Annotated in this window: 53 protein-coding genes and 1 pseudogene; 33 read left to right on the forward strand and 21 right to left on the reverse strand. The window is 69.6% G+C overall.

The features are described 5' to 3' along the window. Positions 1 to 571 precede the first annotated feature (571 nt). Positions 572 to 1,003 carry a winged helix-turn-helix transcriptional regulator gene (locus DN771_RS02645; RefSeq protein WP_116995794.1) on the reverse strand — a complete coding sequence of 144 codons (432 nt, stop codon included), beginning with the start codon at positions 1,001 to 1,003 and terminating at the stop codon, positions 572 to 574. 82 nt (positions 1,004 to 1,085) lie between these two features. Between DN771_RS02645 and DN771_RS02650 the strand changes: the two genes are divergently transcribed. Further along, positions 1,086 to 1,793 (forward strand): SDR family oxidoreductase, encoded by a 708-nt coding sequence (locus tag DN771_RS02650; protein WP_116995795.1) that lies wholly within the window; start codon positions 1,086 to 1,088, stop codon positions 1,791 to 1,793. 14 nt (positions 1,794 to 1,807) lie between these two features. After that, entirely contained in the window at positions 1,808 to 3,253 is a 1,446-nt protein-coding gene (locus DN771_RS02655; protein WP_116995796.1) for an MFS transporter, read from the forward strand. Positions 3,254 to 3,289: 36 nt separating this feature from the next. On the opposite strand, the gene DN771_RS02660 is transcribed toward DN771_RS02655, so the two are convergent. Both DN771_RS02660 and DN771_RS02665 read right to left on the reverse strand, forming a co-directional pair. Then, the gene (locus DN771_RS02660) at positions 3,290 to 3,760 is read right to left on the reverse strand and encodes an alpha/beta fold hydrolase (RefSeq protein WP_116995797.1); all 471 of its coding nucleotides are present in this window, start codon (positions 3,758 to 3,760) and stop codon (positions 3,290 to 3,292) included. A gap of 26 nt (positions 3,761 to 3,786) precedes the next feature. After that, positions 3,787 to 4,686: an alcohol dehydrogenase catalytic domain-containing protein gene (locus tag DN771_RS02665; RefSeq protein ID WP_116995798.1), complete on the reverse strand. Its 900-nt coding sequence runs from the start codon at positions 4,684 to 4,686 to the stop codon at positions 3,787 to 3,789. Positions 4,687 to 5,246: 560 nt separating this feature from the next. Here DN771_RS02665 and DN771_RS02670 point away from each other — a divergent pair. Together DN771_RS02670 and sigJ are read left to right on the forward strand one after the other, a co-directional pair. Further along, the gene (locus DN771_RS02670) at positions 5,247 to 6,197 is read left to right on the forward strand and encodes an NAD-dependent epimerase/dehydratase family protein (protein WP_116995799.1); all 951 of its coding nucleotides are present in this window, start codon (positions 5,247 to 5,249) and stop codon (positions 6,195 to 6,197) included. Beyond that, positions 6,194 to 7,195, forward strand: coding sequence for an RNA polymerase sigma factor SigJ (sigJ, locus tag DN771_RS02675; protein WP_205528383.1), 1,002 nt, complete (start codon positions 6,194 to 6,196; stop codon positions 7,193 to 7,195). The genes DN771_RS02670 and sigJ overlap by 4 nt, the downstream gene beginning before the upstream one ends. 120 nt (positions 7,196 to 7,315) lie before the next feature. On the opposite strand, the gene DN771_RS02680 is transcribed toward sigJ, so the two are convergent. After that, complete coding sequence (locus tag DN771_RS02680; protein WP_116995801.1) at positions 7,316 to 7,891, reverse strand: YceI family protein; 576 nt, start codon at positions 7,889 to 7,891, stop codon at positions 7,316 to 7,318. 80 nt (positions 7,892 to 7,971) lie between these two features. Here DN771_RS02680 and DN771_RS02685 point away from each other — a divergent pair, with 80 nt between their 5' ends. Beyond that, positions 7,972 to 8,457 (forward strand): MarR family winged helix-turn-helix transcriptional regulator, encoded by a 486-nt coding sequence (locus DN771_RS02685; protein ID WP_116995802.1) that lies wholly within the window; start codon positions 7,972 to 7,974, stop codon positions 8,455 to 8,457. Beyond that, the gene (locus tag DN771_RS02690; protein ID WP_116995803.1) at positions 8,454 to 9,521 is read left to right on the forward strand and encodes a diaminopropionate ammonia-lyase; all 1,068 of its coding nucleotides are present in this window, start codon (positions 8,454 to 8,456) and stop codon (positions 9,519 to 9,521) included. The genes DN771_RS02685 and DN771_RS02690 overlap by 4 nt, the downstream gene beginning before the upstream one ends. Before the next feature lie 62 nt (positions 9,522 to 9,583). Here the strand turns inward: DN771_RS02690 and DN771_RS02695 are convergent, their stop codons facing one another. Next, positions 9,584 to 11,509 carry a flavin-containing monooxygenase gene (locus DN771_RS02695; protein ID WP_116995804.1) on the reverse strand — a complete coding sequence of 642 codons (1,926 nt, stop codon included), beginning with the start codon at positions 11,507 to 11,509 and terminating at the stop codon, positions 9,584 to 9,586. 216 nt (positions 11,510 to 11,725) lie between these two features. Between DN771_RS02695 and DN771_RS02700 the strand changes: the two genes are divergently transcribed. The 5 genes from DN771_RS02700 to DN771_RS02720 all read left to right on the forward strand — a co-directional run bounded on the left by DN771_RS02700 (position 11,726) and on the right by DN771_RS02720 (position 18,428). Beyond that, complete coding sequence (locus DN771_RS02700; protein ID WP_116995805.1) at positions 11,726 to 13,003, forward strand: ABC transporter substrate-binding protein; 1,278 nt, start codon at positions 11,726 to 11,728, stop codon at positions 13,001 to 13,003. Positions 13,004 to 13,095: 92 nt separating this feature from the next. Beyond that, the gene (locus DN771_RS02705; protein WP_116995806.1) at positions 13,096 to 15,816 is read left to right on the forward strand and encodes an ABC transporter permease subunit; all 2,721 of its coding nucleotides are present in this window, start codon (positions 13,096 to 13,098) and stop codon (positions 15,814 to 15,816) included. Then, positions 15,813 to 16,541 carry an ABC transporter ATP-binding protein gene (locus DN771_RS02710; RefSeq protein WP_116995807.1) on the forward strand — a complete coding sequence of 243 codons (729 nt, stop codon included), beginning with the start codon at positions 15,813 to 15,815 and terminating at the stop codon, positions 16,539 to 16,541. Before DN771_RS02705 ends, DN771_RS02710 begins: the two co-directional genes overlap by 4 nt. A gap of 145 nt (positions 16,542 to 16,686) precedes the next feature. Continuing rightward, on the forward strand, positions 16,687 to 17,607 hold the full coding sequence (locus tag DN771_RS02715; protein WP_116996129.1) for a homocysteine S-methyltransferase family protein: 921 nt from the start codon (positions 16,687 to 16,689) through the stop codon (positions 17,605 to 17,607). Continuing rightward, complete coding sequence (locus DN771_RS02720) at positions 17,604 to 18,428, forward strand: alpha/beta fold hydrolase (protein WP_205528384.1); 825 nt, start codon at positions 17,604 to 17,606, stop codon at positions 18,426 to 18,428. The genes DN771_RS02715 and DN771_RS02720 overlap by 4 nt, the downstream gene beginning before the upstream one ends. Before the next feature lie 23 nt (positions 18,429 to 18,451). Here the strand turns inward: DN771_RS02720 and DN771_RS02725 are convergent, their stop codons facing one another. Continuing rightward, entirely contained in the window at positions 18,452 to 21,133 is a 2,682-nt protein-coding gene (locus DN771_RS02725; RefSeq protein WP_116995809.1) for an ATP-binding protein, read from the reverse strand. A gap of 166 nt (positions 21,134 to 21,299) precedes the next feature. Here DN771_RS02725 and DN771_RS02730 point away from each other — a divergent pair, with 166 nt between their 5' ends. From DN771_RS02730 to DN771_RS02740, 3 genes are all read left to right on the forward strand, one after another. Then, on the forward strand, positions 21,300 to 22,010 hold the full coding sequence (locus tag DN771_RS02730; RefSeq protein WP_116995810.1) for an alpha/beta fold hydrolase: 711 nt from the start codon (positions 21,300 to 21,302) through the stop codon (positions 22,008 to 22,010). Positions 22,011 to 22,246: 236 nt separating this feature from the next. Further along, on the forward strand, positions 22,247 to 22,624 hold the full coding sequence (locus DN771_RS02735; RefSeq protein ID WP_162941459.1) for a universal stress protein: 378 nt from the start codon (positions 22,247 to 22,249) through the stop codon (positions 22,622 to 22,624). 58 nt (positions 22,625 to 22,682) lie between these two features. Further along, entirely contained in the window at positions 22,683 to 23,903 is a 1,221-nt protein-coding gene (locus DN771_RS02740; protein ID WP_205528385.1) for a cation:proton antiporter, read from the forward strand. A 124-nt stretch (positions 23,904 to 24,027) separates the two neighbouring features. Here DN771_RS02740 and DN771_RS02745 read toward each other — a convergent pair whose 3' ends face one another. After that, positions 24,028 to 25,308, reverse strand: coding sequence for an APC family permease (locus DN771_RS02745; protein WP_116995813.1), 1,281 nt, complete (start codon positions 25,306 to 25,308; stop codon positions 24,028 to 24,030). An 88-nt stretch (positions 25,309 to 25,396) separates the two neighbouring features. On the opposite strand from DN771_RS02745, the gene DN771_RS02750 reads away from it, so the two are divergent. Beyond that, the gene (locus tag DN771_RS02750) at positions 25,397 to 25,693 is read left to right on the forward strand and encodes an Rv3488 family transcriptional regulator (RefSeq protein WP_116995814.1); all 297 of its coding nucleotides are present in this window, start codon (positions 25,397 to 25,399) and stop codon (positions 25,691 to 25,693) included. Between the two features lie 37 nt (positions 25,694 to 25,730). On the opposite strand, the gene DN771_RS02755 is transcribed toward DN771_RS02750, so the two are convergent. Further along, positions 25,731 to 27,086, reverse strand: coding sequence for an MBL fold metallo-hydrolase (locus DN771_RS02755; protein ID WP_116995815.1), 1,356 nt, complete (start codon positions 27,084 to 27,086; stop codon positions 25,731 to 25,733). Next, entirely contained in the window at positions 27,083 to 27,352 is a 270-nt protein-coding gene (locus DN771_RS02760; RefSeq protein ID WP_116995816.1) for a metal-sensitive transcriptional regulator, read from the reverse strand. Before DN771_RS02760 ends, DN771_RS02755 begins: the two co-directional genes overlap by 4 nt. A 257-nt stretch (positions 27,353 to 27,609) precedes the next feature. Here DN771_RS02760 and DN771_RS02765 point away from each other — a divergent pair, with 257 nt between their 5' ends. The 3 genes from DN771_RS02765 (at position 27,610) to DN771_RS02775 (ending at position 30,545) form a co-directional block, all read left to right on the forward strand. Continuing rightward, positions 27,610 to 28,224: a rhodanese-like domain-containing protein gene (locus tag DN771_RS02765; protein ID WP_116995817.1), complete on the forward strand. Its 615-nt coding sequence runs from the start codon at positions 27,610 to 27,612 to the stop codon at positions 28,222 to 28,224. Positions 28,225 to 28,226: 2 nt separating this feature from the next. After that, positions 28,227 to 29,603 carry an MBL fold metallo-hydrolase gene (locus DN771_RS02770; protein ID WP_116995818.1) on the forward strand — a complete coding sequence of 459 codons (1,377 nt, stop codon included), beginning with the start codon at positions 28,227 to 28,229 and terminating at the stop codon, positions 29,601 to 29,603. A 99-nt stretch (positions 29,604 to 29,702) separates the two neighbouring features. Continuing rightward, entirely contained in the window at positions 29,703 to 30,545 is an 843-nt protein-coding gene (locus tag DN771_RS02775) for a sulfite exporter TauE/SafE family protein (protein ID WP_116995819.1), read from the forward strand. A gap of 21 nt (positions 30,546 to 30,566) precedes the next feature. On the opposite strand, the gene DN771_RS02780 is transcribed toward DN771_RS02775, so the two are convergent. From DN771_RS02780 to DN771_RS02795, 4 genes are all read right to left on the reverse strand, one after another. Then, the gene (locus tag DN771_RS02780; RefSeq protein ID WP_116995820.1) at positions 30,567 to 31,025 is read right to left on the reverse strand and encodes a CopD family protein; all 459 of its coding nucleotides are present in this window, start codon (positions 31,023 to 31,025) and stop codon (positions 30,567 to 30,569) included. Between the two features lie 45 nt (positions 31,026 to 31,070). Beyond that, positions 31,071 to 31,895 (reverse strand): YwiC-like family protein, encoded by an 825-nt coding sequence (locus DN771_RS02785; RefSeq protein ID WP_116995821.1) that lies wholly within the window; start codon positions 31,893 to 31,895, stop codon positions 31,071 to 31,073. Between the two features lie 114 nt (positions 31,896 to 32,009). Beyond that, positions 32,010 to 33,248: a hypothetical protein gene (locus tag DN771_RS02790; RefSeq protein WP_162941460.1), complete on the reverse strand. Its 1,239-nt coding sequence runs from the start codon at positions 33,246 to 33,248 to the stop codon at positions 32,010 to 32,012. A gap of 11 nt (positions 33,249 to 33,259) precedes the next feature. Next, positions 33,260 to 33,688, reverse strand: a complete 429-nt coding sequence (locus tag DN771_RS02795) for a group III truncated hemoglobin (RefSeq protein WP_162941461.1) — start codon at positions 33,686 to 33,688, stop codon at positions 33,260 to 33,262. Positions 33,689 to 33,767: 79 nt separating this feature from the next. Here DN771_RS02795 and sufB point away from each other — a divergent pair, with 79 nt between their 5' ends. The 5 genes from sufB to DN771_RS02820 all read left to right on the forward strand — a co-directional run bounded on the left by sufB (position 33,768) and on the right by DN771_RS02820 (position 38,212). Further along, positions 33,768 to 35,204 (forward strand): Fe-S cluster assembly protein SufB, encoded by a 1,437-nt coding sequence (gene sufB / locus DN771_RS02800; protein ID WP_116995824.1) that lies wholly within the window; start codon positions 33,768 to 33,770, stop codon positions 35,202 to 35,204. Next, positions 35,204 to 35,953, forward strand: a complete 750-nt coding sequence (gene sufC, locus DN771_RS02805; protein ID WP_116995825.1) for a Fe-S cluster assembly ATPase SufC — start codon at positions 35,204 to 35,206, stop codon at positions 35,951 to 35,953. The genes sufB and sufC overlap by 1 nt, the downstream gene beginning before the upstream one ends. A 2-nt stretch (positions 35,954 to 35,955) precedes the next feature. Continuing rightward, positions 35,956 to 37,137 (forward strand): Fe-S cluster assembly protein SufD, encoded by a 1,182-nt coding sequence (gene sufD, locus DN771_RS02810; protein WP_162941462.1) that lies wholly within the window; start codon positions 35,956 to 35,958, stop codon positions 37,135 to 37,137. Further along, a complete protein-coding gene (gene sufT, locus DN771_RS02815; protein ID WP_116995827.1) occupies positions 37,134 to 37,676 on the forward strand; it encodes a putative Fe-S cluster assembly protein SufT in 543 nt (180 codons plus the stop codon). The genes sufD and sufT overlap by 4 nt, the downstream gene beginning before the upstream one ends. 128 nt (positions 37,677 to 37,804) lie before the next feature. Continuing rightward, entirely contained in the window at positions 37,805 to 38,212 is a 408-nt protein-coding gene (locus tag DN771_RS02820; RefSeq protein WP_162941463.1) for a hypothetical protein, read from the forward strand. A gap of 51 nt (positions 38,213 to 38,263) precedes the next feature. On the opposite strand, the gene ric is transcribed toward DN771_RS02820, so the two are convergent. The 3 genes from ric to DN771_RS02835 all read right to left on the reverse strand — a co-directional run bounded on the left by ric (position 38,264) and on the right by DN771_RS02835 (position 41,514). Next, positions 38,264 to 39,268, reverse strand: a complete 1,005-nt coding sequence (gene ric / locus DN771_RS02825) for an iron-sulfur cluster repair di-iron protein (RefSeq protein ID WP_116995829.1) — start codon at positions 39,266 to 39,268, stop codon at positions 38,264 to 38,266. 185 nt (positions 39,269 to 39,453) lie between these two features. Further along, the gene (locus DN771_RS02830) at positions 39,454 to 40,101 is read right to left on the reverse strand and encodes a helix-turn-helix transcriptional regulator (protein ID WP_116995830.1); all 648 of its coding nucleotides are present in this window, start codon (positions 40,099 to 40,101) and stop codon (positions 39,454 to 39,456) included. A gap of 144 nt (positions 40,102 to 40,245) precedes the next feature. After that, on the reverse strand, positions 40,246 to 41,514 hold the full coding sequence (locus tag DN771_RS02835) for a low temperature requirement protein A (RefSeq protein ID WP_205528386.1): 1,269 nt from the start codon (positions 41,512 to 41,514) through the stop codon (positions 40,246 to 40,248). Between the two features lie 149 nt (positions 41,515 to 41,663). Between DN771_RS02835 and DN771_RS02840 the strand changes: the two genes are divergently transcribed. Continuing rightward, complete coding sequence (locus tag DN771_RS02840) at positions 41,664 to 44,429, forward strand: helix-turn-helix transcriptional regulator (RefSeq protein ID WP_116995831.1); 2,766 nt, start codon at positions 41,664 to 41,666, stop codon at positions 44,427 to 44,429. Between the two features lie 206 nt (positions 44,430 to 44,635). Then, positions 44,636 to 45,079, forward strand: a complete 444-nt coding sequence (locus DN771_RS30815; protein WP_116995832.1) for an isocitrate lyase/phosphoenolpyruvate mutase family protein — start codon at positions 44,636 to 44,638, stop codon at positions 45,077 to 45,079. Positions 45,080 to 45,197: 118 nt separating this feature from the next. On the opposite strand, the gene DN771_RS02850 is transcribed toward DN771_RS30815, so the two are convergent. Then, positions 45,198 to 45,437, reverse strand: a complete 240-nt coding sequence (locus tag DN771_RS02850) for a maleylpyruvate isomerase N-terminal domain-containing protein (RefSeq protein WP_162941464.1) — start codon at positions 45,435 to 45,437, stop codon at positions 45,198 to 45,200. A 136-nt stretch (positions 45,438 to 45,573) separates the two neighbouring features. Between DN771_RS02850 and DN771_RS02855 the strand changes: the two genes are divergently transcribed. From DN771_RS02855 to DN771_RS30820, 5 genes and pseudogenes are all read left to right on the forward strand, one after another. Beyond that, positions 45,574 to 46,140 (forward strand): TIGR03086 family metal-binding protein, encoded by a 567-nt coding sequence (locus DN771_RS02855; RefSeq protein WP_205528387.1) that lies wholly within the window; start codon positions 45,574 to 45,576, stop codon positions 46,138 to 46,140. Then, positions 46,137 to 46,478, forward strand: a complete 342-nt coding sequence (locus tag DN771_RS02860) for an ArsR/SmtB family transcription factor (protein WP_116995834.1) — start codon at positions 46,137 to 46,139, stop codon at positions 46,476 to 46,478. Before DN771_RS02855 ends, DN771_RS02860 begins: the two co-directional genes overlap by 4 nt. Then, entirely contained in the window at positions 46,475 to 46,942 is a 468-nt protein-coding gene (locus tag DN771_RS02865) for an SRPBCC family protein (protein WP_116995835.1), read from the forward strand. Before DN771_RS02860 ends, DN771_RS02865 begins: the two co-directional genes overlap by 4 nt. After that, a complete protein-coding gene (locus DN771_RS02870) occupies positions 46,939 to 47,295 on the forward strand; it encodes a hypothetical protein (RefSeq protein ID WP_193615344.1) in 357 nt (118 codons plus the stop codon). The genes DN771_RS02865 and DN771_RS02870 overlap by 4 nt, the downstream gene beginning before the upstream one ends. A gap of 53 nt (positions 47,296 to 47,348) precedes the next feature. Beyond that, positions 47,349 to 47,519, forward strand: a pseudogene (locus DN771_RS30820) (SRPBCC domain-containing protein); the annotation flags it as partial. 53 nt (positions 47,520 to 47,572) lie between these two features. On the opposite strand, the gene DN771_RS02880 reads toward DN771_RS30820, so the two are convergent. Further along, positions 47,573 to 48,391, reverse strand: a complete 819-nt coding sequence (locus DN771_RS02880) for an NAD-dependent epimerase/dehydratase family protein (protein ID WP_116995837.1) — start codon at positions 48,389 to 48,391, stop codon at positions 47,573 to 47,575. Positions 48,392 to 48,454: 63 nt separating this feature from the next. Between DN771_RS02880 and DN771_RS02885 the strand changes: the two genes are divergently transcribed. Together DN771_RS02885 and DN771_RS02890 are read left to right on the forward strand one after the other, a co-directional pair. Continuing rightward, entirely contained in the window at positions 48,455 to 48,907 is a 453-nt protein-coding gene (locus tag DN771_RS02885; RefSeq protein ID WP_116995838.1) for a MarR family winged helix-turn-helix transcriptional regulator, read from the forward strand. A gap of 269 nt (positions 48,908 to 49,176) precedes the next feature. Further along, a complete protein-coding gene (locus tag DN771_RS02890; protein WP_116995839.1) occupies positions 49,177 to 51,999 on the forward strand; it encodes a cation-translocating P-type ATPase in 2,823 nt (940 codons plus the stop codon). 108 nt (positions 52,000 to 52,107) lie between these two features. Here DN771_RS02890 and DN771_RS02895 read toward each other — a convergent pair whose 3' ends face one another. From DN771_RS02895 to DN771_RS02905, 3 genes are all read right to left on the reverse strand, one after another. After that, positions 52,108 to 53,529: an NADH-ubiquinone oxidoreductase-F iron-sulfur binding region domain-containing protein gene (locus DN771_RS02895; protein WP_116995840.1), complete on the reverse strand. Its 1,422-nt coding sequence runs from the start codon at positions 53,527 to 53,529 to the stop codon at positions 52,108 to 52,110. Between the two features lie 152 nt (positions 53,530 to 53,681). Then, entirely contained in the window at positions 53,682 to 54,899 is a 1,218-nt protein-coding gene (locus DN771_RS02900) for an NAD(P)/FAD-dependent oxidoreductase (RefSeq protein ID WP_116995841.1), read from the reverse strand. 172 nt (positions 54,900 to 55,071) lie between these two features. Beyond that, positions 55,072 to 55,530 (reverse strand): hypothetical protein, encoded by a 459-nt coding sequence (locus tag DN771_RS02905; protein ID WP_116995842.1) that lies wholly within the window; start codon positions 55,528 to 55,530, stop codon positions 55,072 to 55,074. A gap of 85 nt (positions 55,531 to 55,615) precedes the next feature. Between DN771_RS02905 and DN771_RS02910 the strand changes: the two genes are divergently transcribed. Beyond that, positions 55,616 to 56,326, forward strand: coding sequence for a helix-turn-helix transcriptional regulator (locus DN771_RS02910; RefSeq protein ID WP_116995843.1), 711 nt, complete (start codon positions 55,616 to 55,618; stop codon positions 56,324 to 56,326). Positions 56,327 to 56,439: the final 113 nt, after the last annotated feature.

Here is a 56,439-nt window from a genome sequence, read left to right on the forward strand (position 1 = left end):
CACGACGAACCAGCGCCGACCCCGGCACCCACACCAAAACCGCCTAACCAACCACCACCCAGCCACCCCGACACGCCCCCACACCCCCCACGACGGTGAGTCGCTCCCGGGGAACCCCGACCGGTCGGCACCGCCGACCCGAACCCGAGCACCGGCAAACCGAACACCTACCCCATCAAGGCCAACCGGCGAACGCCACCGAGCGACCGAACCCGAGTACCGGTGAACCGCACGACGACCCGTCGGAACTCGCCAGAACCCGCTCACCTTCGCAGCCAGTCGGCCACCGCCGACCCGAACCCGAGTACCGGCGAACCGAACACCCACCCCATCAAGGCCAACCGGCGAGAGCGACACAACGACCGAACCCGACACACAACGACCAGCAAGACGGCCCCTCGGAGCTCTCCAGAATCGCCCGTCGCCCACGAGCCTCACGAAGCGACCGAACCCGACGACCGGCGAACCCGAGCGCCCACCCCATCAAGGCCAACCGACGAAAGGCACGAAGCGACCGAACCGGACGCACGGCGCCGGTCGCTGTCGGCCCTGCGTCGTGACCGGTCAGCGGTTACACACGCTGGGTGAGGCTGTTGCGGTCGGGGACTTCGCCGCAATGGGCGCACACGAGCGTCGGCTCGAGCACCTCGCCGCACGAGTGCACGAAGACGGCTGGTGGGCCGTCGGGCCCGGCGAGGTGGCGGTCGCCCCAGTCGCGCAGGGTGGTGAGCACGGGCTGGAGTGACCAGCCCAGGTCGGTGAGCTGGTACTCGCTGCGCGGTGGGCGCTCCTGATACTGCTCCCGCGTCACGAGGCCGCTCGCCTCGAGCTTGCGGAGGCGCGTCGTCAGGATGTCGCGCGGGGCCCCGGTCCTGGAGGCGATGGCATCGAACCGCCGGTTCCCGAGCATCAGCTCACGGATCGCCAGAACCGTCCATCGATCGCCGATCACGTCGAGCGTTCGTGCGATCGAGCACTCGCGGACGTCCTTCTCCCGTGCCACGGGATCAAGCCTACTGGGTTTGAATATCAAACTCAGAGCGAGTAGGTTGCGAAACCCAACCGACTCATCTCAGGAGACCCTCATGCAACTGTCCTCCGCCGTGGCCCTCGTCACCGGCGCCAATCGCGGCCTCGGTGTCCATCTCGCCCAACAGCTCCGGGATCGCGGCGCGACCGTGTACGCCGGGGCACGCGACCCGGAGGCCATCACCTATCCCGGCGTCACGCCTGTCCGTGTCGATGTGACCGATCAGGCCTCGATCGATGCCGCCTTCGAGGTCACCGGACCGGTCTCCGTCCTCGTCAACAACGCCGGCTCGTCGACCGGCGCCACGCTCCTCGACGGAGACCTCGACCAGATCGGCGTCGAGTTCGACACCCACGTCTTCGGCAGCCTGGCCATGATCCGCCGCTACGCGCCGGCGATGAACGCGTGGTCCGAGAGCGCCGTCGTCAACATCCTGTCGGTGCTGTCCTGGTTCACCATCCCCCGGGTTGGCGCCTACTGCGCCGCCAAGTCGGCGGCGTGGTCGATGACCAACTCCATTCGTCAGGAGCTGCTTCCGCAGGGGACTCGGGTCACCGGGCTGCACGTGGGCTACATGGACACCGAGATGGCGCGAGGGATCGACGCGCCGAAGTCCGACCCTGCCGACGTCGCCCGCCTCGCCGTCGACGCGATCGAGCGGGGCGAGTTCGAGGTCATCGCCGACGACATCTCGCGGTTCGTCCGCGCCGGGCTCTCCGGCGGCGTCGGCGAGCTCTATCCGACCCTCGTCACCGCTCGCTGAGCAGCGGTCTCGACATGACGGTCCTTCAGACCCTGGCGCCCACGCGCCGCGACGCATCACCCAACCAAGTCCTCCTGATCGTGTCGGCCGGCGTCGTGCTGTCGTCGATCGACGTGTTCATCGTCAACGTCGCCCTGCCCCAGATCGCCAGCGACCTCGACGCGTCAGGAATCGGGGCACTCTCGTGGGTCCTGAACGCCTACGCGATCGTGTACGCCTCGCTGCTCGTGTTCTTCGGCCGGCTCGCCGACAGGTATCGACGCGATCGCGCCTTCCTGCTCGGTGTCGCCGTCTTCACCCTCGCCTCGGCGGGGTGTGCGGCGTCGACGAGCATCGAGATGCTCGTCGCCTTCCGAGTCGTGCAGGCAGCCGGCGCGGCGCTGCTCACTCCGACGTCGCTCAGCCTGCTGCTGGCCACCTTCGCCCCCGACAAGCGGGCCGGCGCAGTCCGCGCATGGACGGCGCTCGGGGGTGTCGCAGCGTCGCTGGGACCCGTGGTCGGCGGGCTGCTCGTCACCGCCGATTGGCGATGGATCTTTCTCGTCAACCTGCCGATCGGCGTTGCCGCGGTGATCGTGGGATGGCGGCGGCTTCCCGAGGTCCCCGGTCACGACATCGAGCGTCCCGACCCCCTCGGCACGATCCTCGCAACCGTCGGCATCGGCGCCCTGACGCTCGGCCTGGTCGAGGGTGGGACGTGGGGATGGTCGTCAGCGCGGCTCGTCGTGACGCTCGTGATCGCTGCCGTGCTCGTCGCCGGCTTCGTCGTGCACACGATGGTGAGCACGACCCCACTCGTCGATCCGGATCTCTTCCGCGCCCCGACGTTCACCGGCGCCTCCATCCTCGCCGTGTTCTTCTCCGCTGGGATGGGCGCCATGCTCCTGTCGATCGTCCTCTGGGAACAAGACGTGTGGGGCTGGTCAGCGCTCAAGGCCGGCCTGGCCATCGCTCCCGGCCCGTTGATGGTGCCGCCCGTGTCGTTCGTCGCCGTCGGACCGCTGATCGCCCGATTCGGCGCCGCCGTCGTCGCAGCGTGGGGGAGCATCGCGTTCGCCGTCGGCGTCGCCTGGTGGGCGATCGCCGCGACGACCGAACCCAACTACTGGTCGGGGATCTTCGGCGGCATGATCCTGACTGGCATCGGGGTGGGCCTGACCCTCCCGACGATGATGGCGACCGCGTCGTCAGCACTCCCACCGCAGTCCTTCGCGACCGGCTCGGCCGTCGTCAACATGATCAGGCAGACCGCCCTCGCCCTCGGCGTCGCGGTCGCCGTCGCCGTGCTCAGCACGTCCACCGGCACGTCCGACGAGATACGCGACGCGTTCCGGACGACCTGGTGGATCACCGCCGCGATCAGCTTGGGCGGCACGATCCCGGCCCTGAGCATCCTCCGCACGCGGCAGCGCAAGGCGCCGGCCACCAGCGGAACGCTCGGCGGCCACGGCTCACGATGACGTGCGCTGCAGGCCGGGGTCGCTCCATGCGACCCATCAGTCGCGGATGAACTCGAGCAGGTCGGCGTTGATCTCTTCGGCGTTGACGACGCACATCCCGTGGGACAGACCGGGGTAGACCTTCAGCGTCCCCTGCGTGAGGACTTCGATCGATCGTTCCGCCGAGCCGGAGCTCGGTACGACCTGGTCGTCGTCGCCGTGCATGACCAGCGTCGCCACGCCCATCGCACGGAGATCGTCGGTGAAGTCGGTCTCGGAGAACGCCGCGACGCCGTCGTAGTGAGCCTTGGCGCCTCCGCTCATTCCTTGGCGCCACCAGTTCCAGATGACGCCCAGCTGCGCGTCGACCCCCTCGCGGTCGAACCCGTAGAAGGGGCCCGACGCGACGTCGAGATAGAACTGCGACTCCGCGCTCAGGGGCCAGCCGTGGTGGAACACGATCGGCTGTCCGGACCCCCAGTCCTTGTAGAAGATCTCGACGGCGTCGTCGATGGTGATGGTGGGCATGACATCTCCTCGGTGGTTCGTGGACGTCAGAACGTGACCACGGCCTTGAAGCGGGTCTTCCCGGACACGACCTTGTCGAATGCCTCGCCGACCTGCTCCTTCGGGAAGACCTCGATCATCGGCTTCACCTCGCCCCGGGCCAGGAACTCGAGCGCCTCCACGAGGTATTCGATGCCGTTGTGGGCCGACCCGATGACCTGGAGGCTGTTGGAGGTCAGTCCGAGGGCCGGCAGGTTCATCTCGTCGAAGCCGATCCCGCAGAGGATGATCTTGCCCCTCGGCTTGACGCCCTGGATGGCGTCGAGCACGAGCTCGTGGGAGCTGCTCGTGTGGAGCAGCACGTCCACCTCGCCCGCCGCCTTGAGCTCGGCTCCGTCGGTGACGACGTCGTGGGCTCCGAGCTCGCGCACCAGGTCGTGCTTGTCGGTCGACTTGGTGATCGCCACGACATGGAGTCCCGCCGCCTTGGCGTACTGGATCGCCAGGTGGCCGAGGGCTCCGATGCCGACCACGCCGATGCGGGCGCGGGGCTTGGGTGCAGCCCGCCGGATCGCCGCCCACACCGTGTAGCCCGAGCACAGGATCGGCGCGGCGCCTTCGTAAGGCACACCGTCGGGGAGGAGCACGGTGCCACCCACGTCGACGGCGATGTACTCCGAGAAGGCGCCGTCGACGGTCACGCCGGTCAGCTTCGGGTTCGCGCAGTTCGCTGCGGTCACGAAGCTGTTGGTGTGCTCCTCGTGGCAGAAGTCGCACACGCCGTCGGCCTTCCGCATCATGAACACACCGACCCGGTCGCCGACCTTGCGCTTGGTCACGCCCTCGCCGACGGCGACGACCTCGCCGGCACCTTCGTGGCCGAGCACCAGCGGGAAGGGCCGGAACGAGAGGGCGCCCTGGGCCAGCCACAGATCGGTTCCGCACATGCCACAGGCATTGGATCTTGACGAGCACGTCGTCGGGGCCGAGTTCCGGGACCGGCCGTTGCTCGAGTACCCATGGTGCGTTCGCCTCGGCAACGACAGCTGTCTGCATGGTGGTCGTCATGTCGGCTCTCCAATTCGTCGGGGGAGGATCTCGACTCCAACCAACCAGCGCGCCGAGCCTGCGTGAAGGGGCGGGTTCAACCCCTGGTTCTGCAGAACTAGTGCCGTGACCACAAACGTTCGCACGCCACGACGGCCGGATGACGCCGCTGGCTGCGTTGCTGCTCCTCGTGGTTGGACAAGGCAGGCACTTCGTCGCCGCGCCTTGCCAGCGACGCCCCCGACTCGCCGTGGACGAGGCGACCGTTCATGGCCACGGCACTAGGTCTGCCGAGACCACCCTCGCCGCGAGCGAGGGCCCGCTACCTCGACGGCGAGAGACTGACGTCCGGCGAGCAGCGCGGCGGGATGGGTGTCACGTCTGAGAGTGCTGTGTCGTCAGGTTCGGCGAGCGGGCCGTCGCATTTGTCGAGGGCCGGGTGAGGAAGGAGCCAGCTCAGATGAAGATGTTCGTGGTCGGCGCGACCGGAGTCGTGGGTCGGCGCGTGGTGGCGCAGTTGGTCGGCGACGGTGTGGAGGTCACCGCGGTCGCTCGGACGCCGGCCAAGGCCGATGCAGTGCGCTCCGCCGGCGCGACGCCGGTGCACGTGAGCCTGTTCGTTCGGGAGGCCCTGGCCGCAGCCGTCGCCGGTCATCACGTCGTGGTGAACCTGGCCACAGCCGTTCCATCGGGCGAGCGGTCGGCTGACGCCGCGGCGTGGAGCGAGAACCACCGCATACGACGCGAGGGTGCCCGGAACCTCGTCGACGCGGCGCTCGCGTCCGGCGTGCCGCGCTACATCCAGGAGTCGATCTCGTTGTTGTACGCCGACGGCGGTGACCGGTATCTCGACGAGTCGGCGCCGCTCGACCCGACGGACATCACCGAGCCGGCGCTCGCCGCCGAGGCCGAGGCGGCGCGCTTCGCGCAACACGGCGCCGTTGGCGTCGCCCTTCGCTTCGGCACGTTCTACGGCTTCGACAGTGCCCACACGATCGAGACGATCGACGCTGCCTCTCATGGCGTGTTCGCCGTTCCCGGACCCGCCGACGCGTACTGGCCGTCGGTGACCACCGACGACGCGGCGTCTGCCGTGGTCGCCGCGCTGCGAGCGCCGAGCGGTGTGTACAACGTGGCCGAGGACCATCCGCTGACGAGAGCCGAGCACGCGGATGCGCTGGCGGCTGCGCTCGGGATCGGCGCGTTGCGTCTGAGTGCCGGCGATGGGCTGCCCGCCGATCTGTCCATGATGTCGAGGTCGTTGCGGGTGAGCAGCCAGTTGTTGACCGCCCTGACGGGATGGCACCCTCGATTCACGAGCGCACGTCAGGGGTGGCCGGCGGTCGTCGCCGCGACCCGTCGCAGTAGGGGTGACGTGTTGCCGCTCGACGACCGCAGGGAGACGACGTGAGCAGCCGGACGGACGTCGCCTTGACAGCACCCCGTCCACAGTCTGGACTCGGTGCGACCGTCTCCCCACGCGTCGCCCGGCGTCACCAGCCCGGCCCTCGCGACCATCCCGTCCCGATGCATCCCGACACGCTCGCCCGAGACTTCAACGAGTACCGACCCCGGCTGCTCGGCATCGCCTATCGCATCCTCGGCAGCGCCTGGGACGCCGAGGACGTCGTGGCCGAGGCGATGATCCGGTGGATGGCGGTGGATCGCGAGCAGGTACGAGAGCCGATGGCCTTCCTGACGACGATCGTGACCCGCTTGGCGATCGATCAGCTTCGCTCGGCACGCGCAAAGCGTGAAACCTACGTGGGGGAGTGGCTCCCCGAGCCGCTGTTGACGGACGGCAACCGACTCGGGCCGCTCGACACCGTGGAACGACGTGACAGCGTGTCGCTGGCGACGTTGCGCATGATGGAAGCGCTGACACCTCCGGAACGGGCGGTGCTCGTGCTCCACGAGGCCTTCGGCATGAGCCACGCCGAGGTCGCCGAGATCCTCGGGATCAACGAGGTCGGCGCACGCCAACACCTTCGCCGGGCCCGGCGCCACCTCGATCGTGACGGCGCTCCCTCCGCGCGCGCCGTGCACGACGACGTCCTCGACCGGTTCCTCACGGCACTGGAGAACGGTGACCTCGCCGAGGTGCAGGATCTCCTCGCTGCGGACGTCGCGAGCTACAGCGATGGTGGCGGACGGGTTCATGCCGCTCGCCATCCCGTCGTCGGTGCCGAGCGCGTCGTCCAATACGTCAATGGTCTCCGACGGCGCCTGCCGATCACCGGCATCCGTCGCGTCGACGTCAACGGACTTGGCGCCGTCACCCTTCGGTTCGGCCGTCAGTCCGCGGTGCTCGCCCTCGACGTCCGGGGCGACCTGATCCGCGAGATCCACTGGATCATGAATCCGGACAAGCTTCGCTACCTCAACCGGCAACTCGCCGACGTGGGCTGACGAGCGCCCGCGGGCCGACGAACCGACGAGCTCGGCGAGTCATGCGGGCGTGCCGCCGAGTGACGGGGTCAGCTGTCTCGAACTCGATGCCGGCTTGGCCCGCTCCAGCCAGGGAGAAGGTCAGGCGGCGTCAGGCTGGTGGACGGCGGAGACCTCGAACTCGAGGGTGACCTTCTCGCCGACGAGCACCCCGCCGGCTTCGAGGGCGGCGTTCCAGGTGATGCCCCAGTCCTTGCGGTTGACCGTGGTCGTTCCTTCGAGGCCGATGCGAGTGTTGCCGTACGGGTCGACGGCCGTGCCGTTGTATTCGAACTCGACGGTGACGGGCTTGGTGACGCCCTTGATGGTCAGGTCGCCGGTCACCTTGAACTCGTCGTCGTCGGTCTGCTCGACGGCGGTCGACACGAACGTGATCTCGGGGTACGTGTCCATGTCGAAGAAGTCGTTGGTGCGGAGGTGGGCGTCGCGGTCGGCGTTTCGGGTGTCGATGCTGGCGGCCTGGATGGTCAGCTGCACGCTCGAGTTGGCCGGGTTGGCGGTGTCGAAGTGGCCGGAGCCGTCGAACTGGTTGAACGAGCCGCGGACCTTGGTGACCATGGCGTGGCGGGCGACGAACCCGATCCGGCTGTGGGTCGGATCGATGACGTAGGTGCCGGCGGGTGCGGTGGCGGGGGTGGCGGTGGTGGTGGTGCTCATGGTCGGTGTGCTCCTCTGGAGTAGTGGATATGTCACCTAACATAGTGGACGTGTCATCTATTCCCAACTAGGCTGATCGCATGGAACGCGTCGAGTGGTTGACCGAACGTGAGGAGCGGGCCTGGCGCGCGCTGCAGTTCATGCAGATGCGGCTCGACGGTGAGCTCGCGCGCCAGCTCGCCACCGACTCGGCCCTGTCGTATCCCGACTACCGGGTGCTGGTGGCCCTCACGGACCGTCCGGATGGCCGTCTTCGCTTGTTCGAGCTCGCCGCGGTGCTCGGGTGGGAGAAGAGTCGCGCATCACACCATGTGGCGCGGATGACGAGCCGCGGCCTGGTCGACAAGGAGCCATGCGACGACGACCGTCGGGGTGCCTTCGTGGTGATCACCGAGCGCGGTCGACGTGAGCTCGCCGACGCGGCGCCGGGACATGTCGCCACGGTCCGACGGCTGTTCGTCGATCTGCTCAGTGATGACCAGCTCGACTCGATCGCCGACGTCGCCGAGAGCGTGCTCGCCAATCTCGTCCGCCGGGAGCCTGCGGCAAGCAGAATGCGTCTGTGACCTCCACCTGGCTCGCCAACCACCGTGACCCCCGGTGGGTCGGGTTGCTTCCGTCCACCGAGGCGACCGAGTTCCACCGGGCACTCCCGGGGTACGAACCCACTCCGCTCGTCGAGCTGCCGCAGATCGCGCGGAGCCTCGATGTCGGGCGGGTCTTCGCCAAGGACGAATCGCGCCGCTTGGGACTTCCGGCGTTCAAGGGCCTCGGGGCTTCATGGGCGATACGCAAATTGCTCGACCGCATCGGAACGGCGGCTGCGATCACCGTCGTGACCGCCACCGACGGCAACCACGGACGCGCGGTCGCGCGCTGGGCGCTGCACTTCGGGCAACGAGCCTGCGTCGTCGTTCCCGACGGTGTGCACCCCGCCGCACTCGCGGCGATCCGTTCGGAAGGCGCCGACGTCGTCGAGGTCGAAGGCAGCTACGACGACGCCGTGCAGTTGGCTGCCCGTGTGGCGCGCCAGGCCGATCACGTGTTGGTGCAGGACACCGCCTGGCCCGGCTACGAAGAGATTCCCGGCTGGATCGTCGAGGGCTACGAAACGATGTTCGCCGAGATCGACGAGCAGCTCAGCGAACGCGGTGCGGGCCAGCCGGATCTGATCGTCGTTCCGACCGGAGTCGGGTCGCTGCTGCAGGCAGCGCTCGTGCACCACCGAGCGCCGCGTTCTTCTGGAGCGGCCGTGGTGTCGGTCGAACCCGACAGCGCTGCGTGTGTGTACGCCAGCCTGGCCGCAGGGCGACCGGTCTCCGTCCCGACGCGCTTCACCACGATGGCTGGGCTGAACTGCGGGACGATGTCCACGCTGGCGTGGCCGCTCGTTTCAGCGGGCGTCGACGGAGCGCTCGTCACGGACGATGCGGCCACCGGGCGCGCCGTCGAGGTGCTGAAGGCGTCAGGTCTCGATGCCGGGCCGTGCGGTGCTGCGACGCTGGCGGTGAGCGGCATCAGCCGGCGCGAGATGGGTGCGTTCCGACGCCATGTGAGGCTGCACGAGGATTCCACGGTGGTTCTCCTCGTCACTGAAGGCTCGGCTGAGAACCCACATCTCGCGAGCTGAGCACCCACCTTCGATCCGCTGCGCACCATCCGGTCGATGGGTTCACCTCGGGGCAAAGCGACTCAGAGGAGCTCGTACTCGCTCGGATCGACCTCGCGGGTGCGCGTCCAGTAGTCGAGCAGCGGGAACGGCCAGTTCTGGGCGACGCGGCCGCTGTCGCTCTTGTACCACGAGTTGACGGTCGACACGCCCCACGCCATGCGCAGGTTCTCGGCGTCGACCTCCTCGTTGAAGCGATCGTGCACCTCCTCCCTCACGTCGAGCGCGCGGTGCCGGCCCGCGAGGACGTGGCGGATGCAGTCCATCACGTAGCGCACCTCGCACTCGCTGAACCAGATGATCGATCCGTTGACGACGATGTTGGTGTTGGGCCCGTAGAGCATGAAGAAGTTCGGGAACCCGGGCACGGTGACACCGAGGTAGGCGCGGGCGTCGCCCGCCCACCGTTCGTGCAGCTCGACGCCACCGCGGCCGACCACCTTCATCGGCGTGAGGAACTTCGACGGTTGGAACCCCGTGCCGTAGAGCAACACGTCGAACTCGTGCAGCTCGCCGTCGACGGTCACAACACCTTCGGGCACGATCCGGTCGATGCCGGTGGTCGTCAGCGTGACGTTGTCGCGGTGCAGCATCTCGGCCCACGAGCCGTCGTCGACGATGATCCGCTTCGACGCCGGCGGGTACTGCGGGATCACCTTGGGGATGAGATCCGGGCGGTCCTCGTATTGCGGGAGCATCGCCTCGGTCAGCATCTGACGCAGCAGGTCGTTGCCCTCGCCGACCGACGTCGACATGTCCGGCCACTCGGGGTCCACTTCGGCCATCGGGCGCAGCAGTTCGGCCGACTTCCAGAACAGCCAGAAGCGATACCACTGGCGGTAGTACGGCACGTGCTGGAGGAGGTACTGGAAGCCCTGCGGCACCTCGTGCCGGTAGTGCGGCACCGGGAACTGCCAGTTCGGCGTGCGCTGGAAGATCTCGAGGTGACCGACCTCCTCGGCGACGAGCGGGGCGAACTGCGCGGCGCTACACCCCGTGCCGATGACGCCGACCCGCTTACCGGACAGGTCGACGTCGTGATCCCAGCGGGCCGAGTGGAACGCCGGCCCGGCAAACGACTCGCGACCCTCGATCTGCGGCAGCTGGGGCCGGTTGAGCTGACCGACGGCGCTGATGACGGCGTCGGCCTCGATGGTGCGCTCGTTGCCGTCGGCGTCGACGGTGCACACGGTCCAGCGGGCCGTCGCGTCGTCGTACTCGACCGACGACACCTCCGTGTCGAAACGGATGTTGGGGCGGATGCCGAACTCGTCGACGCACCGGCGGAAGTACGCGTAGAGCTCCGACCGCGGGCTGTAGTAGAGCGGCCAGTCGGCGCGCTGCGCGAACGAGTAGCTGTAGTAGTGGTTCGGGATGTCGACCCGGCAGCCCGGGTAGCTGTTCTCCAGCCACGTCCCGCCGACGTCGGCGTTCTTGTCGAGCACGACATACGAGACCCCGGCCTCGGCCAACCGGTAGGCGGCGACGATTCCTGACATGCCGGCGCCGATGACGACCACCTCGAACGGCCGGTCCGGGGCGACGTCGTCCTTGTGCCAGTGGGGAGCTCGGAGGTCGGAGTCGAGGGCCAGTTCCTCGCGCATCATCGGCAGGTAGTCGTCGATGTCCAGCCCGCCCGCCATGAACTGCAGGATCACCCGCAGGTCGGGGCCCGTCGGCATCGGTGCAGCCACGCTGCCGCCGTCCCGGAAGGCGATCAGCGTCTCGAGGGCGAGGGCGCGGATGGCGCCCTGCTGCTCGGGGGTGAGACCGCCCTGGTCCTCACCCATGAGCGTGGCGTCGACGCGGAGTTCCTCGCGCAGCAGTCCGAGATCTCCGGTGACGTGGGCCAGGGCCGGCAACAGCGCGGGGAGATCGGCGACCTCGAGCGCGTCACGTAGCTCCCCGTCACTTGCGGTGATCGGCTCGATCGGTCGGGCCAAGGTCATGGTGACCCCCTTCGTTGACGTTCCCCCTGCGGGCCACCGCAGCCAGCGGCCGGCGGCGGTCCATCCGCGAACGTACCCCTCGACCGGGTCCGGCCCCGAGCGCAGCGGTCGCTCCGCGTTGCGCCGGGCGGCGGCGGAGGAGTAAATAGACCGTACGACGGCCGCTCGGCCGGCGTTCGGGTCTCGGGGGAGGCCACGAAGAAATTGGGGGAAGCGATGTCGGTATCAAAGAAGGCCGTCGCTCGTCTGCGCCGGCGGAGTGTCGTCGCGGTCGCCGCCGTGGCCGTGTTGACGGCCGCAGCCGGCGGAACGACCGCAGCAACCTCGGGAGGCGAGGACACGGCGGCAGGCAGCGCCGCTGCTCCGTCGGGCGACCCGATCAAGATCATGGTGTCGGCGCCCGTTGACACGCAGCTGCCTCCGTACCCGAACATCCCGGGCGCGGCGGAGGTCTACGAACAGTGGGTCAACGCCAACGGTGGTGTCGCCGGCCGCCCGCTCGAAGTCATCACGTGCGACAACAAGGGCGACCCCAACGAGGGCGCCAACTGTGCCCGTCAGGCCGTCGAAGAGAGCGTCGTCGCAGTCGTCGGCTCGTTCACGTTCGATGCCAGCCGCATCATCCCCGTGCTGGAGGAGGCGAACATCGCCTGGTTCGGCGCGTGCTGCCCGCTGGTCGCCCAGGAGTTCTCCAGCCCGATCTCGTTCGTCCTCGGCTCGCTCCTGCCGGGAATGGGAGCCGGCCTCGGCTGGAAGATGGCCCAGGACGGGTGCGAGAACCCGGTGAACCTCGTGATCGACATCCCCGCAGGTGACGTCGCGTTCCCGGCGGTGCAGGCCGCCTACGCCGTCGGCGGCGGCGACCCCGAGGCGATCCGCATGGTCAAGATCCCGGCGATCCCGCAGGACTACAGCGCCCAGGTCGCCGAGGCGACCGAGGGCTCGGACTGCATCGCCGGCGGCATCTCGGACTCGAACTGGGCGGCCTGGCTCCCCGCGATGGCGGCGGCCGGCGCCAACCAGCGCCTGTACGGCCTGCAGGGCAACCTCAACAGCAAGATCGTCGAGCAGTTCCCGGAGCTCACCGAAGGTGCGGTCGTCTCCGGCTCGTATCCGAACATCGCCGGTCCGATGTGGGACGACTACCGGGCGGCGCTCGAGGAGTACGACGCTCCCGATCTCGATTGGAACAGCCTGGCCGGTCTCGGGACGTGGGCCGCTCTCACGGCGTTCAAGATCATCGTCGAAGGCATCGACGGCGACATCGACAACAACACGTTCATCGACGCGGCCAACGCCACCACCGAGCTGGACACCGGCGGGATGATCGGTGTCCTCGACCTCACCCAGCCGTACACCGGATTCGGTGGCGCGTTCCCGCGGGTGTTCAACCGCACCGTGTTCTTCGACGTGGCGTCGGGCGGGGAGCTCACCGCGCTCGACGACCAGGCCTACGACATGACCGGCCCCATCGACGGCGAACCGATCGGCTGATCCAACCGGCCCTGCCGTGTCCGGCGCTCGATGCGAGCGCCGGACACGGCGGACGTCGTCATCGCGGCCACCCGTTCGGAGGTTCCCGGCCCGTGCAACAAGTGATCCGGTTCGCGCTGCTGGGCCTCGGCCTCGGCTCGCTCTACTCCCTGGCCTCCCAGGGACTCATGGTGATCTACCGAGGGTCGGGCGTGCTCAACTTCGGCCACGGCGCGATCGGCATGGTGGGGGCGTACATCGCGTGGGAGTTCCGCAGCAACGGTCACAACGTCGCGGTCGCCTGGACGGCGGGCATCCTCGCATGCGCGCTGCTCGGCGCCCTCACGCACCTCCTGATCATGAGGCGCCTGAGACGGGCGTCGCCGCTGGCGCGCATCGTGGCCACGCTCGGCGTGCTGATCATGCTCCAGGCCGGCGCGGTGTTGCGGTACGGATCGGCGATCACGTTCGTCACCTCGGAGCTCCCCGTGACGGTGCTGAAGCCGTTCGGGATCACGATCTCGCTCGACCGGTTCATCCTCGTCGGCATCGCCGCAGTCTTCAGCGCCGGGCTGTGGGGGCTCTACCGCTACACGAAGTTCGGCATCGCCACGACCGCCGTCGCCGAGAACCAGCGAGCGGCGTCGGCGATCGGACTGTCGCCCGACTGGATCGCCACGCTCAACTGGGCGCTCGGTTCGGCCCTCGCGGGGGTCGCCGCGATCCTCATCGCCCCGATCGTGCAGCTGCAGGTGGCGACGATGACGAACCTCGTGCTGGCCGCCCTGGCGACCGCGCTCGTGGCCGGGTTCCGCTCGTTCCCGATCGCCTTCCTCGCCGGGATGCTGATCGGCATCGGCCAGAGCGAGCTGACCCGGTACGTCAAGACGCCGGGGGTCGCCACGTCGCTGCCCTTCGCGGTCATCGTCCTGTGGATGCTGCTGCGGGGCCAGGCGCTCCCGCTTCGCGACTACTTCCTCCAGCGGCTCCCGGCTGTCGGCACCGGGCGCGCCCATCCGATCGCCGTCGCCGTCGCGTGTGTGGTCACCTCCCTGGTCATCCTCGCCGTTCCGGTGCGCTGGCAGGACGCATTCGTCACCACGTTCGCCATGGGCTTCATCCTGTTATCGGTCGTGGTGATCACCGGGTACGCCGGGCAGCTCTCGTTGGGCCAGTTCGCCCTCGCCGGATTCGGTGCGTGGGTCGCGGGACGGCTCGTCGATGCCGGCGGCTGGCCGTTCTGGCTCGCCCTGGTCGCCGGGGTCGTGGCGACGATCCCGGTCGGTGCCCTCTTCGCCATCCCCGCGGTGCGAGCCCGGGGCATCAACCTCGCCATCGTGACGTTGGGGCTGGGCTCGGCGATGGAGTTGATGATCTTCAACAACGGCGACCTGGTCGGTGGGTTCGCCGGCACCGAGGTCGGCAAGGCGTCACTGTTCGGCTGGGACATCAACGCGATCAACCATCCCGGTCGCTACGCCATCGTGTCGATGGTCGTGCTCGCCGCGGTGAGCTTGATGGTGGCCAGCTTGCGTCGGGGACGCTCGGGCCGGCGGTTGCTCGCCGTGCGGACCAACGAGCGGGCGGCGGCGGCCCTCGGCATCAGCGTGCCGGGGGCCAAGATCTACGCCTTCGCCGTCTCGGCGGGCATCGCGGCGATCGGCGGGGTGATGCTGGCGTTCCGCAAGGACGTGATCCTGTACGGCTCGGAGTTCACCAACTTCACCTCCATCCTGGTCGTGGCCTGGTCGTTCATCGGCGGCATCGGCTTCCTGCTCGGGCCCATCTTCGGGTCCACGCTCGCCCCCGGCTCGCTCGGCTCGCAGCTCACCAACACGATCCTCGACAGCATCACCCAGTACATCCAGCTGATCGGCGGCGTGCTCGTGGTGCTGCTCGTGTTGCAGAACCAGGACGGCATCGCCAAGGAGTCGATCGATCAGGCGAAGTGGCTGGCCGGCAAGGTTCGCTCCCGGCTCGCCCGCACGGAGCGGCGCGAGCCCGAGACCGTCGTGCTTCCTGGCGAACGTCGCGAGCCCGTCCCGCCGCGCACGCTCGAGGTGCGGGAGCTCAACGTCCGCTACGGCGGGGTGCTCGCCGTCAACGACGTGTCGTTCACCGTGCGCCCGGGACGCATCACCGGTCTGATCGGGCCCAACGGTGCCGGCAAGACGTCCGTGATCGATGCCGTCACCGGCTTCACGCGTGTGTCGTCGGGGTCGGTGCTGCTCGACGGCGTCGAGCTGGTCGGACTCAATGCCACCAAGCGGGCCCGGGCCGGTCTGAGCCGCTCGTTCCAGTCGCTCGAGCTCTTCGAGGATGCGACCGTGCTCGACAACCTGCGCGCGGCGTCGGATCCACGCGATCGCCTGTCGTACGTGCGAGACCTCATCCATCCCGTGACCCCCGAGCTCCCTGGCCAAGTGGTCGCGGCGATCCGTGAGTTCCGCCTCGAGGACGATCTGCTGCGCCGCGTGCAGGACCTGCCCTACGGCCAGCGCCGTCTCTTGGCGATCGTGCGCGCGGTCGCCACGCGGCCGAGCGTGCTGCTCCTCGACGAACCGGCTGCCGGTCTGAGCGACGTCGAGACGGGCGAGCTGGCCCACCTCGTGCGCCGGTTGGCCGACGACTGGGGGATCGCCGTGCTCCTCGTCGAGCACGACATGTCGTTCGTGATGAGTGTCTGTGACGACCTTGTCGTGCTCGACTTCGGGACGACGATCAGCACGGGCACGCCGCAGGAGGTGCGCCATGACCCCGTCGTCATCGCGGCCTACCTGGGGGAGTCCGAGGAGGAACCGGCCCTGGCGCCGGTTGCCGGGGGCGACGCATGAACGCGATCGAGCCGGACGGCATCCCGGCCCTGGAGGCCCGGGGGGTGTCGGCGGGCTACGGGCCGCAACCGGTGATCCACGATGTGGACGTCATCGTGCAGCCGGGGGAGGTGGTCGGCCTGCTCGGGGCCAACGGGGCCGGCAAGACCACGACGCTGCTCGCCCTGGCCGGCGAGCTCCCGCTCCTGTCGGGTGAGGTGCTGATCGATGGTGCGGCGACGACCGCACCGCTGCACAAGCGGGCGCGCCAGGGCCTGACGTTCGTCACCGAGGAGAAGTCGGTGTTCATGGGGTTGACCGCCCTCGACAACCTCCGCGTCGCAGGGGTCGACGCCGAGACGGCGCTCGACCTGTTCCCGGAGCTGGAGCGCCTCCTCGGCGTACGTGCCGGGCTGCTGTCGGGCGGCGAACAGCAGATGCTCACCCTGGCCCGGGCGATGAGCCGCAAGCCGCGGGTCCTTCTCGCCGACGAGCTGTCGATGGGCTTGGCGCCGCTCATCGTGCGGCGCCTGCTCGAGTCCGTGGTACGTGTGGCTCGTCAGCAGGGGACCGCCGTGCTGCTCGTCGAGCAGCACGTTCGCAAGGCGCTGCGCTACTGCGACCGCGCCTACGTCATGCACCGGAGTCGCATCGAACTCAGCGGATCGGCGAGCGAACTGCTCTGCCGGATCGGCGAGATCGAGGATCGCTACCTGAGCACGGGAGCGGCTGCCGTCGCCGACTGATTCCGACGCCCGCTACTGCGTGCCGACGGGCCGCAACCCCCACGTCGTGAGTTCGCATCTCACGTCGTGAGTCGGATTCTCACGCCGAAGAGGTGGATGTCGTCACCCGACGCGTCCGCGATCCCCCGACGTGGAGGAACCACTCATGACACTCCCTCAGCTCAGCGGCGACAAGCCGTTCATCACCGATGGAGGGCTCGAGACGTCACTCGTCTTCCAGGCTGGACTCGAGCTCCCCGACTTCGCGGCGTTCCCGCTGCTCGACTCCGAGTCGGGCCGAGCGGCGCTCGCCGACTACTACGCCCCCTACCTGTCCATCGCGCACCGCCTCGGCGTCGGGGTCGTGGTCGACACTCCCACTTGGCGGGCCAACCTCGACTGGGGCGCCCGCATCGGTTACGACGATCTGCGCCTGGCGGCGGTGAACCGCGACGCCGTGCGCTTCGTCCGCGATCTCGCCGCGGAGCGGTCGGGCCTCGTCGCCGTGACCAACGGGGTGATCGGCCCGCGGGGTGACGGCTACGTCGTCGGCTCCACGATGTCGACCGCAGAGGCCGCCTCCTACCACGGCGTCCAGGCGCGGGCGTTCGACGAGGCCGGGGCCGACATGATCAGCGCGATCACGATGACCTACGCGGCTGAGGCGATCGGTATCGTTCGGGCGGCGGTCGCCGTCGGGCTGCCGGTGGTCGTGTCGTTCACCGTCGAGACCGACGGTGTGCTCCCGTCGGGGCAGACGCTCGGAGGAGCGATCAGCGAGGTCGATGCCGCCACCGATGGCGCGCCGGCGTACTACATGATCAACTGCGCGCACCCGACGCACTTCGCGGCGGCGCTCGAGACCGATGCCGCGTGGCTCGCGCGTGTGAAGGGTGTCCGGGCCAACGCCTCGCGGCTCAGCCACGAAGAGCTCGACGCAGCCGACGATCTCGACCGCGGCGACACCGCCGAGCTCGCCGAGCACTACCGCGAGCTGGGGTCCACACTCGACCTGCGGGTCGTCGGTGGGTGCTGTGGCACCGACCACGAACACGTCGCCGCGATCGCCGAGAGGCTCGTCGCGTGAGCACCCCGACGACGGAGCTGCACGGCGGCACTACCCGCATGACCCGGGACGGGATCTGGATCGACGATCGCGGCACAGGTGACGCGGTGCTGCTGATCGCCGGGCTCGGCGATCCGGCCGAGGCGTGGGAGATGCAGCTCACCGGCCTGTCGCCGACCCACCGGGTCGTCGCGTTCGACAATCGCGGGGTCGGCCGGTCGGAGTTGCCGGCAGGAGGGCTCACCGTCGCGTCGATGGCCGCGGACGCCGTCAGCGTGCTCGACGACCTGGGTCTCGACACAGCGCACGTCGTCGGGTTCTCGGGCGGCAGCGCCGTGGCGCAGGAGGTCGCCATCCGCCACCCGGGACGGCTCGACAGCCTCACCCTGATCGGCACGTGGGCGGCAGCAGATCCACTGATGCTGGCCATGGCCGACGCCTGGTCGTGGATGGCCGACCGCGCCCCGTCGGAGCGGGCGTTCTACGAGGCCTTCTTCGTGTGGGTGTACTCCAAGCGGGCCCACGAGACAGGGCTCGTCTCGATGCTGGTCGACGAGGCCCTGACGTTTGCCCATCCCCAGACCACGGCCTCGTTCCATGCTCAGTTGGCTGCGTTCCGAGCCCACGACACCACCGATCGGCTCGGTCGGATCGCCGTGCCGACGTTGGTCGTCGCCGGCGGCCAGGACATCATCTGCCCGCCGCGTCTGGGTCGCCTCGTCGCCGATGCCATCCCCGGGGCGCGGTTCGTCATCCTCGAGGAGGAGGCCCATCAGCCGTTCCAGGAGTCGCCCGAAGAGTTCAACGCCCTCCTGCGCGAGTTCTGGGCAGGAATTCGCTGACTCGGAGACGCGTTCGGCGGTCCTCAACCGGGCGGGCCGACGGAACTCCACAGGGTGGGCCACGGTGGCCGGTACCGGCAGTGGATACCCGTCTGGATCGACGCGTCGAGGTGGTCGGCGAGGCCGGGATGGGACGCGCGGAGGCGTCGGATCGTCGAGCGGATGAGCTGGGTGACCGCCGAGCGGGCGCGTTCGGTGGTGTCCCGTTCCCGCCGCGTGCGCCCCCCGAGACCGACGGCCGCGGTCAGATGGTCGACCAGGGTGTCGAGCTCGGCATGGGCGCGCTCGGCGCGGAACAGGTCGGCGTCGGCCTCGGCCTCGTCAACCTCGGCCTGGAGCTCGCGGATGCGCTGCTCGTACGCCCGCCGGGCGGGGGCGTCGATGACGTCGCCGGTCGGCCGGTCCTCCACGCCGGCGTCGGCGAGGTCGAGGCAGTGGATGTCCGTTCCCGGAGCAGCCAGGAGGCGGCCGATGGTTCGCAAGCCCTTCGACGAGGGCACGCGCACGGTCACGCCGGCGTACGTGAGCCTCCAGAGCTCGCCCTCTGGGCACCACTCGTTCACCTCCGGTGCGCGGTCGTCGACGGCGATTCGGCCGGGCCGCAGGGGCTCGGCCTCGCCGTGCCGGACGCGATCGAGCCCCCGGCGCGCGGCGGACACGGCGGAGCGCAACTCCATCGGAGTGCCGTGCGCGCGAGGGAGGACGGTCCGCTCCCGCCCGGGCAGCGAGAACAAGCTCACCACCGGCAGGTCGTCGACTGTCGCGGCAAGGTCCTCCCATGCCGGATCGCCGTGCCGTTCGAGCAGCGCGGCTGCGAGGCGCAGGCCGTTGCGCAGCTCGCACTCAGCGCCCCGGGCGACCAGACCGTCGATCAGAGATCTCGTCGACGCCGCTGCGGCGACGAGATCTCCGGCGCCGAGCGCGAGTGTGGCGAGCGTGTGGAGGTTCACCGACTCGGCAGCCGGATACGCCGCCGCAGTCGCTTGATCGAGTGCCCGCTGCGCCGCCGCCTGTGCCTGAGTCTCGTCCACCCTCGTGAGCACGCTCGCCTCGACGGACCGGGCCCAGATCTCGTTGACCGACGCCCCGGCCCGTTCGGCGGCCGTCGCGATGCGCCGCACGATCGCCAGCTGCTCGGCACACACTGCGGGACTGTCCGGCGTGCGGTCGGCGAGCGTCACCGACAGCTCGGCGCAACTGACCGTCATCTCCGCCGCCAGTGCCGGCACGCGCTCGTTGGCGAGCTCGATCGCCGACGACAGTTGCTCGATCGCTCGCGGGAGATCCCCGATGGCGACGAGGGAGTGGGCGATCACGCGTCGCAGCGTGCACGGCGCATAGGGCGATTCCGATGAGTCGGGCAACGCCCGCTCGGCGAGCGCGATCGCGTCGGCTGGCCGCCCGGCGAGGTACCGGCACGTGGCAACCGTCGCCGCGGCGTCCGCCCAGACCGGCGGCGTCGGCTCGTTCCATCGTTCGAGCGCGAGCTCCGCGAGCGGGGCGATCTCTCCGGCCCGAGCCTGATGGACGACGCCCCAGAGCGTCGCCACGAGGATCAGCGATCGAGCCGGCCGATCGTCGTGCTCGAGACACCAGCGGAGGGCGGCGAGGTGCTGATCGAGCCGGCTGATCGTCGTGGCGAGCGACGTTCCTCCCCAGGCGGTGGCGGCGTCGGTGGCGATCGCCGTCGCCCGCTCGGTCACGAGGTCGACGAAGCGTTGCCAGGTGGCGTCCCACTCGCCGGAGGCGACGAGGCGCTCGCGTGCGTAGGCGCGCACGACCTCCAGCTGTCGGTAGTGGGTGACGCCAGCGACGGACGACGTCGCGAGGAGTGAGTCGGACACCAGCCGGTCCAGGCGATCGAGCGTGTCGTTCGTGTGGCCGTCAGCGCCGACCACATGGGCGTCGTCGATGGTGAACGGGCCCGTCAGCACCGACCACCGGTCGAAACACCTCTGGTCGTCGTGGTCGAGCAGGGCGTACGACCAGGCGATCGTGTCGCGCAGACTGCGGTGCCGGGTGGCGCCGCGAGAGCGCGAGCGTCGGAACGTGTCGAGGTCGCCGAGCCGTTCGAGGAGCTCGACCGGGCTGAGCACGCGTGTCCGTGCGGCCGCGAGCTCGATGGCCAGCGGCACGCCGTCGAGCAGCTCACACAGGCGGGCGACAGTCGCCATGTCGGCATCGGCCACGCCTGCGCCGCTCTCGGTGGCTCGGCGCAGGAACAGCTGGACCGCTGATGACTCCCGCTCGTCGGTGCCGGCCGCCGGCAGGTCGAGAGGCCCGAGGACGACCACCGATTCGCCTCGGATTCCGAGCGGCGACCGGCTGGTCGCCAGGACGGTTGGCGAGGCACACGCAGCGAGCAGGGTTTCGATCGCTGTTGCGGCGGCCTCGAGCACGTGTTCACAGTTGTCGATCACCACCAACGCCGCCTGATCTGTCGGCGAATCGAGCAATGCCCGGAACGAGCCGAAGCCGAGCTGTGCGGCCATCGCCGAGCCGACCTCGCGCTCGTCGTCGATCAGCGTCAGGTCGACGCGGGCCGAGCCGAGCGGGTAGCGGTGGGCCTCGGCCAGGAGGGTCGCGTCGGCCACCGTCGTCTTGCCGATGCCGCCGGGGCCCGTGATGGTCACCAGCCGTGAGTCGCGCAGACGCCGTGCGACATCGCCGAGCACCGACGCGCGCCCGAGGATCAGGCCTGGCATGCACGGATCGTAGGCTCGGCGTGCCCGGAACTGCCCGGGAGAGCGGGGGCGTCGTTGGCGACTCGTGACGATTCCGAGTGTGATATATTACATATCGGACGGACGATCGCGGTCCGGGCTGCTGCTCGTCCGAGTGGGAGCCGAGGAGACGACTGGAAGGACAACCATGAGCACCACCGAGCAACCGATCACCAACGTCGTGCTGGTGCACGGCGCGTTCGCCGACGGGTCGGGTTGGCGTGGCGTCTACGACAACCTGACCGCTCGCGGCTTCAGGGTGACCATCGTCCAAAACCCGCTCACTTCGCTGGAGGACGATGTCGCCGCGACCCGGCGTGTGCTGGACCTCCAGGACGGACCGACCATCCTCGTGGGGCACTCGTGGGGCGGAACGGTGATCACCGAGGCGGGCGTGCACCCCAAGGTTGCCGGCCTCGTCTACGTGTCGGCGCTGGCGCCCGACGCGGGCGAGACGACGGCGCAGCAGTACGAGGGCTTCGCGGCGACGCCCGAGTTCGTCATCGACACCGGCGAGGATGGCTTCGGCTTCCTCGACCCGGACGCGTTCAAGGCCGGCTTCGCGCACGACCTCACCGACGCCGACGCCGCCTTCCTGCGTGATTCGCAGGTGCCCATCAACATGGCGGTGTTCGGCACTCCGGTGAAGCACGCCGCCTGGCGGGACAAGCCCACGTGGGCGGTGATCGCCAGCGAGGACAAGGCGTTCGACCAGGCGATGCTGCAGCACATGGCCAAGCGGGCCGGTGCGCAGATCACCAACGTGCCGGCCAGCCACGCACTCTTCGTCTCGCAGGCCGGCGTCGTGGCCGACACCATCGTCACGGCCGCAGGAGGCGCCGCAGTGGCTGCAGCCTGAGTACGGAGCGGGTCGGACGATCCGTGGCGGACGGCCGCCCGGTTGGGAGCAGCGCCGAGACCGCCGTCGGGGCGACCGATCGGCCGTCTTGCATCGCGACCTGCACTCGTGACGATGGCCGAGCCCCGGCGAGCTAGGTTGGCCGGTAGGCGTGCCGGGAAGTCTGGTCGGCGATCACCACGACAATCCGAACAGGACGGCTCATGCACCCAACCTCACGCGCTCTCCTCGTCCTCATGGACCCGGCACAGGTCGTCGACCTCACCGCCCGAACCTTGGAGATTCTGGGCTCGGGCTGCGAAGTGCTGGTCATGGAGGCTGAACGGTCTTCGATCGACCTGGACCTGGCATGGGGCACGGGGCAACCAACCGTCCAGCCGATCACGGCCACCGAGGCCGGCGCGGTCGCTGGCCCTCAGCCGCTCGCCGAGGACGGCGAGTCCTGGAAGGCGATCGTGGAGGCGGCGTCGCGCGCGTCCGTCGACGTGATCGTGCTCAGTCAAGATCGCACGGGAAGGCTCCGCCGGCTGTTGACAGGCTCGGCGGTCAATGATGTGGTGGCGCACGCACCGCTGCCCGTACTCGTCCTGCCGGCGTTGGGAGCGCCGTCGTGACGGGGGTCCAGGCTCACCTCGTGACCAACGGTCGAGGGACGAGTAGTCAGCCAGCCTGGTGGACACCTATCCGTTCGTCCTAGCGATCTTGGGGCTCGCCGTCGTGCTGGCGGCCGTCCTGCCAAAGATCGTCGAGAACGCACCGATCTCGACGCCGATGATCTACATCGCCGCAGGCATGGCGCTGTTCTCCCTACCGATCGACATTGACGCCCCCCGAGTCTCGGATGGTTCCGACATCACGCTCGCCGAGCGACTCACCGAACTGGTCGTCATCACTTCGCTGATGGGCGCCGGCCTCAAGCTGCGTCGGCCGGTCTCCTGGCGGGGTTGGTCGAGCACCTGGCGGCTGCTCGGCATCGCAATGCCGCTCACGATCGGCGGCATTGCCTTACTCGGCGGCGCCGTCCTCGGCCTTCCGATCGCAGCGGCTGTGCTGCTCGGTGCGGTCCTCGCGCCGACCGACCCGGTGCTGGCGTCCGACGTGCAACTGGCCGGTCCCGGGGAACACGAGGAAGACGACGCCGACGATGAGGTGCGGTTCGCCCTGACGTCCGAGGCCGGCCTCAACGACGGGCTGGCGTTCCCCTTCACCAATCTGGCCATCGCACTTGCCGCCGGCGGGGCATGGTTCGCCCGCTGGGCCGTCCACGACGTGCTCATCAAGGTCGCTGTCGGAGTCGCCGCAGGGCTGGCCCTCGGACGACTGGTGGCTCTGCTCGCCTTCCGGTCCCCGTCACCTGCCAGGCTGGCCAGTACCGGACAAGGATTCGTCTCGGTCGGGGCAACGTTGATCGTCTACGGCGTCACCGAACTCGTTCACGGTTACGGCTTCCTGGCCGTGTTCGTCGCTGCCGTCACGCTCCGCCAATCCGAGCGGGACCACGATTACCACCAAGCGCTGCACGACTTCGCGGAGACTCTGGAACGTCTCGCCAGCGTCATCTTCCTCATGCTCCTCGGCGGAGCTGCGATCGACGGAGCGCTCGGGAGCCTCGACATCCCTGCTGCCGTCGCCGCGATCGCCATCGTGCTGCTCTTGAGGCCTGCTGCCGGCTTGATCGCTTTCCTCGGCAGCACTGTCGACCGCTCCGACCGGCTGACGATCTCCTTCTTCGGCATTCGAGGGATGGGAACCATCTACTACCTGGCGCACGCCGTCACCGCAGAGCGGTTCGACCAGGCAGCGGAGATCTGGGCGGTCGCGATTCTCGTCATCCTGTTGTCGGTGGCGATCCACGGCGTCACGGCGAGCGCGGCACTTCGGCGCTCGACGTAGCACGGTGACGCCAGGCCACCGTGCGCGATCGGTCACGGTGCCAGCACCTCGACGACGAACACATGCCGCCGGCACGCTTGCGCGGTGTTGTGCGCGGTCGTTCGACCTTGCTCCGGCGGCGGAGTCAGTTCGAGCGGAGCCGGTGCCTCGCGATCCACACGAGCACGCCCAGTGCGAGCACGATCAGTCCGCCGATGACGCTGGCCGACGGCAGGGTGACGGCGAGGCCGACACATCCGATGATGCCGAGCACGGCGAGACCACGCGGCCAGCGACGTTGATGTGGGGGCAGGGTGTAGGCGGAGGCGTTGGCGACGGCGTAGTAGGTGAGCACGGCGAAGGAGCTGAACCCGATCGCATCGCGCAGGTCGGCGACGAGCACCACCGCAGCGACGATGGCCCCGACGGTGATCTCGGCGCGATGCGGGACGCGGTGGCGCGGGTGGACGGCGTCGAGCCATCGTGGCATCTCGCCGTTGGCAGCCATGGCGAAGGTGGTCCGGCTGACGCCGACGATGAGCGACAGCAGCACGCCGAGCGCGGCGATGGTGCCGCCGACGCGCACGACCGGTGACAGAGCTTCGAGGTCGCCCGCTCGCACGGCGGTGTCGAGCGGGGCGTTCGACGCGGCGAGCGCGTCGGGCCCCGCGGCGAGGAGGGCGGAGACCGCGACCAGGGTGTAGACGACGAGCGTGATCCCGAGGGCGAGCGGGATCGCACGAGGGATCGTGCGTTGGGGGTCGACGACCTCCTCGCCGAGGGTGGCGAGGCGGGCGTACCCGGCGAACGCGAAGAACAGCAACCCGGCGGACTGGAGGATCCCGGTCCACCCTCCGGCCTCGGTGACGCTGTCGAGATTGCCGACGCCCGCCGTTCCGCCGCCGAGAGCGGCGACGACTACGGCGGCGAGAGCTGCCAGGACGATCACGACGATGACGCGGGTGAGCCAGGCGGTCTTCTGCACGCCCTGGTAGTTGACGGCGGTGAGCGCGACGACGACGCCCACCGCGATCGGGCGTTGCCAGTCAGGCCAGGCGTACGCCCCCACGGTGAGCGCCATGGCGGCGCAGCTGGCGGTCTTGCCGACGACGAAGCCCCACCCGGCGAGGTAGCCCCAGAACGGTCCGAGTCGTTCACGACCATAGACGTAGGTGCCACCGGACTGTGGGTAGATGGCGGCGAGCTGCGCAGAGGACGTGGCGTTGCAGTAGGCGACGACGGCGGCGATCCCGAGCCCGACCAACAGTCCGGTGCCGGCGGCCCGTGCTGCGGGCCCAATGGCCGCGAACACGCCGGCGCCGATCATCGCCCCGAGCCCGATCACGACGGCATCGAGCAGTCCGAGCCGGCGCTCGAGGCGGCTCGGAGGGGCAGTGTCGCCGATGGGATCGGGTGACTGTGCCATCGACCGGACTCTACTTCCGATATCGAATTCCGATAGCAGACGTGAGAAGTCCATGGGCCCACGGAATCGTGGACGTTAGGTTGCGGGCATGCGTGAGTTCGTCCGTGGCGCCGTTCGCTTGCACGTGCTTCACCATGCCGCCGACGGCGGTGTGCACGGGGCCTGGATGGCGGCGGAGCTGGCCGAGCACGGCTACTCGATCAGTCCCGGCACCCTCTACCCGACACTTCACCGCATGGAGGCAGAGGGCCTGTTGCGTTCAGCCAACAAGGTGGTCGACGGTCGGACTCGACGCGTGTACCGGATCACCCCGGCCGGCCGCCGCGCGCTCCGCGACGCAAAGCGACTCCTCGCCGAACTCGCCGACGAGCTTCTCGACGGCTGACGCTGATCCGCCATCTGTACGGTTCCCGCGGGCTGGGTCAATCAGCGACGATGTCGAGGCCGGCGTCGGCCGCGTGGTCCCAATCGTCGTCGATGTGGACGACCGCGCGCCCGGCTCGGTCCATCAGAGACGCGCCGATCGACGCGCGGTACCCCGAGACGCAATGGACCCACACCTCGCCGTCCCGGACCTCGTGCTCGCGCCCTCGCAGTTCGTAGAACGGGATGTGCACGGCACCGTCGAGGTGTCCCGAGTCCCACTCGTCGGCCCGGCGCACGTCGAGGACGACGATGTCGTGCGGACGGTGTGAGCGCTCCGCCGCCAGCTCGGCGAATGTGGCCCGGCGGTAGGTCGTGACCGTGCCGTCCGGGGTGAGATGGTGCGGCTCGCCGACCGCTGCGCCGTCGAGCTGGTCGATGCCGATGCGCACGAGTTGGCGGCGGGCGTCGCTGACCTGCTCGGCGGTGTCGCCGATGAGCGTGAGGGGAGCGCCCCAGGGAACCGTCCAGCCGAGGTACGTCGCGAACGGGTCGGCGAGCTCGATCGACACGGTGCCGGGCACGTGGCCCGCAGCGTAGGCGCGCCGGGATCGCAGATCGACGACCCAGTCGCCGTGCTCGAGCCGGTGCTGCAGCACGTGCGGATCGACGGGTTGCGGCATCGAGAGATCGGCCTCGCCAGGCCCCGCGAGATTGAGCGGGCCCATCTGCGCGTAGTACCGCGGGTAGGCGGTGAGCCCCGCCGTCAGTTCGGTGACGAATGCGTCCTCGGTCGTGGTGAGCGCGTTGTTCTGCCGCTTCTCCTGAGCGATGGTCGACTGCGTGCCCTTCGTCTCCGTCGCCGAGCAGAAGCTGCCGAATCCATGCGTCGGATAGACCTCGGTCGCATCTGGAAGCTGATCGGCGAGCCGGTGGGCGGACCGGTACTGCGCCCGGGTGAGCTCATCGGTCCGGGCCGGATCCACCAGGTCGGTGCGGCCCATCGCGCCGAAGAGCAGGGACCCGCCGGTGAAGACGGCGATCTGCTCGTCGCCGACGGCGACGACGTAGGACAGGTGCGTCGGCGTGTGGCCGGGGGTGTGGATCGCCGTGACCGTGAACGATCCGGTGGCGATGCGCTCGCCGTCGCGAATGCCGTAGCGCTCGAAGCGAACCGGGTCGTCGGCGTTGAGAACGTAGGTGGCGCCGCAGTGGTGGGCGAGTGCCAGCCCGCCCGTGACGTAGTCGTTGTGAATGTGCGTCTCGAACACGTGGGTGATCGGCACGTCGCCGGCCACGTCCAGCACGCGGTCGAAGTCGCGCTGGGGATCGATGACGACGGCGACGGCGCCGTCGGTCACGAGATAGGTCCGGTCCCCGAGGCCCGGCGTTTCGACGATGCGAACGCTGATCATCCGACCTTCATGAACATCTTCTCGACGCGGTCGAGGTCGTAACCGGCTGCGGCAGCCTCGCGGGGATGAGCCAGGCAGTAGGTGAGGCCGGCGGCCACCAGCTTGAACCCGACCTGTTCGAGCGCCTTCGACGCCGCGGCGATCTGGGTCACGACATCGGCGCACTCGCGCTGCTCGGACAGCATGGACTGAATTCCTCGCACCTGGCCCTCGATGCGTCGGAGGCGGCGCAAGAGGTCGGCAACGGTCTCGTCGGGCAGCTCCATGTACGGCTCCTCATCACTGGTCGGGATACCCCGGGCGGTACTCAAGTATGCCTGCGATCATGCGTCTTGCATACCCCCCGGGGTAGCAAATTCAGGATGTGGTCGATACGTTGTCACATGCCCCCCGGGGTATCTGGGAAGCGACCAGACAGCGACGCTGACCTCGCGATCGTCACGTCCACCGCTACCGCCAAACAACAACACCACCACCAACACCAACAACACCAACAACACCAACACAGTTCAGGAGCGCCTGCATGACCACCACCGACACCCGACTCTCCCGGACCGCCACCATCGACATCCACGAGCTCGAGCGCATGCGGGCCGAGGACCCTGCTGTGCACGTGATCGATGTGCGATCGCCCGGTGAGTTCGAGACGGGTCACATCGAAGGGTCCTACAACGTGCCGCTCGACCTGCTCGACGAGCACGTCGCGGATCTGGCCGGGCTGGACCACAACGTCGTGCTCGTGTGCCAATCCGGAGCCCGGGCGACCAAGGCGCTCGAGCAGCTGGTGGCTGCGGGCAAATCGAACCTACGCCTGCTCCACGGCGGCATCAACGCCTGGACCGCGTCGGGCGGCCACGTGGCGCGGACCAACCAGACGCGCTGGGCCATGGACCGCCAGGTGCGCCTCGTCGCCGGGGGACTGGTCGCCGCGAGCGTCGTGGGGAGCATCTGGCTCGCGCCGGTGCGCTTCCTCGCCGGGCTCATCGGCGCCGGCCTCGTGTTCTCCGCCGTCACCAACACCTGCGGGATGGCGAGCATGCTCGCCAAGCTCCCCTACAACCGGGGCGCCAGTTGCGACATGCTGGACGTGCTCGACCGCCTCACAACCGCCGAAGCAACCACCCGATCGGAGCGCTGACGATGATCTTCAACCAGTACTACCTCGACTGCCTGTCGCACGCCTCGTACCTGATCGGGGATGAGTCCACCGGCCGGGCCGTGGTCGTCGACCCGCAGCGCGACATCTCCGGGTACCTCTCCGACGCCGCCGCTCACGGCCTGACCATCGAGCTCGTGCTCGAGACGCACTTCCACGCCGACTTCCTGTCCGGTCACCTCGAGCTCGCTGCGCAGACCGGCGCGGCGATCGGTCTGTCCGCCGTTGCGGAGCCGGAGTACGAGATCCGCAAGCTCGCTGACGGCGAACGGATCTCGCTGGGGGAGGTGGTGCTCGAGATCCGGCACACGCCCGGGCACACCCCCGAGTCGATGAGCATCGTCGTCTGGGAGCACGACGGCGACGAAGCCCCCTACGGAGTGCTCACCGGGGACACGTTGTTCATCGGTGACGTCGGCCGACCTGATCTGCTCGCCTCGGTGGGCGTCAGCCGGGAGGAGTTGGCGACGAAGCTCTACGACTCGCTCCATCGCCAACTGCTGTCCCTGCCCGACTCGACACGCGTGTTTCCTGCGCACGGGGCCGGCTCGGCGTGCGGCAAGAACCTCTCGACCGAGCTGACCTCCACCATCGGCGCGCAACGGCACGAGAACTACGCCCTCTTGGCACCGGACCAGACGACCTTCGTCGAACTGGTGACGGAAGGGCAGCCGCCGGCTCCGGGCTACTTCGCGCACGACGCCGCACTCAACAAGCAGCATCGAGCGTTGATGGACGAGACCGCACTCCCGATCCCGATGAACTGGGACGAGGTGCAAGCGGCCATGGCGAACGGCGCCCTTCTCATCGACGGCCGCGACCCCGTCGAGTTCGCTCGCGGCCATCTGCACGGCGCGGTCAACGTCGGTCTCGAGGGGCGCTACGCCGAGTTCGCCGGTTCGGTCGTCCCGTCCGACATCGACATCGTTCTGTTCGTCGAGCCAGGAACCGAGCTCGAGGCGAAGAATCGACTCGGCCGCATCGGCTTCGACCGGGTTCTCGGCCATGTCGACCGCCCGTTCGAGGTCCTCCAGACCCACCAGGATCGCGTCGACGTGGCATCACGGCTCACGCCGGTCGAGCTGGAACAGCGCCAGGAGGAGCTGAGCGAGCTTCAGCTGGTCGACGTCCGGAACCCCGGCGAGTACGCCCTCGGATCCATACGCGGAGCGATCAACATCCCGGTGGGACAGCTCCCAGGGCGGCTGGCCGAGCTCGACCCCGAGCGCCCCACCGTCGTCTACTGCGCGGGCGGGTACCGGTCGTCGGTTGCGGCGTCGCTGCTGCGCGCGAACGGCTTCTCCGACGTGAGCGACATCGTCGGCGGCTACGGGGCCTGGACACAGGTCGTTCATCGCTGATGAGCCAGGCGACAGAGCCACAGCCATGAGCGACACCGCCGGGCGCATCGCGATGGACGCCAGAGCTCGGCATGGTCGACGCGACGAGGTCGACCTCCCGTGAACCTGCGCGCGCTCCTGACATCGCCGCTCGGGTTCCTGATCGGTGTGTCGCTCGGCGCCCTCGGCGGCGGCGGCTCGATCCTCGCCGTTCCGGTCCTCGTCTACGCCGCCGGTCAACCGGCTCGAAGCGCCACCACGACGAGCCTCATCCTCGTGGGGATCGCATCGCTCGTCGGTATGGCATCGCACTGGCGCGCCGGTCGAGTGCGCGTCGGCACGGGCGTGGTGTTCGGGCTCACCGGCATTGGCGGATCACTCGCCGGATCAGCGCTCAACCAACGGATCGACCCCGACGTCCTGCTGCTGTCGTTCGCCGGGCTCGTGTGCGTCGCGGCGTGGCGGATGTTGACCGGTTGCCCGACCTGCACCAAGGTCGGCGAGGCCACCGCCCTCCGGCAGGGCTCCGCCGAGGCACCATCGACCCTGTCCGCTGCGGCGATGTCCGTGAGGCGCCGTGTGGACGTCCGCTCCGTGCTCACCGTGTTGGCGGCTGGGACCGCCGTCGGCTTCCTGACCGGCCTCTTCGGCGTCGGAGGGGGCTTCGTCATCGTCCCCGCCCTCACCCTCGTCCTCAAGCTGCCGATGCCCGAGGCGATCGGAACCTCGCTGTTGGTGATCGCGATCAACGCAGCCGTGGCCTTGAGCACACGGCTGGCGACCACGTCGATCGACTGGGGCATCACGTTGCCGTTCGTGATCTCCGCCATCGCCGGAGTCCTGGCCGGCGGCCGCGTCGCCGATCGTCTCGATCCTCGGCGAAGCCTGCGATGGTTCGCCGCCCTCCTCGTCGCCGTGGCCGTCTACACAGCGGTCCGCGCCACCGCCTCGCTCGTCTCGTAGCTCGGGCGCCACCGTGTACCGTCAGCGCTCGAAGACCGGATAGCCGCCGAACCGGATGCTGGCACCGGCAAGGACGAAACCGACCGCGGCGAGGGTGACGATCCGGATGTGCCAGGCGAGCGTCGGCAGGGTGTCGTCGGTGAGCTTGGGGATGACCCGAAACCGGGCGTGGATGGCGAGCGCCGCCGTGATGGCGAGGAGGCCGAGCTTGACCTGGACGGTTCTGGCGATGCCGCTGGAGCCGAACCAGTTGTCCGGTGATCCGAGGAGGTTCTCGGCGAGCCAGAGTCCGGTGAGGATCTGAACGGCGAGCGCGGGGAGGCCGATCCGCTCGAACCGCCGCTCGAACTCGCTGACCGTCGCAGCACGCTTCTTGCGGAGTGCATCGGGCAGGATCGTGACGGCGAGCACGAGGTGCCCTCCCGCCCAGATGGTGGCCCCGAGAACGTGCAGGCTCAAGGCGATGTAGTAGTCGGACATGTCAGACCCCCTCTCCGGCTCGGATCCGGAGACGACTCGATTGGTTCACGTGGGCACGGCGATGGCGGTGACGACGATCACGGCGATGCCGAAGAGCATCTGCTGCAGCCCGACGATCTTGGCCGGGCGGGGTGCTGCACGCACGGCTCCGATGTTGAACGTCGCGACGGCGGCGATCGCGACCAGGGACGCGATCGGCGCGGCTCCGGGCAGCCACGCGACCGCGACGGCTGCCACCGCGACGATCTGGGCGAGATCGCTGTGCCAGAGCCGGTGAGGGCGATGGCGGGCGCGGAAGACCTGTGTACGTGCGTAGGGGATGGCCGCGGACGCGCGCGCCGCGACGACGGCCCACAGCCCCAACGCCAGCGTGGCATCGGCGCCGTCGGCCAGTGCGATCATCGCGGCGACCGACCCGATGCCGACGGTTCCGGCGAGCTCGGGCAGGAGCCGCCGGCTGCGGCTGCGCATGTCGAACCACAACTCGATGGTCACCAAGGGCGCGGCAGCGAGCAACGGCCACCAGAACCTCGAGTCGGCATCGAACGTCGCGAGGACGACGAGCGCTGCGAGGGCGAGGATTTGCACGGTCGCGACACGAGCGGCCACCGAAGTCCGTGGCAGCCAGCGTCCGCGCCACCGGTCGACGAGCACCAGCTTGAGCGGCGTCCGCGCCAGGAACGCCAGCATCGCAGCCGCACCGATCGCCAGTCCGGGCCATGACCATGCCACCAACAGGCCGAGCACGACCGGCTCCAGGGTCAGGCTCCACCCACCGTGCTCGGTCGGCATGGCCACTGCCCGCAGGGTGGACCGATCGCCGGGTCCCGCCGCACGGGCCTCGCGATGGCTGATGGCGTGGAGTGTCATGGTGCCTCCCGGGGTTCGTCCGACTGATCTCCACGGTGCGGCGGGCGAGCAGGCCGGTTGGTCCGGATCGGCCCCGTCCGCAGCAGGAGTTGCCCGCGCCGTGGGTGGTGGTGCTCAGACACGCGCCCCGCCCCTCGAGGAGCCCAGCAGCCGCCCGGTGCGGAGCACGAGGTCGGCGAGCCAGATCGCCAGCACGAGGACGAGGATCCGGTCGCGGCCGGCGAGGGCGGCGAGCGCCGCCGCGTTGCCGGCGGCCAGCGACACCCACGAGCGCGTGATGGTGAATCCGGCGGTCAGTTGACGGTGCCCGCCGCCGCGCAGGACGGGGCCGAGGTAGGCGAGCGATGCGATGAGGATCTGCGCGAATCCACCGATCACGAGGGTCTGGAGGACCGCTCGGTCGCTGGCCTCGCGGAGGGTGGTGACGGCCAGGCCCACCGTCATCGCTGCCCACCAGACGAGCCCGGCGGTCAGCTGCAGGAGCCGGGGTCCGGCCCACGACAGGCGGCTGCGGGCGTAGATCGGCAGGATCGCGCCGACGGCGAGCAGTCCCAGCGCGTACGCCGAGAGTCCGGCTGCGGCGATGCCCGGTCGAGCGGTGAGATGGCCGACCGCGGTGATACCGGTCGCGGCCGTGAGTACCGCGGACGTCGTCCGCATCACGTTCGGTGTGGCGTACGGCGACATCTTGGTGCGCACCTGGGTGGCGGCGAAGAAGGGCAGCGTGCCGGCCACGACCAGCCCGACGAGCCCGAACAGGTTGAGCGTCAGATGGACGTCGCGGAGTTCGACGAACTTCGACCCGCCTCGTCCGGCGCCGAGGAAGATCCCGATCGTCATCCCGGCGGCACCGGCGACGACGGCGGCGACATAGGCCTCGATCGCCGGCGCGAATCGTGGGGTGACCGCCGCTCGTCGGATGCCGAGGAGGATCGCCGCCAGGCCGAGCATCGCCCCGACCACCGCCACCCCGCCTGCGGTGAACATCCACGTCCGGTCGGTTTCACGACCGGTGACCAACCCGATGGTTCCGGCGGCGAGGAGCCATCGCTGGGTCGCAACCACCGTCGCCCGGGGGGCGGCAGCGGCCGACCAGGTGACGGCCAGCATCTGCGTGACGGCGGAGATCGCGCTGAGCAACCCGCCGGCAACGAAGAGATGCAGCGGCAGCCACCAGTCGCGACCGACGCCCGTGATGGCGGTCACGACCCCGGCGGCGGCGAACGCCGCCGTCACGACGAGCCCGCGACGGGTCTGGGCATGCACCTCCGCCACCCGTCCGGCGGCTCCGCGTGCTTCTGCGCGGACGGCCGCGCCGTCGGTCGCGCTCGACCTCGGTGCCGGGCCGTTCATGGCCGTCCTCGTCATGACCCCGCGCTCGGAGCGACCGCGATCGCCTGTCCCAGGAGCTGGCGGCTGTGGACTCGAGCGACGTTGTCGGCGAGGTCGTGAGCCCGTTGTGCGTTCGGCCCGATCCAGCCGAGGTCGAGGGTCTCGTGAAACAGGGTCAACCACCGTTCGAAGTGCGCCGGGGTGAACGCCCGCTGGGCATGGACGAGTAGGTGGGCGCGAAACGGGTTGCCCTGATAGCCGGTCATGCCGAGCAGCGCGCGGCACCAGAAATCGGTCAGCTTGGGCAGATGCTCGGACCAGTCGACGCGCGCGACCTCGTTGAACATCGGACCGAGCAGGTCGTCCTGGGCGACGTCGGCGTAGAACTGTCGGACCATCTCGGCGATCTGCTCGTGGGTGTCCAGATCGCGGCTCGGCGCCGGTCGCGGTCGGTCTCGCATCGTGTTGCTCCCATCGGACACGTTCGGAATATTTCTAGCATAGAGTGTGAGAAAGCCGACTGCGAGGGAGGAGCACGAGATGTCCGACATGGTCGACGAACTGGTCGCGCGGGAGTACGCGTTCGGATTCCACAGCGATCTCGACACCGACCTGGCACCGAAAGGCCTCGACGAGGACGTCGTGCGCCTGATCTCGGCGAAGAAGGACGAACCGGAGTGGCTCCTGCAGTGGCGCCTCGGTGCGTTCCGTCACTTCCTCACGCTCGAGGAGCCGACGTGGCCCAACCTCCGCCACCCGCCGATCGACTACCAGGACATGCACTACTGGGCGGCGCCCAAACCCAAGCCCCAGCTCGCCAGCCTCGACGAGGTCGATCCCGAGATCCGCGCCACGTTCGACAAGCTCGGCATCTCCCTGGCCGAACAGGAACGCCTCTCGGGGGTGGCCGTCGACGCGATCCTCGACTCGGTGTCGGTGGCCACCACGTTCAAAGAGACGCTCGCCGAGGCCGGCGTGATCTTCTGCTCGTTCTCCGAGGCCGTTCGCGAGCATCCCGATCTGGTCCGCCGCTACCTGGGTTCGGTGGTCGGCTATCGGGACAACCTCTTCGCTGCGCTCAACTCGGCGGTGTTCTCCGACGGGTCGTTCTGCTTCGTGCCGGCAGGCGTCCAGTGCCCGATGGAGCTGTCGACGTACTTCCGGATCAACGCCGCCGAGACCGGTCAGTTCGAGCGGACCCTGATCGTCGCCGAGGAGGGCGCCAGCGTCAGCTACCTCGAGGGATGTACCGCACCGATGCGTGACGAGAACCAACTGCACGCCGCAGTGGTCGAACTGGTCGCGCTCGACGATGCGTCGATCAAGTACTCCACGGTGCAGAACTGGTACCCCGGCGACGCCGATGGCCGGGGCGGCATCTACAACTTCGTCACCAAGCGCGGCCGGTGCGCGGGCGCCCGTTCGAAGATCTCGTGGACCCAGGTCGAGACCGGCTCGGCGATCACCTGGAAGTACCCGAGCGTCGTGCTGCAAGGGGACGACTCCGTCGGCGAGTTCTATTCCGTCGCGGTCACGACCAACCGTCAGCAGGCCGACACCGGGACCAAGATGATCCACATCGGGCGCAACACGCGCAGCACGATCCTGTCGAAGGGCATCTCCGCAGGGCACGCCCAGAACACCTATCGCGGGCTGGTCAAGGTGCTCCGCTCGGCGACCGGCGCACGGAACCACACTCGCTGCGACTCGTTGCTCATCGGGCCGGACTGCGGCGCCCACACCTTTCCCTACGTCGAGGTCAAGAACGACACGGCTCAAGTCGAGCACGAAGCGTCGACATCGAAGATCAGCGACGACCAACTGTTCTACTGCCGCCAACGCGGACTCACCGAGGAGGATGCCTCGACCATGATCGTCAATGGGTTCTGCCGGGAGGTCTTCGACGAGCTCCCGATGGAGTATGCGGTCGAGGCTCAAGCCCTGATGCGGGTCAGCCTCGAAGGGGCGGTCGGCTGATGCTGCACATCGCCGACCTGCGCGCATCGGTGGGAGGCCGCACGATCCTCGACCGATTCGACCTCGACGTCCCCTCCGGCGAGGTCCACGCCATCATGGGCCCCAACGGATCCGGGAAGACCACGCTCTCCAACGTGCTGTCGGGCCGTGACGGGTACGAGATCACCGGCACGGTCACCTTCGACGGTGCCGACCTGCTCTCGCTCTCACCCGAAGACCGTGCGGCAGCAGGGCTCTTCCTCGCCTTCCAGCACCCCGTCGAGATCCCCGGCGTGGGCAACATGTACTTCCTGCGCACCGCCGTCAACTCGATCAGGGCCCGGCGAGGGCTGCCCGAGCTCGGGGCAGTCGAGTTCCTCGGCCTGGCCAAAGAGCACATGGCGCTCCTGGCGATGGACCCGGCGTTCTTGAGCAGGTCGGTCAACGCCGGCTTCTCCGGCGGGGAGAAGAAGCGCAACGAGATCCTGCAGATGTCGATGCTCGAGCCGCGGTTGGCGATCCTCGACGAAACCGACTCCGGACTCGACATCGACGCCCTCCGTGTCGTCGCCCAGGGGATCGAACGACTCCGCAGCCCCGACCGTTCGATGCTGATCATCACCCACCACACCCCACTCCTCGATGACGTGCGGCCCGACCGCGTCCACGTGCTCCGAGCCGGCCGCATCGTGCGGTCCGGCGGCCTCGAGCTCGCTCATCAGCTGGAAGCCGGCGGGTACGGCGCCCTCCCCGTCGAGGCGCCGGTGTGACCGTGACCGAGGCGCGTATCGAGCTCCCGACAGAGCGCGACGACCGGTGGCACTATGCGCCGCTCGACGAGATCACGGACCGCGTGGCCCGATCGGTCCGCCCGTCGGCCGGGGTCCCGACGTCGGTGTCGCCATCGCTGATCGAGTCGATCGTCGGCACCGCCGGACCGCGGATGGTGTTCGTGAACGGCTACTACGTCGCCTGGCTCTCGGACCACGGTGCGCTCCCGGCCGGTGTGCGGTGTGATGTCTCCGACGCGGACCACGCCGACCGGGCAGGCGCGGCGGTGGTGTCGGTCGGCGACGGCGTGCGGTTCGAGGAACCGATTCACGTCGTTCACCTCGCCGTCCCCGGCGCGGTCGATGAACCCGGCGCGCTGGTGTCGGCCCGCACGATCGTCGACGTGGGTGCCGGCGCCCACGTGACCGTCGTGGAGGCCTACGCCGGTCTCGACGGCCCGTCGGTGGCAGACGTCACGACGTCGATCCGCGTCGGCGACCGTGCCGACGTCGCCCACTACCGGATACAGAACGAGGCGTCGGCAGCGACGCACATCGGTCGCACCCGCATCGACCAAGGGGCGGATTCCGCCGTCCGCACGACGTCAGTGACGGTGGGCGGTGACGTCGCCCGCAACGCCATCGAGGTGCACCTCGGCGCACCGGACGCACGCATCGAGATCTCCGGGATCAGCGTCACCGGCGGACACCAACGGCACGACACGGTCGTGACCGTCGATCATGCTGCATCGAACTGCGCCAGCAGCCAACGCTTCATCGGTGTCGTCGACGACCACGGCCGGGGAGCGTTCAGCGGCGAGATCATCGTGCGACCCGGGACCACGGGCACCGACGCCCACCAGACGAGCCGCAACCTCGTCCTCGACCCGAACGCCGAAGCGGACGCCCGTCCGTGGTTGACGATCCTTGCGGACGACGTGCGCTGCACCCATGGCGCGACCGTCGGCCGTCTCGACGAGGAAGCGCTGCACTACCTGCGTAGCCGAGGCATCGCGCTCGGCGACGCGCGGGCCATGCTGATCGACGCATTCGTCCGGGACGTCACCGACGCGATCTCCCACGAGCCGTTGCGGGAGCACGTCGCAGCATTGGTCGCCGCCGCGGCGTCGAACGCATCGACGACGCCCGCAATCGACTCGGCACGATCGACGGCGCGGCCATGACGGGCTGGAACCCGGTGGAGCTGACCCGCGAGTGCACGGCCACGACCGTTCCCTATGGCGATCGGGTCGTTCTCGACGCCGGCGGCCTCGTCCAAGTCGTCCAGCGGCTCGGGGCAAGCATCACGGTGCGCACCCAGATGGGAGCGCTGCTGCGGATCGACGGCACCGACGCCGACGCGCTCGGCCTCGATCCGGTCGAGGCCAACCGGGTGACCGCCGGCGGGCCGTTCGAACTCGGCCAGGTCGTCGACGCCCTGCAACAGATCTACGACCCGGAGATCCCCGTCAGCATCGTCGAGCTCGGTCTCGTCTACCGCTGCGAAGAGGTGCGGGCCGATGACGGCACCCGCCGGATCGAGATCGACATGACGATGACCGCGCCGGGCTGCGGCATGGGTGACGTCCTGCGCGCCGACGCTCTGCGAGCGGTGCGCTCGATCCCGGGCGTCGACGACGTCGACGTGCGCATCGTCTTCGATCCGCCGTGGAACGTCGGACGCATGTCGGAAGCCGCACGCCTCCAACTGGGGCTGATGTGACCGCACCCCCTGTACTCCCCGGCTCCCGGGACCTCCTGGGGACGCCGTCGATCGCTGCCCCGCCTGGACCTGTCTGGTCCCTGCGTCGGGTTCGGAGCCTGCCGCTGCTCGTCGCCGGCGGGATCTCCGTGATCGCGGGCGGAGTGGCCGCGGCGGTGACGGGGCCGGCGCACTGGGGCAACGGTTCGTGGGTCGCGGCGTTCCTCGTGCTCGTGGCCGGTGTCGCCCAGCTCGGGATCGGCGCCGGCCAGGCCCATCTGCCGGCCGCGACTCCGAGCGTCGCGTTCGTCGGCGCGCAGTGCGGGATGTGGAACCTCGGCTGCGCGACGGTGATCGCCGGAACGCTGCTGTCGAGTCCCGTCATGGTGTCGGCGGGGAGTGCCCCGCTCGTCGCGGTGCTCGTGATGTCGGGTGTCGCGCTCAGAGGCCGCTCCAGGACGCAGCACTCCACCATCCTGGTCGCTTACCGGCTCCTGCTCGTCGTGGTCCTGGTGAGCGTCCCGATCGGCGTGGCGCTCGCCTTCGCCCGCCGCTGAGCCGTCAGCGGCGAGGTCCGCGATGGACTCGATCGCCGCCTGCTCTGCGGATCATCCGGCAGGTTCGGTCCGGACGGCGGGAAACAGCACGTTGTTCTCCTTGTGCACGTGGAGATGGGTGTCGGCCTCCAGGTCGGCCAGGGCCCGGTAGCACGCGGCGTAGCTCGCGCACCCGTCTCCCGGCACCGCGTAGCCCGACGTCACGCGGCGCAGATCGTCGAGGAGCGCCCCCACCGTCTCGTGTTCGCCGGAGAGCGCCTCGATCTGCTCGACGAGCAGCCGGCTCCCGGCGGACGGCGTGTCGCCGGCCGCAGCCAGCCGGCGGATGAGGGGGAACAGCTCGCGCTCCTCCTGGGCCAGGTGCGGCTCGAGGTCGGCTCGTAGCTCGCCGTAGAGGCGCTGCACCTCGAACAGCTCGGGGTGGCGATCGCCGTGGACGGTGGCGATCTTGTCGACCAGCGCGCTGATCCGCGGCAGCTCGGCCCAGAGATGCCGGTGATGGACCTTGTCGATGTGATCGACCAACTCGGAGGGACCGAGCGAGGCCCACGCAGCAGGAGGCTCGTCGACCGCAAACCCCGACAGCTCGTCGGCGACGGCCGCTGCGTCCAGGCCCGCGGCACGAGCGGCGTCGGCGAGCGTTCGTCCGCCGTGGCAGCAGTAGTCGAGACCGCGCCGTTCCAGCTCGGCCGCGAGTGCCGGTCGGCGTGTGACGATCTCCCCGAGGGTCATCGACGGGTCGACGGTGTACCCCGCCGGGTCAGGGGTCGTGGCCGGGTCGGGCAGGGCCGGGAGGTGGTGAGCGCACGTCGTGGACAGCGGGGTCGGTTCGAGCGGAACCATGCGGATCTCGTTGGCGAACATCTCCACTGCGTGGAGGTGCTCACGGATGGTGCGGTGGATCGTCTCCAACGGGACATCGTGGTCGATCTCGAGACAGGGGCCGTCGAACGAACCGTGGACGCGCCGCACGCCGTCGACGCGGGCGAGCGCCTCGAGCGTCTCGTTGAAGCACATGGGGCAGTTCGCCCCGTCGATGCGAACCGAGGTCTGCATGGTCGCCTTCTTTCCTGTCAGCGAGGTGGAGGCGGCCGAACTGACGCGCCGGGTGCCTCCTCTCCGTCCAGCCTATTCGGACCAGGACGATTAGTTCTAGTGAATGACAGAATTTTCCGCTACTCGGGTGCGCCGGCGCCCGCCCCGCCCGCGCGCCGGGTCGCTGATCGTGACCGACGGTCACGTCACGGTTCGACGTGGCAGCGCAGCAGGCAACCCGCGCGGCGGGGGTCGCGTGGGACGAGCTCGTCGATCACGATGCCTCCGAGCTCCTCGGCGGCGCCGTGAGCCAGACCGAGGTGCAGACCGCAGACCGTATCGGGGTCCACCAACGCCGTTGTCGCGAACGGGCAGCTGCGCAGCACGATGTCGATGCGATTCCCTCGTCGCCTGGCGGTCGGCTCGAACCCGTGTCGCTCCATGGCATCGATCATCCCGGCGACCGGATCCGTCGTGCCGCTCGTTGGGGGGCGGGTGTGCCGGCCGGCGCGGCGGCCGACGTCGACGGGGGAGTCCCCGGTCCGGATGATCTCCGACAGCAGCAGCGACAGTCGCTCGTACGGGCCGGTGGCCCCCCAACGGCTCTCGGCGGACGGGTCCGCCGTGTAGACGAGGCGGGGTCGTCCTCGTCCGGCCCGTGGCGCGGTGGCCTCCGAGACGAGTCCCGCCTCGACGAGCTTGCCGAGGTGCTGACGGATCGAGTTGTGGTGGAGCCCGAGGTGCTCGGTCAGCTCGACGACGTCGACCGGGCGATGGGCATCGACGATGTAACGGAACAGCTCGTGGCGGGTCGGGTCACCCAGCGCCCGCGCCTCGATCTGCAACGCATTCATCGGCCACCCGTCACGCTCATCGTCGAGAGAACGGACAGCGACGCCACACCTGCCAGGCTATCTCACCCATACTTCCGTCCGGCGCCAGAAAAAGTGGCGAAGCCATCTCGAGACAACGTGCGGCGCGACCCGCGCCGGGCAACGTCACCGCCGCACGACCGACAGGCGGGTCGGCACGCGACCGCTCGCATGGGCCACGGCGATCACCCCCGCGCAGACTGCCGCGATGGCCGCAATCGTCGCAGGCAGGCCGAGCACAGGCGCGAGGGCGGGGCAGAGAGCGACCGATGCCGCGGCGCAGACGAGCACTGCCGGATGGATCAACGGTCTGCCCATGATCGGTGCGTTGACCAACCAGACCAGCACGAGGAAGATCCCGACCGGGACGGCCACCGCCACCGCGGCCACGGTCGACGAGACGTGCGCGTGACCGCCAACATGCGAGACCGTGACCTCGAGGCCCGCGCCGGAGGCGGCCAGCGCCGCGAAGACGCCGTAGTGGCCGTATCCCCACGCGTAGGAGCGGCGCCGGTTCGCGGCCAGCCCGCGGCCGCATGGCTCGAGGAAGTAGATCCACCACAGTGCGGCGACGAGAACGAGTCCGGCGACCGCGATCACGACGAGGGATGCGCTGAATCCGCCGGCGCTGATCGCGCGATCGAGCGCCATGGCCGGCGCGAGCACTCCCTCGCCCAGCAGGACGATCGCGAAGAGGCCGTAGCGCTCGGCGATGTGGTGCGGGTGCCAGTTCGTGGGCCGCCTCCGCTCTGCCCAAGGCGGGACCGCCAACTCGATGGCGGCGAGCACGACGAACACGGGGATCTGCGCGCGGCGGGGGAGGAGGCCGGCCTCGGCGAGGCAGAGTCGCAGCAACCAGCCGGCCGACGCCAGCAGGATCCCCGACGCGTACCGCCGCGCCGTGCCTCGGGTGCGCGGCTCCTCGGCGGCAGCCCGCATCCACTGCGCCACGAGTGCCGTCCGCATGATGAGGTAGCCACCGGTGATCGCCGTGTACCGGTCGTCCTCCAGGGCGACCGGGACGCCGGCCGCCAGCACCAGCACGCCGCCCATCTGGACCAGAGTGAGCACTCGGTACGGGACGTCGTCGGTGTCATACGACGACGCGAACCACGTGAAGTTCATCCACGCCCACCAGATGGCGAAGAACACCTGAAGGAAGGGCACGATCAGGGCGAGCCCGTCGCCGTCCGCGATGCGCTCGGCGACCGGCCCCGTGAGACCGGCGACCGCGACGACGAACGTCAGATCGAAGAACAGTTCGAGCTGCGTGGCCCCGCGGTGCGGCTCGTCGATCGTACGCAACGTCATCGGGACGCGAACCCCGAACCGCGAGACCGGCTCGTCGTGGGGCGACGTCTCGGGCTCCAGGCCTGGCCGCGGCGCGACTGGCATCGGACGGCTCCTCTCCGCTTCGACGGCGACCCTCGCGTCGCCTGAGGTGATAGACCGAGGTACACCGCGAGTCGTGACGCGAGCCGGCGTTCATCCGCGTGCCATCCAACTGGTGCTCGTCGGCTCACACGGGTGATAATCCGGCCGGCATGTTCGATGACCGGCCCTCGCTCGGGTTGCTCGATCGCGTGCGGGAACGCGATGTGATGTCCCAGGTCGTTGCCAGCGTCCGCGCGGGGCAGAGTCAGGCGTTGGTGCTCCGCGGCGAGGCCGGGACCGGAAAGACGTCCCTGTTACGGCTCGTTCAGGACGTTGCAGCAGGGTGCACGATCATCTGGACGACCGGCGTCGAGTCCGAGATGGAGCTCGCGTTCGCCGGCCTCCAGGTGCTCTGCACGCCCTTGCTCGGGCGGCTCGGGCGGCTACCCGAGCCGCAGCGAAAGGCGCTGAGCACGGCGTTCGGGCTCGACGGCGGCCCGCCCCCGGACCGTTTCCTCGTGGGCCTCGCCGTGCTCAGCCTGCTGGCCGAGAGTGCCGAGGAGCAGCCGATCATGTGCATCGTCGACGATGCACAATGGCTCGACAGCGTCTCGTCCGAGACGCTCGCGTTCGTCGCGCGTCGCCTGCTCGCGGAGCGGGTGGGACTCTTGTTCGCCCTGCGCGACACCGGCGCTGCCCACGTTCTCGATGGGCTGCCAGATCTCGTCGTCGAAGGCCTCCCCTCCGACGACGCGCGGCTTCTGCTCGACGCGATGGTTCCCGGCCTGATCGATGACCACGTCAAGTCGCGCATCCTCGACGAAGCGCGGGGCAACCCACTGGCGCTCATGGAGTTGCCTCGTGGGGTGACCCCGGCCGAGCTGGCGGGAGGCTTCGGCCTGCCCGACTCGCGATCGCTCGCCAGCCGTATCGAACAGCGATTCGTCGAGCGGATCGAGGCGCTCCCGCGTCCGACACAGGTCCTGCTCCTGCTCGCCGCGGTCGAGCCGCTCGGCGACGTTGGTCTCCTGTGGCGTGCCGCCGCACGCATCGGAATCGGTGACGACGCCGCCCTGCCGGCCGAAGCTGCCGGCTTGATCGATTTCGGCGTCCGTGTGCGCTTCTCTCACCCGCTCGTTCGCTCGGCGGCGCACCGCGCGTTCGATCCGGCCACCCGGCGCAGCGTGCGACAGGCCCTCGCCGACGCCACCGACCCGCACCTCGACCCCGACCGACGAGCCTGGCACCGGGCGTACGCCACGGCGACGCCCGACGAGGCGGTCGCCGAGGAGATGGAGCGGTCCGCCGGCCGTGCGCAGTCCCGTGGAGGGCTCGCCGCGGCAGCTGCGTTCCTGCAGCGCGCCGCAGAGCTCACACCGGATCGTGCCCAGCGAGTCGAGCGGTCATTGGCGGCAGCACAGGCGAAACTCAGGGTCGCTGACGCACGGTCGGCGACGACGCTGCTCGACGCCGCCGAGCTCGGCCCGCTCGACGACCTCCAACGGGCGCGGATGGAACGGCTCCGGGCACAGGTGACGTTCCTCACCCGACGGGGGCGCGACGCGCCTGCCCTGCTGTTGGAGGCGGCCAGCCGCCTCGAGCCCCTCGACGCGACACTCGCCCGGGACACGTACCTCGAGGGGATCTCGTCGGCGATGTTCACCGGACGGTTCCGGCGCGGTCCCGGAGAACGCGAGCTCGCCGAGGCCGCGTCGAACGTCGTCGGCGAGTCGAACGATCTCAACACGGCCGAACTCCTCCTCGGCGGTCTCGTCGCGCGCTTCACCGACGGCTACGCCGCCGGCATGGCCCCCCTCTCTCGAGCGCTCCGGGCGTTCCGGCACAGCGACGGCAGGGAGGACGACCATCAGTGGTTGTGGCTGGCGTGTCGCCTCGCGCAGGACCTCTGGGACGACGAATCGTGGTTCGAGCTCGCCACGCTCGGGGTGCGCGTTGCACGCGACACCGGTGCCCTCGCCCTGCTCCCCAACGCGTTGAACCACCTGGCAGCGCTCAACGTGCACTCGGGGGCGTTCGCCGCGGCCGCCGTCCTCAGCGACGAGGTCCGTGTGATCGCGCGCTCGATCGGGCTACCGCCCCTCGACTACTCGAGATACAAGCTGTCGGCGAATCGGGGTGATCGGTCGGCCGTTCAGGCGCTGGTCGAGGGGCCGTTGAAGGGCGCAGCCCATCGTGGTGAGGGCGCGGCGATCGGTATGCATTGGGCGCTCGCAGCGCTCATGCACAACAGCTACGGCGAGTACAACGAGGCCGTCGCGGCCGCGCAAGCGGGCTGCGAGTTCGAGGAGGTCATGGCGTACAACGGCTCGCTCGTCGAGCTGGTGGAGGCCGGCGTCCGCAGCGGACAGCGCGAGCTTGCCGATGCCGCGTTCGACAGCCTCCGCGAGCGCACTCAGGCGAGCGGCACCGCGTGGGCACTCGGCGTGGAGTCGCGCTGCCGCGGATTGCTGACCGATGACGAGGATGCCTACCGCGAGGCGATCGAGCACCTCGCCCAGAGCCGCGCGACCGTCGAGCTGGCACGCAGCCGGCTCGTGTACGGCGAATGGCTCCGGCGCGAGGGCCGGCGGGTGAATGCCCGCGAGGAACTGCGCGCCGCACACGAGAGCTTCAGCCGCATGGGTGCCGACGCGTTCGCCGAACGGGCGCGCCGCGAACTCCTCGCCACTGGCGAGACCGCGCGCCAGGTCACCGCCGACAACTGGCATGCGTTGACTCCGCAGGAGCTCCAGGTGGCGCGGCTCGCGCGCGATGGATACACGAACTCGGAGATCGGTGCTCGGCTCTTCGTGAGCCCGCGCACCGTCGAGTACCACCTGAGCAAGGTCTACCGGAAGCTCGACGTGGACAGCCGACGGGGCCTGCGCGAGGTGTTGAACGACCCGTCCCACCAGCTGGCGCTGGGCTACGTCTAGTGGTCTGTCGCCGAGTTGGTGAGGTGGATCGCGCCGCTGGGCTCGTCGCTGGCAAGGCGCGAGGACGAAGGAATACGCCCGGTCTTTCGAGGAGGAGCAACGCAGCCAGCGGCGAGGTCCAGCAAGCGAGACACCCTTACCAATCCGGCGACAGACCACTAGGTCGTGCGTCCGGCACGGGCTGTGCCGGCGCGTACGCTCCGACCATGCGCACCGTGGACTCGAACTTGGGCGGTCGATGCGACCAACTTCGCTCGTTGCACCGGCGGGGAGCGCCCCTGTTGCTCCCCAACGCATGGGATGTCGCGACCGCACGCGCAGTCGCCGCGGTTGGGTTCCCCGCGGTCGGCACGACCAGTTGGGGGGTCGCAGCTTCACTCGGGTACGAAGATGACGAGCGCGCGCCCGGCGACGAGATGCTGGCGGCTGCGGCCCGGATCGTCCGCGGCGTCGACGTCCCTGTCACCGTGGACGCAGAGGCCGGCTACGGACTGAGCCCGACCGAGCTGGTCGACGCGCTCGGGCGGGCTGGCGCGGCCGGGTGCAACCTCGAAGACACGGATCACCGCGCCGGCAGGCTGCGCGACCGCGTGACGCCGGTCGTTCATGTCATGCGATCGTGCCCGGTCAGGCGCTGTGCCAGGACGTGAACGACACTGTCCTCCGGGATCGTGTGGAGGCCGAACCGGTGTGAGCACCGACGGGTCGAGCGGGTCACCCGCCGGGCGTGGTCGCGGTGGAGGCCGTCGAGCTGCGTGGTGCGCGCGGTCAGGCGTTCGGGGCGCCCACCGGTGGCACGGTGCCGAGATACCCGTCGCGGTGCCGGGCGAGCAGGCTCAGATCATCACCCACGACGTGGGTGGTGAGGCCGAGCACCGACCATTCCGGGCACGCTGACGGGCGGCTCCAGTCATCGGCCTCCAGGCCGTGGAGGAGATCCAGCAGCGCCGCGCGCTCTCGGCTGAAGCAGTCGAGCGCGTCCGCAGGAGGTTCGACCGGCCAAGCCATCGAACCATTGTGACCGCTCTGCCGCGTGCGCTCGCCGACCAATACGGCCGTCGCGCCGACAGCAACGACCTGTCACCGGTACCCGGCGAACGGCGTCACGGTTGCCAGATTGTCAAGCATCACCTAAATTTAGGACATGGTGAATGATGTGGTGATCAGCCCGAACCCCGTCGATCTCTATCGGCGAGCAACGTCTCGCGCGGTCGGGGTCGCCACCCGGGTGAAACCCGCTCAGCTCGCCGACCCGACACCTTGCTCCGCCTGGAGCGTGCAGGATCTGATCGACCACCTCACCGGTGGGACCGAGTATCTGCTGGCTGCGCTCGAGCGGCGGGAACCAGCGCCACGCCGGGCGACGACGGCGGCCGACTTCGAGTCGGGTGTCGCGTCGGTGCTCGGGGGCGTGGCGGCGGCAGGGGCCCTGGATCGGACCTGCATGTCCCCGCTCGGGTTCGAGTGGACCATCGGCCAGGCCGTCGCTGGAACCTTCATGGACGTCCTGATCCACACCGTCGACCTCGCCCGGGCCACGGGGCAGGACGAGCGCCTCGACCCGGAATTGGTGGACGCCTGCATTGCGATGTTCCTGCCCGAGATGCCTGAACGGGGCCGAGAGGCTGGGATCATCGGACCGGCCGTCCCGATCGAGCCCGATGCCGCACCACAGAGCCGGCTGCTGGCGGCGATGGGGCGCACGCCGTGACAGCGACCGCCCTGGAAGACGCGATCCGGGCACTCGCCCACCCGGGCCGGCGAGCGATGCTGCGCCTCGTGTGGGATGACGAGCGGCCGGCCACCGCCCTGGCCGAGGCCGCCGGGTTGTCGAAATCCGCCGCCAGCCAACACCTCAAGCTCCTGCGCGAGGCGGGTCTCGTGCAGGTCCGGGTCGACGCCACCCGGCGGCTCTACCGCGCCGACCTCGCCAAGGTGGCCGAGGTGGCCGGGTTCCTCGACGACTTCTGGGCGACGCCGCTGGAGCGGCTGAAGGAAACGGCCGAGACCCGACATCGCACGGGCCGGACGAAGGGACGGGGGGCATGAAGCTCGCTGTCCAAGAGCTCGTGGTCCACGCTCCGATCGATCAGCTCTTCGAGCTCCTGATCGACCCGGAGCTGTTCGTGATGTGGATGGCCGAGGACGCGACCTTGGACCCGGTTCCCGGCGGGGTGGTCCGCTGGACCCACGCCAACGGCGACACTTGCTCGGGGGCCTACGTCGAGGTCATCCGCCCGAACCGGGTCGTGTTCACCTACGGATGGGAGCGTGCCGAGGTGGAGATCCCACCGGGATCGACCACGGTCGAGATCGATCTCACCGCCCAGCCGGACGGGTCCACTCACCTCCGGCTCGTCCACCGCGGCCTCGACGACGCCGCGGCCGACGCCCACGAGGGCGGCTGGGGCCACTATCTCGACCGGCTGCGCCGCGCCGCCGAAGGCGAGCTCGTCGGCCCCGATCCGTGGGCCGGCCGTCGTGTTCCCACCCCCGAGGAACTCGCCAGGTGACGGCGGCGTCGACAGACGGCGAACAGGAGGCGGACTTCTGGGCGCTCGCCGAACCGATGCTCGCCCGGGCGGGGGTGTCGCGCTCCACGATGATGGGCCTGCCGTGCCTGCGCATCGACGGCCGGTTCTTCGCGTCGTTCGACCGGCGTGCCGGCGATCTGCTCGTGAAGCTGCCCGAAGCCCGCGTCGATCGACTCGTCGCATCCGGGCGGGCGCACTCGTTCGCCCCCGCGGGCCGGCGGTTCCGGGAGTGGGCGGCCGTGGGCCGTACTCGGCGACGGAGCTGGCCGGCGCTGCTCGACGAGGCACTCGCCTTCGTCGCTTCGCAACCATCGCCGACGAAGCACCGGTGAGGCGTGCAGAGCGCGACCTGAGGATCGAACGGATCCTCGAGGCACCGGTGGCGGTGGTCTGGCAGCTGCGGACGGATCCCGAGCATTTCAAGGCGTGGTGCGGCCCCGAAGGCGTCACCATGCCGTCCGTGACGATGGAGGTTCGCGTCGGCGGATCACGCCACGTGTGCATGGAGATCCGCACCCCGAACGGGCCGATGCAGATGTGGTTCGCCGGCGAGTACCGCGAGGTCATCGCACGGTTGTCCGGTCGCCGGTCGTCCTCTTGTCGAAGGACTCAGAGGATCCCATCGTGGGCTGCCGCCTGGATGGTTTGCACGGTTGGCCGGAAGCCGAACTCGCGCAGGAGCGTGCCGTCCATGCGTCCTGACCACGGATTCGTGAGGGGCTCGGCGCTGACCGGGACGGGGTGCCCGCCGAGCTCGGCCATCTCGTAGACGGTGACGGGTGCGTCGTCGGTGACGTTGACGATCCTTCCGTCCATGGCGCCGGTCAGGGCGAGTTGGATGACGGCCGCGACGTCGCGGTGGTGGGCGACGGAGTAGGTGTGGGCGGGGTGCAGGCCGAACCGTTCGGCGAGCGCGCCCATCGAGGCGAGGTGGCCGTCGCCGTCTCCGTAGACGAACGGCAACCGCAGGATGTTCCATGTCAGGCCACTGTCTCGGAGCAGGCTCTCGGCGGCGATCTTGCTGGCCGGGTAGGCGAGTGTCGGTGAGCAGGTGTCGGTCTCTCGCGCGGGCCGTGCCGCGTCGGCGTCGTAGACGTTCCCCGTGCTGGCCATGACGAACCGGGCTCGCGGTGAGTGCGTGCGGACGGCGTCGATGAGATTGCGGGTGCCATCGAGGTTGGCGCGCCAGATGGCGTCCTGGTCATCGGTGCGGAACAGGGCTGCGAGATGGACGACGGCGTCGACGCCTTCCGCGGCAACCTGGAGCGAGCCGGGTTCCGCGAGGTCGCCTCGTACGGCGGTGGTGCCGGGCGGCAGGTCGAGGTCGCTGCGGACGAGGGCGCGGCAGTCGAACCCGGATGCGGCCAGACGTGGCAATGCCCGCGATCCGACGAGTCCGCTGGCTCCGGTGATCAATACAGCTGTCATGATGATCCTCTCAACTGATCGTCAGTTCTACTGACGATCAGCCTAACCCTACACTTCCGCGATGTGACAAGAGAGGCGGACATCGGACCACGGCTCAGCCGGCGGTTGGCGTACCTGCTGAAGCGCGCGCTCATCGATCTCGAGGACCTCCACCGCGAGCACTTGGACCCGTTGGGGATCAACGGCCGCGAGCTCTCGGTGCTGTTGCTGCTGCAGGCCCGGGAACCAGAATCGCAACAGCAGACGGCCGAGCGGCTCCAGGTCGACCGCACCACCATGGTCGCCTTGCTCGATGGACTCGAAGCAAAGGGTCTCGTGGCACGTGAGGCCGATCCGGCCGATCGGCGCCGGAACGTCGTTGCGCTCACCGACGCAGGCCGACGGACGCTCGAGAAGGCCGTTCGCGCCAGCGACAAGGCTGAGCGTCGACTACTCCGAGCGTTGGACGAGTCGGAGCGAACGCAGCTGCGCGCACTGCTCGCCCGCGTCGCCGCAGATGAACACGAGAGCCCTTGATCAGCGCGACGGCCTGACAAGACAGTCCCTGGCGCGTGGTCACCCGGCCGCTGATGTCGGTGCGGGCCAGGTCGGCGTCGATGCCCGCAACGACGTTGCGAACGTTCGCGATCGAGCCTGCCGGTACCGTCGCCTTCGTGCGCCGCGTCCCCCGTGCACGCCCGTCGGCCCGGGGAGTACCCTTTTGAGGATCGCCCCGACGGGAGAACACCGGTGATGCGCCTCGACCCCACACCGCGCCGCGGCGCGCATCTCCCACGACCGTCACGGTGACCACACGTACCGGCGTCGATCCTCCGGGTCCTCCGACCCCGTGGCTCGCCGACCCAGCCACGCTCGCGGCTGGGCTGGGAACCGATTCGGCCCAAGGATTGTCGAGCGCTGAAGCGGCAGAGCGGCTCGCCCGGGGAGGCCCCAACCGCCTCGACCCCAAGCCTCCTGCGCCGTGGTGGCGGAAGCTGGCAGCACAGTTCGTCGACCCGCTTGTGTTCCTGCTCCTCGCCGCAGTGGCGATCTCTCTGGTGACGTGGGTGATCGACGGGGCGCGCGGCGTGCCGTTCGAGGCTCTGGTCGTCGCCGTGATCCTCGCGGCCAACGCGGTGCTCGGCTACGTGCAGGAGGCGCGGGCCGAGCAGGCGGTCGCCGCCCTCCAGCGCATGGCCGCGGCAACCTCCGCCGTCGTGCGCGACGGCACCGTCCGCCGTGTGCCCGCCGCTGAGGTGGTCTCGGGGGACGTGCTGCTGCTCGCCGAGGGCGACGCAGTCAGCGCGGACGCCCGCCTGGTCGAGGCTGCGGCGCTGACCGTCGCCGAGTCGGCGCTCACCGGGGAGAGCGAGCCCGTCCTGAAGGACGTCGCGACCTTGGCGGGCGAGGTCGCCCTGGGTGACCGGGTCAACATGGTGTTCAGCGGCACCGCGGTCACCCGGGGCCGGGGCCGGGCGCTCGTCACGGCCACCGGGATGGCGACCGAGATGGGTCGCATCGCCGGCCTGCTCGAGGCCGCCGAGGACGCCCCGACGCCGCTGCAGCGCGAGATCGCCCGCGTAGGTCGGCTCCTCGGCGTCAGCGTCTTGATCATCGCCGCCGTGGTCGTCGCCGTCATCCTGCTCACCTCCGACATCCGCCGCGCCTCCGACGTGGTCGACGTCCTGCTGGTCGGGGTGTCCCTGGCGGTGGCGGCCGTGCCCGAAGGACTGCCCGCGGTGCTGTCGGTGGTGCTCGCCCTCGGCGTTCAGCGCATGGCCCGCCACAACGCGATCGTCACGCGACTGTCGTCGGTCGAGACGCTCGGCTCGGCGTCGGTCATCTGCTCGGACAAGACCGGCACGCTGACCCGCAACGAGATGACGATCGAGCGGATCATCACCTGCTCCGGCGCCGTCACCCTGACCGGAAGCGGCTACACGCCCGAGGGTCAGCTCCTCGTCGACGGGTGGCCGCTCGAGCTCGGCCCGCTCGCCGACGAGGTACGGGTCGTGCTCACCGGCGGCGCGCTGGCCGGCGACGCGTCGATCCGCGAGGTCGACGGCACCTGGGTCGCGATCGGCGATCCGACTGAGGCGGCGTTCGTCGTCGCCGAACACAAGGCCGGGTTCGCGCAGGCCCGCAGCGGCCGGTTCGAGCGGGTCGGGGAGGTGCCGTTCACCTCCGAACGGAAGCTCATGACGACCGTCGAATCCGACCGCGACTTCGCCGGCCTCGTCCGCGTCATCACCAAGGGCGCGCCTGACGTGCTGCTCGCCCGCTGCACCCACGAACGGGTCGGCGCCGGCGAGCAGCCGCTCGACGACGTTCGACGCGTCGAGATCCTGGCGACCGTCGACGACCTCGCCCGCCAGGCGTTTCGCACGCTCGCAGTCGCCCACCGGCCCCTCGCGGAGGCCGACCGTGACGCGGTGGGAGAGCAACTCGAGCGGGACCTGATCTTCGCCGGCGTCGTCGGGATCATCGACCCGCCGCGCCCGGAGGCCAGCACGGCGATCTCCGAGGCGCACGCCGCCGGCATCCGGGTGCTGCTCATCACCGGTGACCATCCCCTCACGGCGGCCCGCATCGCCGGCGACCTCGGCATCGCGCCGACTGGGACGCAGGCCGTCACCGGCATCGAGCTCGAGCGCCTCGACGACGAGGGTCTCCGCGACGCCGTCGATCGGTCCGACGTCTACGCGCGCGTCGCGCCGGAGCACAAGCTGCGCATCGTCGCCGCTCTCCAGGCAAACGGGAACATCGTCGCCATGACGGGCGACGGCGTGAACGACGCCCCGGCGCTCAAGACCGCCGACATCGGGGTGGCCATGGGGCTGACCGGGACCGATGTCACCAAGGAAGCGGCGAACATGATCCTCGCCGACGACAACTTCGCCACGATCGTCGCCGCCGTGCGCGAGGGCCGTGGGATCTTCGCCAACATCCGCACGTTCCTCCGCTACCTGCTGTCCTCCAACGCGGGCGAGGTCCTGACCATGCTCCTCGGGGTGCTGCTCGCCGGCGCCATCGGCCTCGACCAGTTCGGCGGCGCCGTCGCGGTGCCTCTCCTCGCCACCCAGATCCTGTGGATCAACCTGCTCACGGACGCCGCCCCTGCGCTCGCCATGGGCCTCGACCCGCCACCCGACGACGTGATGGCCCGGCCGCCGCGGCGCCTCACCGACCGCGTCATCGACCGGGAGATGACTCTCGGTGTCGTGTTCGTCGGCGCCGTCATGGCCGCGGCGACACTGCTCGTGCTCGACATGCGCCTTCCCGGTGGGTTCGTGAACGGCGGCGGGACGCTGACCGAAGCCCGCACCCTGGCCTTCACCACGCTCGTGCTCGCCCAGCTGTTCAACTGCTTCAACGCCAGGTCCGACCGCACGAGCGCGTTCCACCACCTCTTCACGAACCGCTACCTGTGGGCCGCGATCGGCCTGTCGCTGGCGCTGCAGGTCGCGGTCGTCTACATCCCGTTGCTCAACGACGCCTTCGACACGGCCCGCATCGGCGCCGCCGATTGGCTGCTGTGCGCCGCCATGGCCAGCACCGTCTTGTGGGCCGACGAACTCCGCAAGCTCGCCAGCCGGCGGCGCCGAGGCTCACGACCTGACTCGCGCTAGCTCGGCGGCCGCTCGTCGGCGATGTCGCGGAAGCTCGTGCCGGGTCACCCAGCGCGCGCGCCTGGTCCGCAGCGCGCTCGTCGACGGCCCCCGACGGCTGCGCCGCTGTCACGTTCGGGGTTCGGTTCCGTCGTCCACCCCCGCGTCCGGAGCGTAGGTCCAGTCCGGCTGCTTGCGCCAGAAGGACTCGTCGTAGACCGCGCGGCCTCCGTCGAGGTCGATCAGCTTGGGAATCGGCAGGCGCCGTGGGCGTGGACACCGGCCGAGCGCGAGATGCTCGGCGAACTCCTCCGGGAACGCTCGTAGGACGCTCGACACGACGATCTGTTCCTCGGTCGCGAGGAAGCAGCGGCTCCCGTCGGTGACGTGGTCCAACCAACCGGTGATCGCATCGAGGTCGCTCGAGGTGCCGGCGCCGGTCTCGATGCGCTCGAGGTGCCCGGTGATCGCGCTCGAGCCAAGTTTGCACGGTGGGCACTGCCCGCACGACTCGATCGACAAGAACCGCGAGAAGCGGTAGGCGGCATCGGCCATGCAGGTCGTGTCGTCGTACACGATGAACCCTGCCGAGCCGATGCCGCTCCCGATGGCCTGGAGCCCCTCGTAGCTGACCGGCACATCGAGGTCGGCCGCGGTCACGACGGCGTTGGCGACGCCGGAGAACACCGCCTTGACCGACCGCCCCGCAACCAGCCCGGACCCGACGACGTCGATCACGTCCCGCAGGGGCGTACCCATCTCGACCTCGCCGACATCGGGGGCGACCACGTCACCGACGACCGTCGTCACGATCGTGCCGGGCGACTCGACGGTGCCCATCGAGCGGAACCACTCGGCGCCGCGCGCCACGATGTGCGGAACGTTCGACAGCGTCTCGACGTTGTTCACCAGTGTCGGGTTCGAGCCCGCCGTGCCATCGGTCGGGTCGATCCGGTCGTGAGACTGCCACCCCAGCTGAGGAGCCGTCGCGAACAGCCCGTGCAGGTACGGCGGAAGCCATCGAGGCAGCGGCTCGTTGCCCTCGATCACCTCCAGCATCGCCTTCTCCTCACCGAACAGATACTCGTCCGGCCCGGCCACGATCGTGACCGTGCAGTCACCGCACAGCCCCGCCTGCTGGAACTCCTGCACCGCACGTGTGACCGCCTCGATCTCACGGCGGAAGCTCGCCTTCAGGCACACGAACGCCTCCGCCGCGCCGATCGCGAACCCGGCGATCGCCACCCCCTCGACCAGCTGATACGGGTTCGCACGCAACAACGCTCGGTCCTTGAACGTGCCGGGCTCTCCTTCGGCCCCGTTGCACACCAGATATCGCCGGCCGCCTGTCTGAGCTGCCACGCCGGCCCACTTCTGACCGGTGGGAAATCCGCCGCCTCCGCGACCCCGCAACCCGGCCTGCGACACCAGATCGATCGTGGCGCTCGGACCCAGCTCGTGAGCGCGACGGATCCCCGACCCGCCGATGCCGTTCGCCAAGTACATGTCGATCGACGTGATCGGGTCGTTCGGCAACAGGAACGTCGTCATGTGGGATCCTCCCGTGAGCGCTCGTCACGGACGCACCGCGATGCCGCTCACAGCGACACTACCTCACATATAGTTCTGTTCAAGACTAGAACAAATAAGGTGATGGGTGGACGTCGACCGTCGAGCTGATCGTGTGCGGCGATGCCGGTTGGTCATCGGAGCTCGCCGAGCGGGACGTCGCGGTCGGCGAGGCGGGTCGGGTCGGTTGGCGCACGGGCCGCGACGATGGCCCTGAGGTCGTCGACCACGTCCCACGTGTTCACGTTCATCGCTGCGGTCACCACGCCGTCGCGGTGCCAGAAGGCGACGAACTCGCGGGTGGCGAGGTCGCCACGAACCGTGACATGGTCGCCCGCGTCGCCGTAGCCGACGTACTCCATGCCGAGGTCGTACTGGTCGGAGAAGAAGTACGGCAGGCGCGCGTAGATGTCTCGGTTGCCCGCGGCGTTGCGCCCGGCGGTGATGCCTTGGTTGAGGGCGTTGGCCCAGTGCTCGACGCGCAGGTTCCGGCCGTAGTGCGGGTGCCATGCGTTGGCGGCGTCACCCGCGGCATAGACGCCCGCGACGCTCGTCTCGAGGTGCTCGTCGGCGAGGATGCCGTTGTCGACCCGCAACCCGGCCGCCTCGGCGAGCTCGGTGCGGGGGGTGACGCCAACGCCGACGACGACGACGTCGGCGACCTCGACTCGGCCGTCGGCGAGGACGACTGCCTCGACGGTCTCGGTTCCCCGCAGCTGTGCGACGCCGACGCCGAGGCGCAGGTCGACGCCGTGTTCGGCGTGCAGGTCGCGGAAGACCCCACCGATCCGATCGCCGAGCACCCGCTGCAGCGGCACCGGCGCAGGGTCCACGAGGACGACGCGTGCGCCCATCTGGCGGGCGGACGCCGCCACCTCGGAGCCGATCCAGCCGCCTCCGATCACCGCGACGCGGCTGGCGCCCCGGATGGCGTCGCGCAGTCGGGCAGCGTCGGCGATGGTTCGGAGGTAGTGGACGCCGTCGAGGTCGGCGCCGGGAAGCGGGAGCCGCCGTGGGGCCGCGCCGGTGGCGAGGACCGCGGTGTCGAAGTCGATGCCCGCGCCGCCGGCCAACTCGACGCGGCGAACGCCGAGGTCGAGGTGCTCGGCGTGGTCGTTGATCAGTTCGATGTCGTGGGCGGCGTAGAAGCCGACGGGATGGACGTGCGCGGTGTCAGGGTCCTTCTCGCCGCGCAGCACCGCCTTGGACAGCGGCGGGCGCTCGTAGGGTGCGCCGGGTTCGTCGCCGACGAGGACGATGCGACCGTCGAAGCCGGCCTCGCGTGCCGCCTCGGCTGCCTTGGCGCCGGCGAGGCCGGCCCCGATCACTGCAAGCGTCGGGCTGCTGGTCATGGGTGATCACTCCTGTTCCAGGTGGGCGGCGGCTGGGGTTGGTGGTGTGGCGGTGAAGCGACAGGAACCGCTCCTGGTGCGTCAGGCCGGGCCCGCCATCCTGGAGCCAGCGTTCAGTGACGTTTCGGGCGCGCTCGACGAGCAGCGCGCCGTCACGGATCGCCGGAGCGCGTCAGTCTCGAGCGGGACGACGGTCGAACGCGGTCGCCAGGCGGGCCAGGGTCAGGGCTGCGAGCAGGAGGCCGAAGTCCCGCAGGGCGACGTCGTAGAAGTCGGCCTGCAACAGCAGGTTGGTGATGATGCCGGCCAGCCATGCGGCCACGACGTACCCGCCGATCTTGGGGCGGACGGCGACGATGAGACCGGCGGCGATCTCGATGATCCCGACGACGAGCAGTGCCTGGTGCGCGTTCCCCGGCACGAGGTCGTCGATCTCCGGTGCCAGGTAGATGCGCCAGTCGACGAACCAGTCGAGGAACTTGTCGATCCCGAACAGGATCGGGGCGACGGTGAACCCGATGCGCAACAACATGAACGCCTGGAAGGCAGGGTCGCGGAGCTGGACGGCGGAGCCGAAGCGGCGCTCGGCGGTACCGAGGGTCGTGGTTCGGTCGGTGGTGATGGTGGACATCGAAACCTCCTCTATAAGTAACTAATTTTGACGGTACAACGCATCGGGTGTTTCGTCAAGAAGATTGTGTTTTAGGATGTGCGGCATGGAACCGGCAGAGGACCTCGAGCGGCGCATCAGCGGCATCGCCGCTCTCGACCAGCCGCTGCGGCGCCGCGCGTACCGGCTGTTGTCGGAGCGCGGCGGTTGGGTGACCCGCGACGAGGCCTCCGACGCGCTCGGCGTCCCGCGCTCGGTCGCGGCCTTCCACCTCGACAAGCTGGTGGAGGCGGGCGTGGTCGACGTCACCTTCGAGCGCACCACCGGGCGCACCGGCCCGGGCGCAGGGCGACCGGCCAAGCTCTATCGGCGAGGGACCAGCGAGGTGTCGGCGTCGGTGCCCGAACGCCGCTACGACCTCGCCGGCTCGCTGCTCGCCACCGCCATCGCCGGGGCCGAGCGCACGGGCGCCCCGGTCGCCGAGTGCCTCAGCGCCAGCGCACGCACCGCTGGCCGCGTCATCAGCGAGCAGGCCGTGGAGGCGACGGGCGGTCTCGCGACACGTGAGGCGCGACTGCAGGCGGTGTTCGACCTCCTCGTCCGCCACGGCTACGAGCCGATGGTGGGCCAGCGGGGGGAGATCTCGCTGGTGAACTGTCCCTTCCATCGCCTCGCCGAGGAGCACCGCAGCCTCGTGTGCGGTATGAACCTCGACTTCCTCGCCGGGCTGCTCGAAGGGATCGGACCGGCCGACGGGCTCGACGCCCGACTCGCGCCCGAGTCCGGCTATTGCTGCGTGCGCATCAAGGCGGCGTGAAACGGCGGCCACCCGGCCGTCGCTCACGCGTTCGGACGCACACGATCGAAGACGCCTCCGAGAGCGTCGTCACGCGAGGCGCGGGTCGACCGCGTCGGGATCGATGCCGTAGC

Origin of the sequence: Desertimonas flava, assembly GCF_003426815.1 — a bacterium.
Taxonomy (GTDB): Bacteria; Actinomycetota; Acidimicrobiia; order Acidimicrobiales; family Ilumatobacteraceae; genus Desertimonas; species Desertimonas flava.

Excerpts from the sequence above, each read along its gene's own strand:
- DN771_RS02790 (WP_162941460.1), bottom strand. The coding sequence starts at position 33,248 with ATGAACGGCCCGGCACCGAGGTCGAGCGCGACCGACGGCGCGGCCGTC.
- DN771_RS02785 (WP_116995821.1), bottom strand. The coding sequence starts at position 31,895 with ATGACACTCCACGCCATCAGCCATCGCGAGGCCCGTGCGGCGGGACCC.
- DN771_RS02665 (WP_116995798.1), bottom strand. The coding sequence starts at position 4,686 with ATGTGCGGAACCGATCTGTGGCTGGCCCAGGGCGCCCTCTCGTTCCGG.
- DN771_RS02745 (WP_116995813.1), bottom strand. The coding sequence starts at position 25,308 with ATGGCACAGTCACCCGATCCCATCGGCGACACTGCCCCTCCGAGCCGC.
- DN771_RS02750 (WP_116995814.1), top strand. The coding sequence starts at position 25,397 with ATGCGTGAGTTCGTCCGTGGCGCCGTTCGCTTGCACGTGCTTCACCAT.
- DN771_RS02905 (WP_116995842.1), bottom strand. The coding sequence starts at position 55,530 with ATGTCCACCATCACCACCGACCGAACCACGACCCTCGGTACCGCCGAG.
- DN771_RS02725 (WP_116995809.1), bottom strand. The coding sequence starts at position 21,133 with ATGCCAGGCCTGATCCTCGGGCGCGCGTCGGTGCTCGGCGATGTCGCA.
- DN771_RS02735 (WP_162941459.1), top strand. The coding sequence starts at position 22,247 with ATGGACCCGGCACAGGTCGTCGACCTCACCGCCCGAACCTTGGAGATT.
- DN771_RS02655 (WP_116995796.1), top strand. The coding sequence starts at position 1,808 with ATGACGGTCCTTCAGACCCTGGCGCCCACGCGCCGCGACGCATCACCC.
- DN771_RS02680 (WP_116995801.1), bottom strand. The coding sequence starts at position 7,891 with ATGAGCACCACCACCACCGCCACCCCCGCCACCGCACCCGCCGGCACC.
- DN771_RS02660 (WP_116995797.1), bottom strand. The coding sequence starts at position 3,760 with ATGCCCACCATCACCATCGACGACGCCGTCGAGATCTTCTACAAGGAC.
- DN771_RS02795 (WP_162941461.1), bottom strand. The coding sequence starts at position 33,688 with ATGCGAGACCGACCGCGACCGGCGCCGAGCCGCGATCTGGACACCCAC.
- DN771_RS02850 (WP_162941464.1), bottom strand. The coding sequence starts at position 45,437 with ATGGCTTGGCCGGTCGAACCTCCTGCGGACGCGCTCGACTGCTTCAGC.
- DN771_RS02855 (WP_205528387.1), top strand. The coding sequence starts at position 45,574 with ATGGTGAATGATGTGGTGATCAGCCCGAACCCCGTCGATCTCTATCGG.
- DN771_RS02730 (WP_116995810.1), top strand. The coding sequence starts at position 21,300 with ATGAGCACCACCGAGCAACCGATCACCAACGTCGTGCTGGTGCACGGC.
- DN771_RS02840 (WP_116995831.1), top strand. The coding sequence starts at position 41,664 with ATGTTCGATGACCGGCCCTCGCTCGGGTTGCTCGATCGCGTGCGGGAA.
- DN771_RS02780 (WP_116995820.1), bottom strand. The coding sequence starts at position 31,025 with ATGTCCGACTACTACATCGCCTTGAGCCTGCACGTTCTCGGGGCCACC.
- DN771_RS02715 (WP_116996129.1), top strand. The coding sequence starts at position 16,687 with ATGACACTCCCTCAGCTCAGCGGCGACAAGCCGTTCATCACCGATGGA.
- DN771_RS02695 (WP_116995804.1), bottom strand. The coding sequence starts at position 11,509 with ATGACCTTGGCCCGACCGATCGAGCCGATCACCGCAAGTGACGGGGAG.
- DN771_RS02865 (WP_116995835.1), top strand. The coding sequence starts at position 46,475 with ATGAAGCTCGCTGTCCAAGAGCTCGTGGTCCACGCTCCGATCGATCAG.
- DN771_RS02830 (WP_116995830.1), bottom strand. The coding sequence starts at position 40,101 with ATGAATGCGTTGCAGATCGAGGCGCGGGCGCTGGGTGACCCGACCCGC.
- DN771_RS02650 (WP_116995795.1), top strand. The coding sequence starts at position 1,086 with ATGCAACTGTCCTCCGCCGTGGCCCTCGTCACCGGCGCCAATCGCGGC.
- DN771_RS02835 (WP_205528386.1), bottom strand. The coding sequence starts at position 41,514 with ATGCCAGTCGCGCCGCGGCCAGGCCTGGAGCCCGAGACGTCGCCCCAC.
- DN771_RS02770 (WP_116995818.1), top strand. The coding sequence starts at position 28,227 with ATGATCTTCAACCAGTACTACCTCGACTGCCTGTCGCACGCCTCGTAC.
- DN771_RS02760 (WP_116995816.1), bottom strand. The coding sequence starts at position 27,352 with ATGGAGCTGCCCGACGAGACCGTTGCCGACCTCTTGCGCCGCCTCCGA.
- DN771_RS02895 (WP_116995840.1), bottom strand. The coding sequence starts at position 53,529 with ATGACGACGTTCCTGTTGCCGAACGACCCGATCACGTCGATCGACATG.
- DN771_RS02710 (WP_116995807.1), top strand. The coding sequence starts at position 15,813 with ATGAACGCGATCGAGCCGGACGGCATCCCGGCCCTGGAGGCCCGGGGG.
- DN771_RS02910 (WP_116995843.1), top strand. The coding sequence starts at position 55,616 with ATGGAACCGGCAGAGGACCTCGAGCGGCGCATCAGCGGCATCGCCGCT.
- sufB (WP_116995824.1), top strand. The coding sequence starts at position 33,768 with ATGTCCGACATGGTCGACGAACTGGTCGCGCGGGAGTACGCGTTCGGA.
- DN771_RS30815 (WP_116995832.1), top strand. The coding sequence starts at position 44,636 with ATGCGCACCGTGGACTCGAACTTGGGCGGTCGATGCGACCAACTTCGC.
- DN771_RS02670 (WP_116995799.1), top strand. The coding sequence starts at position 5,247 with ATGAAGATGTTCGTGGTCGGCGCGACCGGAGTCGTGGGTCGGCGCGTG.
- sufC (WP_116995825.1), top strand. The coding sequence starts at position 35,204 with ATGCTGCACATCGCCGACCTGCGCGCATCGGTGGGAGGCCGCACGATC.
- DN771_RS02880 (WP_116995837.1), bottom strand. The coding sequence starts at position 48,391 with ATGACAGCTGTATTGATCACCGGAGCCAGCGGACTCGTCGGATCGCGG.
- DN771_RS02700 (WP_116995805.1), top strand. The coding sequence starts at position 11,726 with ATGTCGGTATCAAAGAAGGCCGTCGCTCGTCTGCGCCGGCGGAGTGTC.
- DN771_RS02685 (WP_116995802.1), top strand. The coding sequence starts at position 7,972 with ATGGAACGCGTCGAGTGGTTGACCGAACGTGAGGAGCGGGCCTGGCGC.
- ric (WP_116995829.1), bottom strand. The coding sequence starts at position 39,268 with ATGCAGACCTCGGTTCGCATCGACGGGGCGAACTGCCCCATGTGCTTC.
- DN771_RS02900 (WP_116995841.1), bottom strand. The coding sequence starts at position 54,899 with ATGACCAGCAGCCCGACGCTTGCAGTGATCGGGGCCGGCCTCGCCGGC.
- DN771_RS02755 (WP_116995815.1), bottom strand. The coding sequence starts at position 27,086 with ATGATCAGCGTTCGCATCGTCGAAACGCCGGGCCTCGGGGACCGGACC.
- sufT (WP_116995827.1), top strand. The coding sequence starts at position 37,134 with ATGACGGGCTGGAACCCGGTGGAGCTGACCCGCGAGTGCACGGCCACG.
- DN771_RS02765 (WP_116995817.1), top strand. The coding sequence starts at position 27,610 with ATGACCACCACCGACACCCGACTCTCCCGGACCGCCACCATCGACATC.